Source organism: Vibrio sp. 10N.261.55.F4, from assembly GCF_041470465.1.
In the GTDB taxonomy this organism is placed as follows: domain Bacteria; phylum Pseudomonadota; class Gammaproteobacteria; order Enterobacterales; family Vibrionaceae; genus Vibrio; species Vibrio crassostreae_C.
The window spans coordinates 60,342-118,012 of record NZ_JBFRMM010000024.1; the positions used below are offsets into that span (position 1 = coordinate 60,342).

General features: G+C 45.4%; 45 protein-coding genes (1 of these 45 only partly in view). 19 read left to right on the plus strand and 26 right to left on the minus strand.

What is annotated here, in order from left to right; translation table 11 throughout:
• Positions 1-19 precede the first annotated feature (19 nt).
• The 8 genes from yacG to nadC form a co-directional block, all read right to left on the minus strand.
• On the minus strand, positions 20-217 hold the full coding sequence (gene yacG, locus AB4249_RS13155) for a DNA gyrase inhibitor YacG (protein ID WP_004735515.1): 198 nt from the start codon (positions 215-217) through the stop codon (positions 20-22).
• 81 nt (positions 218-298) lie between these two features.
• Positions 299-1,039, minus strand: coding sequence for a cell division protein ZapD (zapD, locus tag AB4249_RS13160; RefSeq protein WP_017063237.1), 741 nt, complete (start codon positions 1,037-1,039; stop codon positions 299-301).
• Between the two features lie 26 nt (positions 1,040-1,065).
• Positions 1,066-1,680 carry a dephospho-CoA kinase gene (gene coaE / locus AB4249_RS13165; protein ID WP_017068874.1) on the minus strand — a complete coding sequence of 205 codons (615 nt, stop codon included), beginning with the start codon at positions 1,678-1,680 and terminating at the stop codon, positions 1,066-1,068.
• A gap of 2 nt (positions 1,681-1,682) precedes the next feature.
• On the minus strand, positions 1,683-2,552 hold the full coding sequence (locus tag AB4249_RS13170) for an A24 family peptidase (RefSeq protein ID WP_017058945.1): 870 nt from the start codon (positions 2,550-2,552) through the stop codon (positions 1,683-1,685).
• A gap of 66 nt (positions 2,553-2,618) precedes the next feature.
• Positions 2,619-3,848, minus strand: coding sequence for a type II secretion system F family protein (locus AB4249_RS13175; RefSeq protein ID WP_372103528.1), 1,230 nt, complete (start codon positions 3,846-3,848; stop codon positions 2,619-2,621).
• Between the two features lie 15 nt (positions 3,849-3,863).
• A complete protein-coding gene (gene pilB, locus AB4249_RS13180) occupies positions 3,864-5,549 on the minus strand; it encodes a type IV-A pilus assembly ATPase PilB (RefSeq protein ID WP_372103636.1) in 1,686 nt (561 codons plus the stop codon).
• A complete protein-coding gene (locus AB4249_RS13185; protein WP_372103531.1) occupies positions 5,549-6,022 on the minus strand; it encodes a prepilin-type N-terminal cleavage/methylation domain-containing protein in 474 nt (157 codons plus the stop codon). Before AB4249_RS13185 ends, pilB begins: the two co-directional genes overlap by 1 nt.
• A 252-nt stretch (positions 6,023-6,274) precedes the next feature.
• On the minus strand, positions 6,275-7,165 hold the full coding sequence (gene nadC, locus AB4249_RS13190; protein ID WP_017065901.1) for a carboxylating nicotinate-nucleotide diphosphorylase: 891 nt from the start codon (positions 7,163-7,165) through the stop codon (positions 6,275-6,277).
• Between the two features lie 83 nt (positions 7,166-7,248).
• Here nadC and ampD point away from each other — a divergent pair, with 83 nt between their 5' ends.
• From ampD to lpdA, 5 genes are all read left to right on the plus strand, one after another.
• On the plus strand, positions 7,249-7,848 hold the full coding sequence (gene ampD / locus AB4249_RS13195) for a 1,6-anhydro-N-acetylmuramyl-L-alanine amidase AmpD (protein WP_372103534.1): 600 nt from the start codon (positions 7,249-7,251) through the stop codon (positions 7,846-7,848).
• A gap of 483 nt (positions 7,849-8,331) precedes the next feature.
• Positions 8,332-9,093, plus strand: a complete 762-nt coding sequence (pdhR, locus tag AB4249_RS13200; protein ID WP_136973772.1) for a pyruvate dehydrogenase complex transcriptional repressor PdhR — start codon at positions 8,332-8,334, stop codon at positions 9,091-9,093.
• A 62-nt stretch (positions 9,094-9,155) separates the two neighbouring features.
• Positions 9,156-11,819: a pyruvate dehydrogenase (acetyl-transferring), homodimeric type gene (gene aceE, locus AB4249_RS13205; RefSeq protein WP_372103537.1), complete on the plus strand. Its 2,664-nt coding sequence runs from the start codon at positions 9,156-9,158 to the stop codon at positions 11,817-11,819.
• Between the two features lie 26 nt (positions 11,820-11,845).
• Entirely contained in the window at positions 11,846-13,762 is a 1,917-nt protein-coding gene (aceF, locus tag AB4249_RS13210) for a pyruvate dehydrogenase complex dihydrolipoyllysine-residue acetyltransferase (protein WP_372103539.1), read from the plus strand.
• A gap of 242 nt (positions 13,763-14,004) precedes the next feature.
• A complete protein-coding gene (gene lpdA, locus AB4249_RS13215) occupies positions 14,005-15,435 on the plus strand; it encodes a dihydrolipoyl dehydrogenase (protein ID WP_017059440.1) in 1,431 nt (476 codons plus the stop codon).
• A gap of 205 nt (positions 15,436-15,640) precedes the next feature.
• Here lpdA and AB4249_RS13220 read toward each other — a convergent pair whose 3' ends face one another.
• A complete protein-coding gene (locus AB4249_RS13220) occupies positions 15,641-16,246 on the minus strand; it encodes a LuxR/HapR/OpaR family quorum-sensing transcriptional regulator (RefSeq protein ID WP_372103542.1) in 606 nt (201 codons plus the stop codon).
• Positions 16,247-16,583: 337 nt separating this feature from the next.
• Here AB4249_RS13220 and hpt point away from each other — a divergent pair, with 337 nt between their 5' ends.
• Positions 16,584-17,114, plus strand: a complete 531-nt coding sequence (hpt, locus tag AB4249_RS13225) for a hypoxanthine phosphoribosyltransferase (RefSeq protein ID WP_102319889.1) — start codon at positions 16,584-16,586, stop codon at positions 17,112-17,114.
• 74 nt (positions 17,115-17,188) lie between these two features.
• On the opposite strand, the gene can is transcribed toward hpt, so the two are convergent.
• A complete protein-coding gene (gene can, locus AB4249_RS13230; RefSeq protein WP_017059437.1) occupies positions 17,189-17,857 on the minus strand; it encodes a carbonate dehydratase in 669 nt (222 codons plus the stop codon).
• A gap of 286 nt (positions 17,858-18,143) precedes the next feature.
• On the opposite strand from can, the gene AB4249_RS13235 reads away from it, so the two are divergent.
• The 3 genes from AB4249_RS13235 to AB4249_RS13245 all read left to right on the plus strand — a co-directional run bounded on the left by AB4249_RS13235 (position 18,144) and on the right by AB4249_RS13245 (position 21,788).
• Positions 18,144-19,775, plus strand: a complete 1,632-nt coding sequence (locus AB4249_RS13235) for a SulP family inorganic anion transporter (RefSeq protein WP_372103638.1) — start codon at positions 18,144-18,146, stop codon at positions 19,773-19,775.
• A gap of 323 nt (positions 19,776-20,098) precedes the next feature.
• Positions 20,099-21,016: an ABC transporter ATP-binding protein gene (locus AB4249_RS13240; protein WP_017059435.1), complete on the plus strand. Its 918-nt coding sequence runs from the start codon at positions 20,099-20,101 to the stop codon at positions 21,014-21,016.
• A 1-nt stretch (position 21,017) separates the two neighbouring features.
• On the plus strand, positions 21,018-21,788 hold the full coding sequence (locus AB4249_RS13245) for an ABC transporter permease (RefSeq protein WP_010435987.1): 771 nt from the start codon (positions 21,018-21,020) through the stop codon (positions 21,786-21,788).
• 85 nt (positions 21,789-21,873) lie between these two features.
• Here the strand turns inward: AB4249_RS13245 and panC are convergent, their stop codons facing one another.
• The 7 genes from panC to sfsA all read right to left on the minus strand — a co-directional run bounded on the left by panC (position 21,874) and on the right by sfsA (position 28,012).
• Positions 21,874-22,764 carry a pantoate--beta-alanine ligase gene (panC, locus tag AB4249_RS13250; RefSeq protein ID WP_017059434.1) on the minus strand — a complete coding sequence of 297 codons (891 nt, stop codon included), beginning with the start codon at positions 22,762-22,764 and terminating at the stop codon, positions 21,874-21,876.
• Positions 22,765-22,772: 8 nt separating this feature from the next.
• A complete protein-coding gene (gene panB, locus AB4249_RS13255; RefSeq protein WP_017059433.1) occupies positions 22,773-23,567 on the minus strand; it encodes a 3-methyl-2-oxobutanoate hydroxymethyltransferase in 795 nt (264 codons plus the stop codon).
• A 22-nt stretch (positions 23,568-23,589) separates the two neighbouring features.
• Complete coding sequence (gene folK / locus AB4249_RS13260) at positions 23,590-24,075, minus strand: 2-amino-4-hydroxy-6-hydroxymethyldihydropteridine diphosphokinase (RefSeq protein WP_004735459.1); 486 nt, start codon at positions 24,073-24,075, stop codon at positions 23,590-23,592.
• On the minus strand, positions 24,072-25,427 hold the full coding sequence (gene pcnB, locus AB4249_RS13265; protein WP_017059432.1) for a polynucleotide adenylyltransferase PcnB: 1,356 nt from the start codon (positions 25,425-25,427) through the stop codon (positions 24,072-24,074). The genes folK and pcnB overlap by 4 nt, the downstream gene beginning before the upstream one ends.
• A 183-nt stretch (positions 25,428-25,610) precedes the next feature.
• Positions 25,611-26,486, minus strand: a complete 876-nt coding sequence (gene gluQRS / locus AB4249_RS13270) for a tRNA glutamyl-Q(34) synthetase GluQRS (protein ID WP_372103545.1) — start codon at positions 26,484-26,486, stop codon at positions 25,611-25,613.
• A 218-nt stretch (positions 26,487-26,704) separates the two neighbouring features.
• Positions 26,705-27,151, minus strand: a complete 447-nt coding sequence (dksA, locus tag AB4249_RS13275; RefSeq protein WP_004738189.1) for an RNA polymerase-binding protein DksA — start codon at positions 27,149-27,151, stop codon at positions 26,705-26,707.
• A 135-nt stretch (positions 27,152-27,286) separates the two neighbouring features.
• Positions 27,287-28,012, minus strand: a complete 726-nt coding sequence (gene sfsA / locus AB4249_RS13280) for a DNA/RNA nuclease SfsA (RefSeq protein WP_017066814.1) — start codon at positions 28,010-28,012, stop codon at positions 27,287-27,289.
• A 34-nt stretch (positions 28,013-28,046) separates the two neighbouring features.
• Between sfsA and hrpB the strand changes: the two genes are divergently transcribed.
• From hrpB to acnB, 4 genes are all read left to right on the plus strand, one after another.
• Positions 28,047-30,545, plus strand: a complete 2,499-nt coding sequence (gene hrpB / locus AB4249_RS13285) for an ATP-dependent helicase HrpB (RefSeq protein WP_372103548.1) — start codon at positions 28,047-28,049, stop codon at positions 30,543-30,545.
• A complete protein-coding gene (gene mrcB, locus AB4249_RS13290) occupies positions 30,542-32,941 on the plus strand; it encodes a penicillin-binding protein 1B (RefSeq protein WP_102331931.1) in 2,400 nt (799 codons plus the stop codon). Before hrpB ends, mrcB begins: the two co-directional genes overlap by 4 nt.
• A gap of 38 nt (positions 32,942-32,979) precedes the next feature.
• The gene (locus AB4249_RS13295; RefSeq protein WP_372103550.1) at positions 32,980-35,313 is read left to right on the plus strand and encodes a patatin-like phospholipase family protein; all 2,334 of its coding nucleotides are present in this window, start codon (positions 32,980-32,982) and stop codon (positions 35,311-35,313) included.
• 272 nt (positions 35,314-35,585) lie between these two features.
• Positions 35,586-38,174, plus strand: a complete 2,589-nt coding sequence (gene acnB, locus AB4249_RS13300; protein ID WP_017059425.1) for a bifunctional aconitate hydratase 2/2-methylisocitrate dehydratase — start codon at positions 35,586-35,588, stop codon at positions 38,172-38,174.
• A 101-nt stretch (positions 38,175-38,275) separates the two neighbouring features.
• Here the strand turns inward: acnB and AB4249_RS13305 are convergent, their stop codons facing one another.
• The 3 genes from AB4249_RS13305 to AB4249_RS13315 form a co-directional block, all read right to left on the minus strand.
• Positions 38,276-39,409, minus strand: coding sequence for a glycerate kinase (locus tag AB4249_RS13305; RefSeq protein WP_017059424.1), 1,134 nt, complete (start codon positions 39,407-39,409; stop codon positions 38,276-38,278).
• Between the two features lie 16 nt (positions 39,410-39,425).
• Complete coding sequence (locus AB4249_RS13310) at positions 39,426-40,691, minus strand: GntP family permease (protein ID WP_017059423.1); 1,266 nt, start codon at positions 40,689-40,691, stop codon at positions 39,426-39,428.
• Positions 40,692-40,818: 127 nt separating this feature from the next.
• The gene (locus AB4249_RS13315; protein ID WP_017066809.1) at positions 40,819-41,973 is read right to left on the minus strand and encodes a sugar diacid recognition domain-containing protein; all 1,155 of its coding nucleotides are present in this window, start codon (positions 41,971-41,973) and stop codon (positions 40,819-40,821) included.
• A 131-nt stretch (positions 41,974-42,104) separates the two neighbouring features.
• Here AB4249_RS13315 and AB4249_RS13320 point away from each other — a divergent pair, with 131 nt between their 5' ends.
• The 6 genes from AB4249_RS13320 to AB4249_RS13345 all read left to right on the plus strand — a co-directional run bounded on the left by AB4249_RS13320 (position 42,105) and on the right by AB4249_RS13345 (position 48,516).
• Entirely contained in the window at positions 42,105-42,473 is a 369-nt protein-coding gene (locus AB4249_RS13320; RefSeq protein WP_019824378.1) for a YacL family protein, read from the plus strand.
• A 238-nt stretch (positions 42,474-42,711) separates the two neighbouring features.
• Entirely contained in the window at positions 42,712-43,050 is a 339-nt protein-coding gene (gene glnK / locus AB4249_RS13325) for a P-II family nitrogen regulator (protein ID WP_004738200.1), read from the plus strand.
• Between the two features lie 27 nt (positions 43,051-43,077).
• Entirely contained in the window at positions 43,078-44,307 is a 1,230-nt protein-coding gene (locus AB4249_RS13330; RefSeq protein ID WP_017059420.1) for an ammonium transporter, read from the plus strand.
• A gap of 297 nt (positions 44,308-44,604) precedes the next feature.
• Positions 44,605-45,618, plus strand: coding sequence for a Fe(3+) ABC transporter substrate-binding protein (locus tag AB4249_RS13335; RefSeq protein WP_017059419.1), 1,014 nt, complete (start codon positions 44,605-44,607; stop codon positions 45,616-45,618).
• A 244-nt stretch (positions 45,619-45,862) separates the two neighbouring features.
• Positions 45,863-47,488, plus strand: a complete 1,626-nt coding sequence (locus AB4249_RS13340) for an iron ABC transporter permease (protein WP_017059418.1) — start codon at positions 45,863-45,865, stop codon at positions 47,486-47,488.
• Positions 47,488-48,516, plus strand: coding sequence for an ABC transporter ATP-binding protein (locus AB4249_RS13345; RefSeq protein ID WP_102331933.1), 1,029 nt, complete (start codon positions 47,488-47,490; stop codon positions 48,514-48,516). Before AB4249_RS13340 ends, AB4249_RS13345 begins: the two co-directional genes overlap by 1 nt.
• A 150-nt stretch (positions 48,517-48,666) precedes the next feature.
• Here the strand turns inward: AB4249_RS13345 and AB4249_RS13350 are convergent, their stop codons facing one another.
• The 6 genes from AB4249_RS13350 to AB4249_RS13375 all read right to left on the minus strand — a co-directional run.
• Positions 48,667-50,079, minus strand: a complete 1,413-nt coding sequence (locus tag AB4249_RS13350) for a phosphoglucomutase/phosphomannomutase family protein (protein WP_102319894.1) — start codon at positions 50,077-50,079, stop codon at positions 48,667-48,669.
• A gap of 74 nt (positions 50,080-50,153) precedes the next feature.
• Positions 50,154-52,559, minus strand: a complete 2,406-nt coding sequence (locus AB4249_RS13355) for a GH36-type glycosyl hydrolase domain-containing protein (protein WP_017066806.1) — start codon at positions 52,557-52,559, stop codon at positions 50,154-50,156.
• Positions 52,560-52,686: 127 nt separating this feature from the next.
• Positions 52,687-54,648, minus strand: a complete 1,962-nt coding sequence (locus tag AB4249_RS13360; RefSeq protein ID WP_372103553.1) for a beta-N-acetylhexosaminidase — start codon at positions 54,646-54,648, stop codon at positions 52,687-52,689.
• A gap of 12 nt (positions 54,649-54,660) precedes the next feature.
• Complete coding sequence (locus tag AB4249_RS13365; RefSeq protein ID WP_102331935.1) at positions 54,661-55,545, minus strand: N-acetylglucosamine kinase; 885 nt, start codon at positions 55,543-55,545, stop codon at positions 54,661-54,663.
• Between the two features lie 2 nt (positions 55,546-55,547).
• Positions 55,548-57,269, minus strand: coding sequence for a glycoside hydrolase family 9 protein (locus AB4249_RS13370; RefSeq protein ID WP_372103556.1), 1,722 nt, complete (start codon positions 57,267-57,269; stop codon positions 55,548-55,550).
• A 98-nt stretch (positions 57,270-57,367) separates the two neighbouring features.
• On the minus strand, positions 57,368-57,671 hold the end of the coding sequence (locus tag AB4249_RS13375) for an ABC transporter ATP-binding protein (protein WP_017063264.1). The gene runs 692 nt beyond the window's last position; the window shows 304 of its 996 coding nt (coding positions 693-996); its start codon lies off the right edge, out of view; the stop codon is at positions 57,368-57,370.

Here is a 57,671-nt window from a genome sequence, read left to right on the forward strand (position 1 = left end):
CTCGCTACTCGCTACTCGCTTAGTGCGGATCTTCCGACCAACCATCGCTATCTGACATATCTGGTGCGCCAGCGATGCTGTTCTCTTCGTCTGCCCATTCACCGAAATCAATCATCTGACATTGCTTGCTGCAAAACGGGCGGTGCGGGCTTTGTTCGCCCCATTCAACGTCAGCATTACATTGAGGGCATTTAACGATGGTGATTTTCTTCGACATAGTGATTCTTAATTTGAAGGTGTAATAATAGTGAGTTTAGGCTCGAGTGAGGACTCAAGCCAAACTATAAAAGGAAATTAATTAGGTGCAGATTGCCAATTCAAATTCGATGTCTTGAGTACAGGCTTGCCCAGTTTCAAAGCTCATGAACTTAACAGCAAAGCGGTTCTTGTGACCGGAGATCATCGGGTAGGCACCGTATTGCATCGGAATAGAAAGACGAAGGATATTCGCTTCATCGGCATCGCTCTGGAAGAAGCCAGCACGAGCGATTTGCTCTTTGAAGTGACCCGTCTCTCTGGTGAGCTTCAACCACAGTGTTAGCGCTTCATACAGAGGCTGTAAGCTGTCCATCCAAGCTTTAGCATCTCGCATTCTCTTATCAAGAGGAAGGTGCAGCCAATAATGCAGTGCCGGTAAATCAAAGCAGCATGAGCCACCTGGAAGATTAAAGCGCTGGCGAATCGCACTCAGGAAGCGGTCTTCTTTAAGTGATTGGCCAAAACGTTCTGCCTGCATCAGATCACGATAGATGTTACCAATGTCATTAAGTAGTGATGTCAGCATCTCTTGATCGACACCTTCAACATCCAACCAGCTTTTGTAGGTTACACGTTGCTTCTCAATATCTTTTGCGAGTTCGCTCTTGAGTTGGATCTGTTCGAAGATTTCAATCAGATCAAAGATGGAACGGAAAAAGAGTTGATACTGTTGAGCATCGGAAAATGTAGAAGACAAGTGTAGCTGCCTCAAGAGCGATTCAACTCTTAAGTAGATTCTTGTTTTCTCATTTAGAGGATGTTCAAATTTATGGGTGATCATCAAGCAAACCTTCATTCAACATAGTTCTATTCTGACCCATCTACTGTACTGATTGCCAGATACTTTTGATGTAAATCTGTGATTTGAGGCAAAAGTTCTTGGTTTTTAGTATGGTTTTTAATCACGTCATCTGCAACCGCTAAGCGCTGTTCTCTTGAAGCTTGTGATTTTAAAATTGCGGCAACCTGTTCCTTCGAAACATTGTCACGACTCATTGTGCGTTCTATTTGCACTTCTGTAGGCACATCAACGATTAAAACGCGATCGGCCATGCCTTGCATTTGGTTTTCAACCAATAGCGGTGCGACTAATAAAGCATAAGGGGATGTGACTTTAGACAGGTCACTGTCAATTTTGTCGCGGATCATGGGATGAAGAAGATCATTGAGCCACTGCTTTTCTTTAGGATCTGAGAAGATCAGCTCACGCAGCCTACTTCGGTTGAGTGTTCCATCGTCAAGCAAGATAGACTCACCAAAGTGTTCTGTAATCTGTTTTAAGCCGACACTGCCCAGCGCAACCACTTCACGTGCCACGATATCAGCATCAACAATATCTATATTAAAATGCTCATTGAACAGGTTAGCGACCGTAGTTTTGCCACTGGCGATACCACCGCTTAATCCGATAATGATTGCCATGGTTAAATTCCTAGTACAGAAGTGAAATACCAACCCATGATGTCGTTACCCCACATCAAGCTTACCCAACCCGCAATCGCAAGGTAGGGCCCAAATGGAAAGGCTTTATCTATGCCTTGCTGTTTCAAGCGAAGTTGAATCAAACCAAACACAAGGCCAACAAGCGAAGATAAAAGGATGATCATCGGTAGGTGCTGCCAACCAAGCCATGCGCCAAGCGCAGCCAGGAGTTTGAAGTCACCGTAACCCATGCCTTCTTTGCCTGTCAGTAGTTTGAACAACCAATAAACAGACCACAGAGCCAGGTAGCCAGCCATTGCGCCAACCACAGAATCTTGCAGCGATACTGGGCTGATATTAAACAATGCTAAAGCGATACCGGACCATACTAAAGGCAAGGTGATTTGATCGGGTAACAGCATGGTATCGAGATCGATAAAGGTCGCGGTAATCAGTGCGAAGGTGAAAAAAATCAAAGCAATGGCGTAGTAACTGAAACCAAAGTGGCTAGCAACCATTGTGCAAAGTATTGCGGTAAGCAGTTCGACCAAAGGGTAGCGAGCACTGATTGGATTAGCACAGCTATGGCACTTACCCTTTAAGAACAACCAGCTTAAGACTGGGATATTGTCGACGATTCTTAATTGGGTTTTGCACTTCGGGCAGGTAGAGCGAGGAATGCTGAGGTTGAACTTTCCCTCTGGCGCTGGAATTTTATATTGAGAGAAATATTCCGAGCACTCTTGTTGCCATTCACGTTCCATCATAATTGGCAAACGGTGTATGACTACGTTGAGGAAGCTGCCGATAAGAAGGCTAAAAATGAAAGCTAATACGGGGAATAGCCAAGGATAGTAGTGAAATACTTCCATAGTGTCCTTTACCACTTAATCAAGGTGAGCAGAGATTGTTGCTCATGGGTGTTTAGTTGCTTTTAACTATCCTAACACACTCATAAGATTAAAGATCGGTAAGTACATCGCAACCACAAGCCCGCCAACAACTGTCCCTAAAAATACGATGATCAGTGGCTCTAGAATCTTGCCTAAATTGTCGACGGTGTTGTCGACTTCAAACTCGTAAATGGAGGCTACTTTATTGAGCATATCATCAAGGTTTCCTGACTCTTCACCGATCATCACCATCTGTAACACCATTTCAGGAAAGGCGTTGGTATTGCGCATTGCAATGTACATCGGCATGCCTGAGGCAGTCTCACGGTGAACCTCAATGATGGCCGATTCATAATGCAGGTTGCCTGCGGTTTTAGCTGTGGTTTTAAGGCTGGTTAAGATGGGAATTCCAGAACTGAAACTGGTTGAAAGTGTTCGGCTGAACTTTGCAATCGATGCCTTGGTGATGACAGCACCCAAGATAGGAAAGCGTAAGCCAAGGCGACTGGTTGAAAGTCGAATCGAGTATGATCGCTGACGCAGGTGCTGAAAAGACAGAATTAATAAACCAATACCTATGGCACTATAGAAACTATAAGCCTGCATCCAATGGGATAGATAAAGCACTTGCTGGGTGAACCAAGGTAAGTCTGCTCCGAAACCAGAAAACATCGATTCAAATTCAGGGATGACCATGGTCAGCATTAAGTAGGAAACGGTAAGTGCAACGGTGACCACCATCGCGGGGTAGATGAGTGCTTTGACGACTTTGGACTTTAACTGCTCGCTCTTTTCTCTATAGGTCGCCAAACGTTCGAACACTTGTGCTAGGTTACCGGAGAGCTCGCCTGTGGCGACCAAATCAGTGTATAGGTCATCAAAGTGGCGGCTTGCAGTTCGCATCGCTTTTGAGATTGGCGTTCCGGCTTCTACACCTTTGCAGATATGCGATAGAATCGATTTCATTTCTGCTTTGCGGTGATTGTCTGACACTAGCTTGATGGCTTGCACGATCGGCACACCAGTTGCCAACATGGTAGCCAGTTGCCGAGTTAAAATAGTGATGTCTTTGGCTTTGACTCTATGGGTTAAACGAGTGACGGCTGAAATACTCTTCTTTTTGATTTTCTTAATCTGAATATGCTGTTCTTTGAGCTTTTCTCGTACTTCCAACTCGGTGAGCGCTAAGGTCTGCCCAGACACTTTTTTGCCTGAGCTGTTAATGCCTTTCCAGTGATAGCTTTTTAATTGTGATTGTTTGGACTTGCTACTCATTGATGCTCCATTGGTTTATATGTACAGAACACGTTGCAGTTCTTGATAGCTGGTGGTGCCTTCAAGCAACTTATCTAACCCTGACTCTTGCAGAGTTCTCATGCCTTCTCGACGAGCCAAGTTTTCAATGGCTAACGCGTTAGGTTTGTCGATTAGGCTGCTTTTCAGTTGATCGCTAAACGGCATCACTTCATAGATACCCACTCGACCTGAGTAACCTTGGTTACATTCATTACAGCCTTGAGAGTTGGCTTTGTAGATGGTTTGGCTGTTTGGGATAGAGTGGCGCAGATAAATGTCTGGTGAGTCGTCTGCGGTTTTACAGTGGTTACACAAGCGTCTCGCAAGACGCTGAGCAATAATCAAGCTCAAAGACGAAGCAAGGTTGAAGGGCTCGATTCCCATATGAGCAAGCCGGGTCACGGTTTCTGCGGCTGAGTTAGTGTGCAGTGTTGAAAGTACTAAATGCCCGGTTTGGGAGGCTTTGATCGCGATTTCGGCGGTTTCTAAATCTCGGATTTCTCCAACCATCACGATGTCTGGGTCTTGTCGTAAAAACGATCGTAGTGCCTCGGCGAAACCAAAGCCAATCTTAGGCGTCACCTGTACCTGATTGATACCACACAGGTTAATCTCTACAGGGTCTTCAGCTGTTGAGATGTTGCGTTCAGAGGTGTTGAGTACTCGAAGTCCAGTATAAAGAGAAACCGTTTTACCGCTGCCGGTTGGCCCGGTCATTAAGATCATCCCTTGCGGGCGCTTTAGTGCATTGAGGTAGAGGGCTTTTTGAGCCTCGCTGTAACCGAGCTTGTCGATATCGAGATTGGCCGCACTGCTATCAAGCAATCGCAGTACGATCTTCTCGCCCCATAATGTAGGCAGCGTTGATACGCGCATATCAATTGCCAGTTCGTCATTTAAACGCAGTTTGATACGGCCATCTTGAGGTAAGCGACGTTCGGCAATATCGAGTTTAGCGAGGATCTTTAAGCGAGCTGACAGACGACGGCTTAAATGAGAGGCGGGCTGTTGGATTTCAACCAATATGCCATCACAACGCAGGCGCACACGGAAGTGTTCGTCATAAGGTTCGAAGTGGATGTCCGATGCGCCTTTACGTACCGCATCAACCAAGATCTGATTGATAAAGCGACTGACAGGGGAGTCATCTTGGCTGAGATCTTCAATCGGCGTTATTTCGTCGTCAGATACCTTCACGAGGTTAGCTAACTCATCTTGGGTGATCTCTTTACGCTTAGAATCTTGCCCGGAAATAGAGCGGCCATACAGCTTGCGTATCGCACCTTCTAATTCAGAGTAATTAGCAACAACCAATTCAATCTGTAATCCGGTTGCGAATCGAAAGTCATCTTCAGCCTGTAAGTCGGTCGGATCAGCCGAGGCGAGTGTGAGAGTTGAGCTAGAAACTGAAATTGGAATAGCACGATACTTAGTAATCAGTTCACGAAGTCCTAATTGTTCACACAGGGATTCGTAGTCAGTATTGGCTAATCGTACTAACGGTAAGCCGAAGATGGTTTTAATGTTGTTTGCTAAGGAATCGCTGCTGAAGAAATTCAGAGCGAGTAAAGCTTCAGGTGTAGATATACCTGAAGCTTCCACATGTTCCGCAACAGCTTGTTCCTGAGTCAGGCTAAGTAAGCCAGCCTGACGGAGAACGGTTGGGAGGTTGGTTAACATTATGGGCAGTAGGTCTTTTGTTGATTGTTCAATGCTGCGTCTGTATAACACTTACTCTCCCACGTGATGCCATTTGTAGTATACGTTGCTGTCATTACGTAAGTTTCATTTGCAGCAATAGGCCCTTTGATTGCAGTCGCTTTGACTCTTACATCTACAGCTCCTGAACTGGTGCCTCCAATAGCTAATATGTTCATACTGTTAAGGTCAAATGCTGCGGGAATATTGTCGGTAGTACTTACACAATTTGTTTTAAATGTATCACCATCCGAAGCACTTTCATGTGCACATAATTCAACAGCCATTTTTACAGCAGCGGCTGCTTTCGGAAATTCGGATAGAGTCGCTTTTTTCGTGTAATCTTGATAAGCAGGAACAGCAAACGCCGATAAGATCCCAATAATCGCCACTACAATCATCAATTCAATCAGCGTAAAGCCTTTCTGATTTGTTCTTTTACTTTTGTTATTCATTGTTCTATTCCATTGTTTAGTTTATTTCAGTGCAGGCACTGGTTGATTGACAGAATAGAAGTCGGAATAGGGAAGTGGAATGAGATTCAGGTGTGGTCGCGAGTGGTTTTGTATTTATTAGTGTGGTGTTTCATATAGCGCGCAAATTTATGCGATCAGCTTAAATAACTGCTTGAAATACTGATAATTCAGGCAATAAAAAGGCACCGTTATCAACAGTGCCTTTACGGAAATTATTTATTATTCAGTCAATTACGCTTTGAATCTCATTGATAGGTCCATTGCTTTTAGGTGCTTAGTTAATGCGCCTACCGAGATGTAATCAACACCCGTTTCAGCGAACTCAGCAATGGTATCTAGAGTCACGTTGCCAGAGTTTTCTAGTGCTGCACGTCCTGCGTTGATTTTCACAGCTTCGCGCATCATGTCTGTGGTGAAGTTATCTAGCATGATGATGTCTGCGCCAGCGCTGATCGCTTGCTCTAGCTCTTCTAGGCTCTCAGTTTCCACTTCTACAGGCTTACCCGGGTTTAGCTCTTTTGCTGTAGAGATAGCCTTCTCAATGCCACCACAAGCGATGATGTGGTTTTCTTTGATTAGGTAAGCATCGAAAACCCCAATACGGTGGTTGAAACCGCCGCCACAAGCGACTGCGTATTTTAGTGCGCTGCGCAGGCCAGGAATCGTTTTACGAGTATCTAACAAGCGGCACTCTGTGTGTTTGATTTTGTCTGCATAGATAGCCGTAGTAGTCGCACAACCAGATAGCGTTTGAATGAAGTTCATTGCGTTGCGCTCACCCGTTAATAGCGCGCGTGCTGGACCTGTTAAGGTACAAAGTGTTTGGTTTGGTTCAACCTTGTCGCCATCTTCTACATTCCACTCGATAGTCACTTCACCGCCCAGTTGCTTAAACACTTCATCAGCCCAAGCTTTACCACAGAACACGCCGTGCTCACGGGTAATGATGGTTGCACTGTTGATTGCGTCTGCAGGGATTAGACTTGCCGTAATATCAGCCGCTGGATCTAACGTTCCACCTAGATCTTCTTTGATAGTCTCGGCTACTGCACGAGTGATCTCTAGAGGCAGTTGCTCTTTTAAGTAGTCAAGGCGTTGGTGGCTGTTATGTGTGTTTTTCATCGCAAATCTAATCTTGAAAGGGAGTGGGAATGGAATGATACTCTTGCTTAACTTCAAATTAAAGAGGCTAGCGCGACTGCTCTATGGGCAAGGTCACATCTTATTGTGCTAGCAGAAAAGAAAGTGAGACCAAGATGACGATCAGCTCCAACGGATGGTACGACTACGCTCGGCATGTTCCTTCTCCGTATTTTGATGCTCGACCGAGTGCCGACGATATCTCTCTGCTGGTGGTTCACAACATTAGCTTGCCTCCGGGTCAATTTGGTGGACCTTACATAGAACTGTTTTTTACGGGCAAACTCGACCCGAAGGAACACCCGTTTTTTAAGGTGATTCACCAAATGGGCGTGTCGGCGCACTGTTTGATTCGTCGCGATGGGGAAGTGGTGCAGTTCGTTTCTTTCTTAGACCGAGCTTGGCATGCTGGCCAGTCGAGTTTTGCAGGGCGTGAAAGGTGCAATGATTACTCTATTGGCATTGAACTGGAAGGCAGTGACTTTGTTGCTTATACCGAGCAGCAATACCAATCTTTGGCTCAATTAACGGAGACATTGGTGTCGAACTTCCCGCAGATTACGCGTCAGCGTATCACTGGCCATCAATACATCGCTCCGCTACGAAAGACTGACCCCGGTTTGGTTTTTGATTGGAAGAAATATCAAGGCCAACTGAGTTTCTAAATCCGAATTCACAACAAGACTCTGCTCATTGAAGGGCTCTAGATAATCAACGATGAGCATAATTGTTTGTGAATTTTTGTTGTGCTTTTGTAAAGGAAGTGGTCGGACGGGGAGCATCAATAAATCGAGAGTGTGACGAGCTTATCAAACACTCATTTATTAAAACTTATGAACAGAATTTCCACCCTAAATGTGCGCTTGGTTCGATTTTTAAACGAGTGATACTAATCTTTCTGAAACAATTCATTTTTATCCTGAAACTTTCTAGCACGAACACTCCCCAAAAGTATTACCCCTGTAAATGGTAAGACCAATTTGGTTGCTGTTTTAAATTTCATTTGTTAAATCATGGTTAATTCACGCTGTATTCTATGATGCAGGTCAATTTTAGGCTGGACAGTGGCGTTTTAATTATGTTAATTTCTGCCCAACTTAAAATTGGTATTACCAATTGTCAGCGAAGAAAAAGAAGAACAACAAACTATGGCTTATCAAAGGATTCGTCAGCCAAAACTCTCCGATGTTATCGAACAAGAGTTAGAAAGGTTGATAGTGGAAGGAACACTGGCTCCAGGGCAGCAGCTGCCGCCTGAGCGCGAACTGGCGAAACAGTTCGATGTGTCTCGTCCTTCGATCCGAGAAGCGATACAACGTTTAGAAGCAAAACGCTTGCTTACTCGCCGTCAAGGTGGAGGTACGTTTGTTAGCGAAAATATCTGGAAAAGCTTTTCAGATCCTTTGCTTAATTTGTTGTCGTCCCATTCTGAAACCCAACTAGACTTGTTGGAATCGCGTCATGCGATGGAAGGGATTTCGGCTTACTTCGCGGCATTGCGTGGCACTGATGAAGACTTTGCTCGAATTCAAGCCTGCCAAGAAAAAATTCACGGCGCGCAAGAAAAGGGTGATATTGAAGCCGAATCTGCAGCGGTGATGGCTTTTCTTATTGCTTTAACAGAGGCAGCGCACAATGTGGTGTTATTGCACATTGTTCGTAGCTTGGCTCCGTTACTCGAACAAAACGTCTTAGAGAATTTAAAGCTGTTGCATCGTCGTAAAGACGTTGTGGAGAAAGTGAGTATACATCGAGCTAACATTGTGGATGCGATCGTTTCAGGACAGCCAGAACAGGCACGTGAAATGTCACACTCTCATTTAGCTTACATCGAAGAAACATTGATGGATTTGACCAAAGAAGAGTCGCGCCGCGAACGTTCTTTACGTCGAATTCAACAGGGTAAATAGCCGTAATACTTCGGCTATTTACGTGTTTAGTAGAATCCAACTAACAAAAAGGATAGATCGCCATGTCTGACATGAAGCATGACGTTGATGCTCTGGAAACTCAAGATTGGTTAGAAGCTCTTGAGTCAGTAGTACGTGAAGAAGGTGTAGAACGTGCACAGTTTTTACTAGAACAAGTTCTAGATAAAGCGCGTTTAGATGGTGTTGATATGGCTACAGGCATCAACACAAACTACATCAACACAATTCCAGCAGCACAAGAGCCAGCTTACCCTGGTGACGTAACTCTTGAGCGTCGTATTCGTTCGATTATTCGCTGGAACGCAATCATGATTGTATTGCGTGCTTCTAAGAAAGACCTAGACCTTGGTGGTCACATGGCTTCTTACCAGTCAGCTGCAGCGTTCTACGAAGTATGTTTCAACCACTTCTTCCGTGCTCCAAATGAGACGGACGGTGGCGATCTAGTTTACTACCAAGGTCACATCTCTCCAGGTATCTACTCTCGTGCATTCGTTGAAGGTCGTCTAACTGAAGAACAGCTAGATAACTTCCGTCAAGAAGTTGATGGTAAAGGTATCCCTTCTTACCCGCACCCGAAACTGATGCCTGAGTTCTGGCAGTTCCCGACAGTATCTATGGGTCTTGGCCCTATCTCTGCTATCTACCAAGCGCGCTTCCTTAAGTACCTTGACGGCCGTGGCCTGAAAGAAACTTCAGCGCAACGCGTATACGCGTTCCTAGGTGACGGTGAGATGGATGAGCCAGAATCACGTGGTGCTATCTCTTTCGCTGCGCGTGAGAAGCTAGACAACCTATGTTTCCTAATCAACTGTAACCTACAGCGTCTAGACGGCCCTGTAATGGGTAACGGTAGCATCATCCAAGAACTTGAAGGCCTATTCAAAGGTGCAGGTTGGAACGTTGTTAAAGTTATCTGGGGTAGCAACTGGGATTCTCTACTAGCTAAAGACACTACTGGTAAGCTTCTTCAACTAATGAACGAAACTATCGATGGTGACTACCAAACATTCAAATCTAAAGATGGCGCATACGTACGTGAGCACTTCTTTGGTAAGTACCCAGAAACAGCTGCACTAGTTGCAGACATGACTGATGACGAAATCTTCGCTCTTAAGCGTGGTGGTCACGATTCTTCTAAACTGTTTGCTGCATTCAACAATGCTAAAGAGACAAACGGTAAGCCAACTGTAATCCTAGCTAAGACTGTTAAAGGTTACGGCATGGGTGATGCAGCTGAAGGTAAGAACATTGCACACGGTGTTAAGAAAATGGACATGACTCATGTTCAACACCTACGTGATCGCCTAGGCCTAGAAGACATCCTTTCAGATGAGAAGATCGCTGAACTTCCTTACCTGAAATTGGAAGAAGGTACGCCTGAGTACGAATACATGCACGCTCGTCGTAACTCTCTACACGGTTACACACCAGCACGTCTTCCTAAGTTTACTCAAGAGTTCAAGGTTCCTGAGCTAGACGCATTCGCACCTCTACTAGGTGAACAGAAGCGTGATATCTCTACAACTATGGCTTATGTACGTACGCTAAACATCCTTCTTAAAGATAAGAACATTGGTAAGAACATCGTTCCTATCATCTGTGATGAAGCTCGTACATTCGGTATGGAAGGTCTATTCCGTCAGGTTGGTATCTACAACCCACACGGTCAAGAATACACACCTGAAGATAAAGGCATCGTTTCTTACTACAAAGAAGCAACGTCTGGTCAAGTTCTTCAAGAAGGTATCAACGAACTAGGTTCTATGGCTTCATGGGTTGCTGCTGCAACTTCATACAGCACAAACGATCTACCGATGATCCCGTTCTACATCTACTACTCAATGTTCGGTTTCCAACGTATTGGTGACATGGCATGGCTAGCAGGCGACCAACAAGCTCGTGGCTTCCTACTAGGTGCTACTGCAGGTCGTACAACACTGAACGGTGAAGGTCTACAGCACGAAGATGGTCACTCGCACATTCAAGCGAACACTATCCCGAACTGTATCTCTTATGACCCAACGTTTGCTTACGAGCTAGCGGTAATCATGCAAGACGGTATCCGTCGCATGTACGGACCTGAGCAAGAGAACGTTTACTACTACCTAACAGTAATGAACGAGAACTACGCAATGCCAGCAATGCCAGAAGGCGCTGAAGAAGGCATCCGTAAAGGTATCTACAAGCTTGAATCTCACGCTGGTGCTAAGGGCAAAGTTCAACTAATGAGCTCTGGTACTATCATGAACGAAGCGCGTAAAGCTGCTGAAATTCTAAGCGAAGAGTACGGCGTAGCATCTGACGTATTCTCTGTAACGTCGTTCAACGAACTAACTCGTGACGGCCAAGCGATAGAGCGTGACAACATGCTTCACCCAGAAGCTGAAGAGAAAGTACCGTACATCACGACTGTTCTTGGTAAAGAACCTGCAATCGCAGTGACTGACTACATGAAGAACTACGCTGAGCAAGTACGTGCGTACATGCCAACTGAGTCTTACAAAGTACTTGGTACAGATGGTTTCGGCCGCTCTGACAGCCGTGCAAACCTACGTCGTCACTTCGAAGTTAACGCTGGCTACATCGTAGTTGCAGCTCTAACTGAACTGGCTAAACGTGGTGACATCGAGAAATCTGTAGTTGTTGAAGCAATTGCTAAATTCGATATCGACACTGAAAAAACTAACCCGCAATACGCATAAGACTGGCATTAAGGTAGGTAAATACAATGACAATCGAAATTAATGTACCAGACATCGGTGCTGACGAGGTTGAAGTAACTGAGATTCTTGTAAACGTTGGCGACAAGGTTGAAGAAGAGCAGTCACTGATCACTGTTGAAGGCGACAAAGCTTCAATGGAAGTTCCTGCGTCTCAAGCGGGTATCGTTAAAGAAATCAAAGTAGCGGAAGGCGATTCTGTTTCTACTGGTTCTCTTATCATGATCTTCGAAGCTGAAGGTGCTGCAGCAGCACCGGCTGCTCCAGCAGTTGAAGCGGCGGCACCAGTTGCAGCTGCTCCTGCAGCGGCAGCTGAGCTTAAAGAAGTTCACGTTCCTGACATCGGCGGTGATGAAGTTGAAGTAACTGAAATCATGGTTGCTATCGGTGACGCAGTAGAAGAAGAGCAATCTCTTCTTACTGTTGAAGGTGACAAGGCTTCAATGGAAGTTCCTGCACCATTCGCTGGTATCGTTAAAGAAATCAAGATCGCTTCTGGTGACTCAGTATCGACTGGTTCTCTAGTAATGATTTTCTCTGTAGAAACAGGTGAAGTAGCGGGCTCTGGCGCTCCAGTTGCAGCAGCTCCTGCTCCAGCGGCGGCACCAGTTGCAGCGGCTCCAGCAGCATCAGCTGAAAAAGAAGTAAACGTTCCTGATATCGGTGGCGACGAAGTAGAAGTTACTGAAATCATGGTAGCGGTTGGCGATACAGTAGAAGAAGAGCAATCTCTAATTACTGTTGAAGGCGACAAAGCTTCAATGGAAGTGCCTGCGCCATTCGCTGGTACAGTAAAAGAAATCAAGATTGCAGCTGGCGACAAAGTGTCAACTGGCTCTCTAATCATGACTTTCGTCGTGGCCGGCACTCCGGTTGAAGGCGCAGCTCCAGTAGCAGCTTCAGCTCCAGCACAAGCAGCAGCTCCGGCAGCAGCACCTGCTCCTAAAGCAGAAGCAGTAGCTCCAGCAGCTGGCGACTTCCAAGAGAACGGTGACTACGCACACGCTTCTCCAGTAGTTCGTCGTCTAGCTCGCGAATTTGGCGTTAACCTTTCTAAGGTTAAAGGTACTGGTCGTAAGAGCCGTATCCTTAAAGAAGACGTTCAGTCTTACGTTAAAGATGCACTTAAGCGTCTTGAGTCTGGTGCAGCTGCATCTGGCAAAGGCGGCGACGGTTCTGCTCTTGGTCTACTACCATGGCCAAAAGTTGACTTCAGCAAGTTCGGTGAAACTGAAGTTCAGAAGCTTTCTAAGATTAAGAAGATCTCTGGCGCTAACCTGCACCGTAACTGGGTAATGATCCCTCACGTTACACAGTGGGATAACGCAGACATCACTGAGCTAGAAGCATTCCGTAAAGAACAGAACGCAATCGAAGCGAAGAAAGACACTGGCATGAAGATCACTCCACTTGTGTTCATCATGAAAGCTGTTGCTAAAGCGCTAGAAGCATTCCCAGCGTTTAACTCTTCTCTTTCTGAAGATGGCGAAAGCATCATTCTTAAGAAGTACGTAAACGTGGGTATCGCTGTTGATACACCAAACGGTCTAGTTGTTCCTGTTTTCAAAGACGTGAACAAGAAAGGCATTTACGAGCTATCTGAAGAGCTAATGGCTGTTTCTAAGAAAGCACGTTCTGGTAAGCTAACAGCGGCAGACATGCAAGGCGGTTGTTTCACAATCTCTAGCCTTGGTGGTATTGGCGGTACTGCATTTACTCCAATCGTAAATGCTCCAGAAGTAGGTATCCTAGGTGTATCTAAGTCTGAAATTAAGCCAGTTTGGAATGGTAAAGAGTTCCAACCACGTCTACAGCTTCCACTGTCTCTATCATACGATCACCGTGTGATCGATGGTGCTGAAGGTGCACGCTTCATTACTTTCCTAAACAGCGCACTATCTGACATTCGTCGTCTAGTACTGTAATTGAGAAAGTAATTATTAAGGTGACTTTCGGGTCACCTTAATTCTTTATATAAAGACTATTTTTAGAGAACAGTTTCCTGCATTTCTCATAATCTGATAGGGAATTGTTGTCTAGCTCACAGGCTAACTTAAAGCTACTTTCACACTGTTAACATCTCTGTAAAATGTTTCCTGTTTGAAAGCCCAATAATTTTAAGAACATCTACTCAGCCTGTTAGGGATAATGACTACAAGAGGTCACAATGAGCAAAGAAATTAAAGCCCAAGTTGTTGTACTTGGTTCAGGTCCTGCTGGTTACTCAGCGGCATTCCGTTGTGCGGATTTAGGTCTAGAAACAGTACTAGTTGAACGTTACAGCACTCTTGGTGGTGTATGTCTAAACGTTGGTTGTATTCCATCAAAAGCACTTCTTCACGTTTCTAAAGTAATTGAAGAAGCTAAAGCGATGGCAGAGCACGGCGTTGTATTCGGCGAGCCACAAACGGACATCAACAAGATCCGTATCTGGAAAGAAAAAGTAGTTGATCAACTAACTGGCGGTCTTGGCGGTATGGCTAAGATGCGTAACGTTACTGTTGTTAACGGTTTCGGTAAGTTCACTGGTCCTAACAGCATTCTTGTTGAAGGCGAAGGCGAAGCAACAACTGTTAACTTCGACAACGCAATCATTGCTGCGGGTTCTCGCCCAATCAAACTTCCTTTCATCCCACATGAAGACCCACGTATTTGGGATTCTACGGATGCACTAGAACTAAACGAAGTACCTGAAAAACTGCTTATCATGGGCGGCGGTATCATTGGTCTTGAGATGGGTACGGTTTACCACTCTCTAGGTTCTAAAGTTGAAGTTGTAGAGATGTTCGATCAAGTTATCCCTGCTGCGGATAAAGACATCGTTAAAGTTTTCACTAAGCGCATTAAGAACAAGTTCAAGCTAATGCTTGAAACTAAAGTGACTGCTGTTGAAGCGAAAGAAGACGGTATCTACGTTTCAATGGAAGGCAAAAAAGCACCAGCTGAAGCTGAGCGCTACGATGCTGTTCTTGTTGCTATCGGTCGTGTTCCAAACGGTGCACTTATCGACGCTGAAAAAGCGGGTATCGAAGTTGATGAGCGTGGCTTCATCAATGTTGATAAGCAAATGCGTACTAACGTTCCTCACATCCACGCGATCGGTGACGTTGTTGGTCAACCAATGCTTGCTCACAAAGGTGTGCATGAAGGTCACGTAGCTGCTGAAGTTATCTCTGGTAAGAAGCACTACTTCGACCCTAAAGTAATCCCATCAATTGCGTACACTGAGCCAGAAGTTGCTTGGGTAGGTAAGACTGAGAAAGAAGCGAAAGCTGAAGGCATCAATTACGAAGTTGCTACTTTCCCTTGGGCTGCTTCTGGTCGTGCAATCGCTTCTGACTGTGCAGACGGCGTGACTAAGATGATCTTCGATAAAGATACTCATCGCGTAATCGGTGGTGCTGTTGTTGGTACTAACGGTGGTGAACTTCTTGGCGAAATCGGCCTAGCAATCGAAATGGGTTGTGATGCAGAAGATATCGCTCTTACTATCCACGCTCACCCAACTCTACACGAGTCTGTTGGTCTAGCTGCGGAAGTATTCGAAGGTTCAATCACTGACCTTCCAAATAAGAAAGCAGTGAAAAAGAAAAAGTAATCCTTCTTTAGCCACTCGCTAATGTTTTTAAAAGCCGCTGATTCGTCAGCGGTTTTTTTATGTCTGAAGAAAAGAGCAGGAACGTTTCACTCCGAGATGCGAGTACGCTGCGCTTCGGGATGCGAAGAGACATTCCATTCTACAAAAAAGGGTTGGCCCATTAGGCCAACCCTTAAATTATTTACTCGAATCTCGAATCTCGAATCTACTTATAAATGCACAGCATGTTCAAATAGCTATCCGTTAAGCTTGAAAGCTCTTCTGGCGTTTCTACACGTTTCGCTTGGATGAATAGCGAGTAGCAAATGCCGTGGAATAGATTCGCTAGATGTTTAGGGTCGTGATCGTCACAGACGTCGCCGCGTTCAATCGCTTTGCTAAACATGTTTTGTACTAACATTTGGTTAGTGCGGTTGGTGGTTACGAATAGCGGCCATATTTCATCACGAGTCGAAGCGCTCCATTCGAACCATACATTTAACCAATGGCTATCTTGAGCCACTAACGTCACCATTTCAGTCGCAATATTATGTAGGTTTTGTTTTGCGTGAATATCCAGATCGATATTGTCTGAAAGGAAGTTAGAGAATTGGCGTACAACGTGATTTAGTACTTCATCAACCAGATCTTCACGGGTTGGGAAGTAGTTAAATACCGTTGCGACAGACACCTGAGCGATGTCTGCAATATCAGCGTGTCCACCACGACCGATGCCGCGGCGAGAGAATACCTCAAGAGCGATTTCCATCAATTGAAGTTTTCTTTTTAAAGGTGAAAGCCTAGTTCTAGGTCTCTTAGATATTGAGTCCATTTTATTTTCCTTGCCAACGAAATTTTTATATTAATGATTTTATTATTATTTAAGCTAAGATGAGTGTAATGGTGCATATGCGAATGGTCAATCCTTTCAGCTTGTTTTATAGACAGTTACATCAAACTTGATACATAAAGCGTGATCCACATTGATGTGAAAGGAGACGAGTATTGGATAAGGCACCAGCGCACATTTCGTGGAGAATCTGACAGTAAATTCGAACCATAAGGTGGTGTGGGTATTTGAGCAGTGCTAGACTTACGCACAAAATTGAGCGACACAACTGACGAAACTGTCAACATTCGTCGCAATCACCAAATAGAATGAGAGCAGTATGAAGCATACAGTTGAAGTCATGATCTCTGAGCAAGAAGTTCAGGATCGAGTGAACGAACTAGGCAAACAGATCACGGAACACTACCAAGGCAGTGAAGATCTGGTTTTAGTTGGCTTATTACGTGGATCGTTTGTCTTTATGGCGGATCTTGCTCGTGCTATCGATTTAACTCACCAAGTTGATTTCATGACTGCGTCTAGCTACGGCAACAGCATGGAAAGCTCACGTGATGTTCGTATTTTGAAAGACCTAGATGACGACATCCAAGGTAAAGACGTTCTACTTGTAGAGGATATTATCGATACAGGTAACACGCTGACTAAAGTAAAAGAGATTCTGAGCCTACGTGGTCCTAAGTCTATCGAAATTTGTACGCTATTAGACAAGCCTTCTCGCCGTGAAGTGACTGTCGATACAAAATGGATTGGTTTTGAGATCCCAGACGAGTTTGTTGTTGGTGTTGGTATCGACTACGCACAAAAATATCGTCACCTACCGTACATCGGTAAGGTAGTACCTCAAGAGTAATCATTACGCTTGTGGTTTAGAAGTCATTAAAAAGCCCGCTTGATGCGGGCTTTTTGTATATATGACGGAATGGGTTAGCTTTGTTGACTAAGAAGAGGCGTCGTTAAGATCTTGTTTAATGCATCTAAGTGACTGTTCTCTAAAGTATCGTTACTTGAGCAACGTACGCCAAGGTCCTGCAGCTTGCCATCGCCAATACCATAAACCACACCATGGATTTCAACGTCTTGGCCACGCTCCCACGCATTTTGCATAATGGTTGAGTTGCCTAGGTTATAAACCTGTTCTGCGACGTTAATTTCGCACAACTTGTCACCCCATTGCTCACGAGGAAGCCCCTCGATTTGCTTACGGTATTTTAGGTAATTGTCACGGATGTGCAGTAACCAGTTGTTGATAAGACCAAGTTTAGGGTTATCAATCGCCGCGTTAACACCGCCACAGCCATAGTGACCGCAGACAATGATGTGTTTAACTTTGAGTACATCGACGGCGTACTGTACCACTGAGAGGCAGTTTAGATCGGTATGAACCACTTGGTTTGCCACATTTCGGTGAACAAACAGTTCGCCAGAGTACAAACCAGTGAGACGCTCGGCCGGAACACGGCTATCTGAGCAGCCAATCCATAGAAAACCAGGGCTTTGACCCTCTTCAAGCGTTGTAAAATACTCAGGTCGTTGAGATCGAATTTCTTCTGACCATTTAGAGTTGTTTTCAAAAAGCTGTTTTATTTCTGGCATCTTGCTTCTTACATCCCTCAATTAAGATGCTTAACTATACACAATGTTACAAATTCAATCTCGTAAAAACTGCGTCAAAATGTACTCATCTGACGTGTTCTAGTACGGAAAATCATAAACTTAGCCCACTATCAATAATCCGGTTATAAGACATGAATAATGTGATTGAATTAACACTTTCTGAACACTTGATACATTTGCTAAAGTTATAAGGTTTGTCATTTCATCATCAGGAAGGTGTGTTTTGTTTGGAAGTCGTTTTACGGATATCAATCTCAAAGGGGATATGTTTGGCGGTGTAACTACAGCCATCATCTCGTTACCTTTAGCATTGGCATTTGGTGTTGCTTCTGGCGCGGGAGCTGAAGCTGGCTTGTGGGGCGCCATTATGGTTGGCCTATTTGCAGCATTGTTTGGCGGTTCGAGTAGTTTGATTTCTGAACCTACCGGCCCGATGACGGTGATCATGACTGCCGTAATGACGAGTATGGTTGCTAAATATCCTGAAACGGGTATGGCAATGACCTTTACTGTCGTGATGATGGCCGGTGCATTCCAGATATTACTTGGTACGTTAAAGCTAGGAAAATACGTCACTTTGATGCCATATAGCGTGATCTCCGGATTCATGTCGGGCATTGGCGTTATTCTGATTATCTTGCAGCTGTCTCCATTGTTAGGGCATGCCGCTCCATCCGGTGGTGTAATGGGCACGCTCTCTGCTTTACCTGATACGCTAGCAAACTTAAAAGTGAGTGAGCTATTTCTAGGTGCTCTGACACTCGGTATTCTTTTTGGCTTCCCCGCTAAGTATCGTAAGTATGTGCCTGCTCAACTGGTCGCGTTAGTGGCTGTAACGCTCTTGTCCGTCATGATTTTTGATACCGACTCTATTCGCCGTATTGGTGAAATCCCAGCTGGTTTACCTTCCCTCGTTATCCCTACGATCAGCGCTGAACAGTTTACTACTATGGTTATCGATGCCTTGGTGCTTGGTACATTAGGTTGTATTGATACGCTTTTGACCGCGGTTATCGGAGATTCATTGACTCGTAAAGAGCATGACTCAGACAAAGAGCTTCGTGGCCAAGGCATTGCCAATATGATCTCTGGCCTGTTTGGTGCACTACCTGGCGCGGGTGCCACTATGGGGACTGTAACCAATATTCAGGTGGGAGCGCGTTCTCCGCTTTCAGGTGTTATTCGAGCTTTAGTACTTGCGCTCGTGGTATTGGTTGCAGGTGGTTTAACAGAACCGATTCCTATGGCAGTGCTGGCTGGTATCGCGATGTATGTTGGTTTCAATATCCTAGATTGGAGCTTTATCCAGCGCGCGCACAAGGTTAGCTATGCCGGCATGGGCGTGATGTACGGCGTGATGCTATTGACTGTGTTTGTTGACTTGATTATTGCCGTTGGACTGGGTGTGTTTATCTCGAATATTCTGATTATTGAAAGATTAAGCCGAGAGCAAGCCAGACAAGTTAAGGCGATCAGTGATGGTGATGATGAAGACGATATGCCATTGACTGATAGCGAACGTCAGTTACTCGATAGTGCCAATGGTAAGGTGCTATTCTTCTACCTATCAGGGCCGATGATATTCAGCGTTTCAAAGGCGATTTCACGTCAGCACTCAAGTATCTCTGACTATGAAGCGATGATTCTAGACCTGACAGATGTACCTATGATTGATGTCACTGTTGGCCTAGCGCTAGAGAATGCGATTAAAGATGCATTGGATGCGCAGTGTGAGGTGTATCTGCTGTGTCCTAATGAGAATACTCGTCAACAACTAGAGAAGTTCCACGTGATTGACCTAGTACCTGAATCCAACACTTATCGATTCAGATATGAAGCCCTGACGGCAGCAACAAGCTATGTCGACAGAGATGAGCATCAATTTGAGTCAGTTTAATTTTTCAGTAATAAGCTGATATGAATAAGCCATAGACGCTCACTTCAAGACTGATCATTAATGCCGTTAAGTGAATCACTTAGCGGCATTTTTATATTTATTGAACGTTGATTTAGTCTTCACGTAGCCAAGACGCTTATTTGTTTTCGAAAGAAACTCTCACACGATATTTGTATTCATCGTCAATCAACGATAAACTTGTTCGCAAAATGGCCGAGTAAACAAATCTTGGGTTAGCTTTCAGCTAGTTCGTTTTAAGCATTACTCTCTTCCTCAAGCTCGGCCGTCTACATCTTATCTATAGCAAATGGCAGTCTATCTCTATGTATGCATTAGAAATTGAGCAATTAAGAAAAACTTATGCTGGGGGCTTCGAGGCTCTTAAGGGCGTTAGTTTACAAGTAGAAAAAGGCGACTTTTACGCACTACTTGGTCCCAATGGTGCGGGTAAATCAACCACCATTGGTGTTATCTCTTCACTGGTAAATAAAACGTCAGGCAAGGTTAAAGTGTTCGGCTACGACATTGATACCGATCTGGAATTGGCGAAGCAGAACTTAGGCCTTGTGCCTCAAGAGTTTAACTTTAACCCGTTTGAAACCGTTGAACAGATCGTGCTGCAACAAGCGGGTTATTACGGCGTGCCAAAAGCATTAGCGAAAGAGCGAGCGAAAAAGTACCTATCTCAACTCGATCTGTGGGAAAAGCGTGGCGAACGCGCGCGTAACTTGTCTGGTGGTATGAAGCGTCGTTTGATGATCGCGCGTGCATTGATGCATGAACCTCATTTGTTGATCCTTGATGAACCGACAGCAGGCGTTGATATTGAACTACGTCGTTCAATGTGGGAATTCCTAAAAGAGATCAATGAGAAGCAGGGCATTACCATTATCTTGACCACGCACTACCTAGAAGAAGCAGAAATGCTGTGTCGCAACATTGGTATCATCAATCGCGGTGAGCTGATTGAGAACACAACAATGAAAGCGCTGTTGGGTAAATTGAGTGCTGAGACCTTTATTCTGGATCTGGAAGAGGGCACGACTGAACCTAAGCTTGAAGGCGTGAATAGCCAAGTGATGGTCAATGGTTCGCTAGAAATCGAAATCGACAAGAACCTAGGTTTGAATACCATCTTTGCTCAATTGAGCGAGCAACAGGTTAAAGTCCTCTCTATGCGTAACAAAGCAAACCGTCTAGAAGAGCTATTTGTGAGTATCGTCCGTGAGGGGAGTAAATAATATGTACAGCCTATATTGGACCGCTTTCTGCAGTTTGTTGACCAAAGAGATCAATCGCTTTACTCGTATCTGGGTGCAGACTCTGGTGCCGCCAGCGATTACCATGACGCTTTACTTCATCATCTTCGGTAACCTGATTGGTGCGCGTATTGGTGAAATGAACGGCTTTAGCTACATGGAATACATTGTTCCCGGTCTGATCATGATGTCGGTGATCACCAACTCATATTCCAACGTTGCTTCATCGTTCTTTAGTGCCAAGTTCCAGAAGAACATTGAAGAGCTGCTTGTAGCGCCTGTTCCTAACTACGTGATTATCGCCGGCTTCGTAATGGGTGGTGTGGTTCGTGGCTTGTTAGTGGGTACCATAGTAACCTTCGTGTCGTTGTTCTTTGTAGACTTACAAGTTGACCATTGGGGCGTGATTATTGCGACGGTATTTTTAACGTCGGTAGTATTCGCTTTGGGTGGCTTGATTAACGCGGTATTCGCACGCACGTTTGATGATATCTCTATTATCCCAACCTTTATCTTAACGCCGCTGACGTACCTTGGTGGTGTGTTCTACTCGATCAGTCTATTGCCTGAATTCTGGCAAGGTGTATCGAAGTTGAACCCTATCGTGTACATGGTTAACGCGTTCAGATATGGCTTCTTGGGTGTGTCTGATGTGGGGATCGTGACGTCGTTTGGCGTACTAGGTGTGTTTATCGTGCTGTTGTATGGCATTGCACACTACCTAGTGACAAAGGGTATTGGCTTACGTAGCTAACCTTTGGTTCATCTAAGTAACAGGTAAAGAAAAAGGTCGATATAACATCGACCTTTTTTTGTTTTGCGTTAAGAGCAGAAGCCGACTATTCAGTCGTTTCTTCTTTCACTTCTTCTTTGGTTTCCGTTACCAAATCGAGAACTTGGTTATCGATAAGACGCGTCTTACCTAGGAAAGCCGACATTAGAATCACTGCTTGAGTTGATTCTGAAGTGATCGCTTGCAGAGTTTTAGCATCACAAATGAAGATTTCGTCAGGTTGAAGATCTGCAGCGCGTAGCTGGTCAGTAGCATCTTCAATCACTGATGCGTAATCATCGCGACCACCACGAATAGCGCTGCTGATCCAGCGCATAGTACGCGCTAAAACGGGCGCTCGTTGGCGCTCGTCAATCGTTAGGTTGCTATTGCGAGAGCTCATTGCCAAACCATCCATTTCACGAACGGTCGCAACGCCGACAACTTCAATGTCTAATGCTAAATCAGTGGTCATCTGGCGAATAACAGCAAGTTGCTGAAAGTCTTTCTCGCCGAAGCATGCAAAGTCTGGCTGAACGATATTAAACAGTTTAGTGACAATGGTTGATACACCACGGAAGTGACCTGGACGAGAGGCACCTTCAAGCATGTGAGATATGCCAGGGACCTCAACAAACGTCTGCTTGTCTAATCCATCTGGGTACATCACCTCTGGCGTTGGTGTAAATACTAGCTCAACCCCTTCACCTGTTAGTTTGCTTAAATCTGCTTCTAACGTTCGAGGGTAGTTGTTTAGGTCGTCTGCACGGTCAAACTGCATTGGGTTTACAAAGATGCTTACCACAACGATGTCGGCCAGTTCACGAGCTTTCTTTACCAGAGTCAGGTGGCCTTCATGCAGGTTTCCCATTGTCGGTACAAAAGCAACCGTACGTCCATCACGCTTAAACTGTTTAATCTGCTCACGAAGAGCCGCTATTTCAGCAAAAGTTTGCATACTTACTCCTAAGCGATTGTATGAGCTTCATCAGGGAAGCGCGCGCTCTCTACTTCTTCTTTGTATAGAGCTACTGCCTTACGCATATCACCTGTTTCTGCTAGGAAGTTCTTAGAGAACTTCGGCATGTAGTTCGCAGAAATACCGAACATGTCATGCATAACCAAGATCTGACCATCGGTAACATTACCTGCGCCGATACCGATAACCGGTACGTCACAAGCTTCTGTAATTCGTTTTGCCAATGAAGCTGGCACACATTCAAGTAGAACGATTTGAGCGCCTGCGTTTTGCAGTGCTAACGCGTCAGCAACCATTTTGTCGGCTTGCTCGTCGTCACGACCTTGAATCTTGTAACCACCAAAAATGTTCACAGACTGGGGCGTCAAGCCTAAGTGTGCACATACTGGTACTGCACGTTCTGTTAGCATCTTCACAGTATCAACCAACCAGCTTCCGCCTTCGATTTTTACCATGTTCGCACCAGCACGCATCAAAGTCGCTGCGCTCTCACAAGCTTGTTCTGGCGTCGCGTAGCTCATGAAAGGCATGTCAGCCATAAGAAGACAATTTGGGCTACCAGCACGCACTGAGCGAGTATGGTAAGCAATGTCTTCAACGGTTACTGGTAATGTATCGTTATGGCCTTGTAAAACCATACCCAGTGAATCACCGACAAGCAGAACTGGCATTTCTTGGCTTTCGAATAATTGAGCAAAGCTCGCATCATAAGCTGTCGAAGTCGCAAATTTACGGCCTTCACGTTTGCATTTGATCAGGTCGTTAATGGTTACTTTTTTCATTGGTTTTCCTTAATGCGCTTGGCTATTGTTGCCAAACATTGAGCCCGTTCTTATCTACTATTTTCAGTAGTTCTGTCAGCTCAGTCCCATCAGGGAGTTGTAAACTTGGTGCGATTTCAGCAAGCGGGTAGAGTACAAACTCTCGTTCTTTCATTCCATAATGAGGAACGATTAAGCGCTCTGAATCGATCACCTCATTGCCGTATAGCACAATGTCGAGATCCAAGGTTCTTGGTCCCCAACGTTCGTCTTTACGGACACGCCCTTGCTCTAGTTCGATCTTTTGAGTGCAATCAAGCAGTTCAATTGGCGTTAATTCGGTTTGGATAGCGACTACCGCGTTGATGTAGTCTGGTTGATTTTGCGGTCCCATTGGAGTGCTACTATATAGCTGAGAGGTCGCAATAAACGTTGATCGCGGTAGGCTTTTTAGCGTTTCGATAGCCAAATTTGCTTGGCTAACTGGGTCGGCAAGGTTGCTGCCGACCGCAATGTAAGCAGTTATCATTCTGATTGCTTACTCTTTTTGTTTCGGTAAGTCTTACGGCGACGATGGCCTGACTTTGATGGTGCTGCAACGTCGTTAGCCATTGCTTGACGCATGTTACGACCTGCAGTCTGATAACGCTCCCACCATTTTGCTAACTCTTTGGTTTCGCCACCTTCAATCTCACCACGCATTTCTAGGAAATCGTAGCCTGCACGGAATTTGTTTAATTCCATTAGACGAACAGCGCGTTTACCGTTGCGACGAGGCAGTCGAAGTTGTAGTTGCCAAACTTCGCGAATGGTTGCTGTGTGACGACGAGGAATCGCAATAGACTTTACTTGCTGATCTAGAATGATGTTACTCGCTTCCATGATCGCATCGTAGTGTGCCATACCCTGTTCAGCGACAAGTTTGTCTGCCAGCTTGTTCATTGGGTACCAAAGCATCGCTGCGAACATGAATGCTGGGTTTACTCGCTTACCATCTTCGATGCGAAGGTCGGTTGAATCGAGAACCAAATCAAGCATCTGCTCTGTGTGTGAGTCGTAATCTTCGGTGAAGTGCTCCGCTACCGCTGGGAACATCTGTTGGAATAGATTGTACTCGCGCATCAAGTGGTAGGTTTCTAAACCGTGACCTGATTGCAGTAATTTCAGAGACTCTTCGTAAAGGCGCGCTGCTGGGATATCTCTTAGAAGGTGAGCTAACTCTTCAATCGGGTCAGCCGTGTCTTCTTCGATGTCGAAATCCAGTTTAGCGGCGAAGCGCATTGCACGTAGCATACGTACTGGGTCTTCGCGGTAACGCGTTTCTGGATCGCCAATCAGGCGGATCAGTTTATCTTCTAAATCTTCTACACCACCCGCGTAATCGTGGATGCTGTAGTCTGCAATGTTGTAGTACATCGCGTTGATTGTGAAATCACGACGCTCTGCATCTTCATCAACACTGCCGTACACGTTATCGCGAAGTAGCATGCCTTCTTTCGATTGTGCAGAAACGTTCTTCGATGGTTCTTGGTGGTGACCACGGAAAGTTGCCACTTCAATGATGTCGCGACCAAACATGATATGTGCCAAGCGGAAACGGCGACCGATAAGACGACAGTTTCTGAAGAGGTGTTTGATTTGCTCTGGCGTTGCGTTGGTCGCAATATCAAAATCTTTTGGCTGAGAGCCTAATAAGATATCGCGCACACCACCACCGACTAGAAATGCGTCAAAACCCGCACCATTCAGGCGATATAGCACTTTTAGTGCGTTGTCGCTGATCTGCTTGCGTGAAATATTGTGCTCTTGACGAGTATAAATATTCAGAGCTAATTCGTGGAATCCGCGTTGTTCGCTTGGGGTATTGTCGTTTGTATTCATTAGTTTAGAACAAAGTAGGTATCGCCAACTTTGTTTTTCTCTTAGTCCAAAGTGGTAGTGCAGAGTTTAATTGCGGCTAATAATAGCTTAGCGCGAGCCATTTGAGAACATCGTCTGCTTAACCACATTGGTTGGTTATGGCATTTTTATGTGTCGTTTTTGCTATTTGCCGTGAGTTTCGAGCTAATTACAGTGCTCTTTTTGTAAACTATCAGGTAACTGACTGACGTTCCATTGCTGGCAGCCCCACAATAAAATCTCATCCATTGAAGCCTCACAAAGAGCCGTCGGGATATCAAAACCTAAGAATCGCATCGCGTTGAGTAACGTTGGTTTTGGGTTGTCTAGATCTATCGCGGTGGCATGGTTCTGTTTTGACAGTTTATTCCCCAAGCCATCGGTTGCCAATGGTAAGTGCAAGTAGCTCACTGTTTTTTGCTTGAGCGTCTTATACAAACTGATTTGTCGACCGGTGGGTTCTATCAGATCTGCGCCTCTTACGACTTCTGTTACTCCTTGTTCGATGTCATCAAGGACAACGGCCAAGTTATAGGCAAACAATCCATCTCTGCGTTTAATAATAAAATCTTCTACAGCTAGTGCTTTAGGGATTTGAATGGTGCCGTGGCGAACATCATCAAAGGACTCCACTGGAAAGTCCATGCACAAGCGCACCGCCTGTTCGCCTGAATCGATTAAGCCTGCATCTCGACAATGACCATTGTAAAAACCACCCAAAGCCTTTATCTGCTTGCGGGTGCATTGGCAGTAGTAGGCTTGATTGTCAGCGACCCATTGATCGATTTGAGCTTGATACAAGCCATGACGCTGACTTTGATAAACGACTTCACCATCCCAGAATAGATTGTAAGCCTCAAGCGTCTTAAGAATGAGGTCTGCAGCGCCGGCCATTTCTCTTGGCGGGTCGAGGTCTTCCATACGAACTAACCATTTTCCTTGGTTAGATTTCGCTTGAAAGTAGCTACCAAGAGCAGCAACGAGTGAGCCAAAATGAAGAGGACCTGACGGTGATGGTGCAAAGCGCCCGATATAATTCATGAGTGAACAACCTAATCTAAATGGTACCGCAGTAGCCGATTCTTAAGACGTTTGACAAGAGCTTTAATGCCTAGAACTAAGCTTCAATCTATAGAACAAGGTTTGATGTATAGAACTAAGGCTTAAAGCTGCTATTTACTATCAAGCGTGTGAAATACTTCGCTTGGATAACAAACAAAAAAGGGAGCCAAGGCTCCCTTTCTTTACATCTGCAAGAATTAACCTTGCATCTGTTTTTCTTTGATCTCTGCAAGTGTTTTACAGTCAATACAAAGATCAGCAGTTGGACGAGCTTCAAGGCGACGAATGCCAATCTCGATACCGCAAGAATCACAGAAGCCGAAATCGTCTTCTTCGATCTTGTCTAATGTCTTCTCAATTTTTTTGATAAGACGACGCTCACGGTCACGGTTACGTAACTCTAAGCTGAATTCTTCTTCTTGAGAAGCACGGTCAACTGGGTCTGGGAAATTCGCTGCTTCGTCCTGCATGTGGTGCACAGTACGATCAACTTCTTCCCTGAGCTGGTTGCGCCAAGCTGCTAAAATTTTTGTAAAATGTTCCGTTTGCTCAGGTGACATGTACTCTTCACCTGGCTTCTCTTGGTACGGTTCAACACCTGCGATGGCTAGGATGCCTAGCGCTTTTTTCTTAGATTCTGGCATACAGCATCTCCTATTTACACCTAGTCAACTGCAAAGCAGCTAATTTTAAGGCGGGTATCTATAGCAGAAAGAACGAATGGTGGCAAATACTCTTATTCAAACTTGCAATCAATGTGATTAGTTCAGCATCTTTGCTTAGCTATTGATAAATTCAACAGCTTGTTTTAGTTGTATTTGAGTACTGCTGAGCTCTGCTTTATAGCAAAGCACTTCAACTCCAGCGTCTTGTGCTTGTTTTAGTAATAACGAATATTTGGCGTCTATATGGTGTGCCGCAGACACTTTTTCAATACCTGAATGTAAAACAGTGAATAAAAGTACGGCTCTATTTCCAGATTCGACCATTTCTGTGAGTTCACGCAGATGTTTTTGGCCTCTGGTTGTGACCGCATCAGGGAAAAAACCTTGCCCTTTAGTTGACGTTTCTTGCTCGTCGAGCAAAGTGACGCTTTTCACTTCGATATAGCAAGGCGGCTTTTCGTTATCTTCAAGCAGAATATCAATGCGACTATTCTCACTGCCATATTTCACTTCGGTTCGTAACGCGTTATAACCTAAGAGTTCAACTATAGTCCCATTTTCAATTGCTTCCACTGCTAGCTGGTTTGCCCGCGCAGTATTTACACAAATACGATGACCTTTGTCTGTTTCTGAGATCTCCCAGCTGTTTGGGTACTTTCTCTTTGCATTATCGGAGGTTGAGTACCACACCGTATTGCCAGGAGTCGCACATCCTGTCATCGCTCCAGTGTTAGCGCAGTGGATAGTGCGCTCGCTACCGTCTGGAAGTTGGATGTCAGTGAGAAAGCGTTTATAGCGTTTAATAAGAGTCGCTGGCTCTAATGGAGGATTGAAGTGCATATTACTTATTTAGACAGGTAGGTTTTTATGTACAATGTTGCCAACATTACACCACAAGGTTCTCCCATTGCCACAACTGCCCATAGAAGCTGTGATGCCAGATCTGCTCGCTGGCGTAGAAACACACACTCAACTTATTCTAAAGGCCGCTCCCGGTGCGGGTAAGTCAACATTCTTCCCTTTACAGTTAGTTAAGACCAACGCCGTTCAAGGCAAAATCATCATGCTTGAACCGAGGCGTTTGGCTGCAAGGAATATTGCTACTTACTTAGCGAGCCAATTGGGAGAAAAGGTGGGAGAGAGCATTGGCTTTAGAGTTCGTGGTGAATCTAAAAGCAGCAGTGCGACTCGCTTAGAGATTGTTACTGAAGGGATCATGACAAGAATGATCCAAACCGACCCTGAATTAACTGGGGTTGATATGGTGATCTTTGATGAATTTCACGAGCGCAGTATTCACGCCGATACCGCATTGGCGTTTAGCTTAGAGATCCAAGAGGCGTTGCGTGACGATCTGAAAGTGGTAGTGATGTCGGCAACTTTAGATCAACAAGCTCTGCAAACTTTGCTGCCGAATGCCAAATACGTTGAATCACAAGGTCGCACCTTTCCGGTCGATTTCCGTTATCAGCCTCTTAACGCAAATGAATATCTAGCCCCTAAAATGGCTAACGTGATTCGCTCTCTGATGGAGAAAGAGTCAGGCTCACTTCTGGCCTTTTTGCCGGGCGTTTCTGCGATTAAGCAGGTGGAATCTCAACTAGAACAATTCGCCAATGATATCGATGTGTGTCCTCTGTATGGGCAACTCAGCTTTTCTCAACAGCAGAAAGCGATCGCGCCATCAGAGAAAGGGCGTCGAAAGGTGGTGTTAGCGACCAATATTGCTGAGACTTCTTTGACGATTGAAGGTATTCGATTGGTGGTTGATTCTGGGCTTGAACGTGTGGCGAAGTTCGATCTGAAAACCGGTATTACTAAGCTTGAGCAAGTGAAAATCTCGCAATCTTCAGCTGAACAACGAGCGGGCCGTGCGGGACGAATTGAAGAGGGCTTGTGCGTTCGTTTGTACAGCGAAACGCAGCTGATGCAGCAACCAGCTATACCAGAACCTGAAATTCTTCATTCTGATTTGTCTTCGCTGGTGTCTGAATTGACGCAATGGGGCGCTGCGAGTGCTGATGAACTGCAATGGTTAGACGTTCCACCCAAAGCTTCTATCGGGCAAGCCAAGCAACTCTTACAGACTCTTGAATTGTTAGACGATAATGGTCAATTTACGGCATTAGGAAAACAGGTCCAACGTTTAGGTCTAGAGCCTCGTATTGCCAGCATGTTGGTTAAAGCGCAGCAAGGTGGTCCTGCTCTGTTGAATGTCGCGATTGTTGCTGCTGCTTTGCTGGAAGAGCCGGAGCGCAATGTGACGGATATTCAACACTCTTTGCATCGACTTAAGCAAAGAAAACATTCCAAAAATAGCGTTGTGATGCAGCGAGCGAAAAGTCTCGCGAGCAAACTCAATCATCACTTAGATTTGTCACAAGCTGACGAATCATTGCTACCATTAGTGCTTTGTTTTGCCTTCCCAGACCGGATTGCACAAGTGAGAAGCGCGACCAGCAGTGCTTTCCTTTTGGCGAATGGCCACGGTGCTGAGGTTCGTGATGATGATCCACTGGCGAACAATAACTATATCGTAGTGATTGATTTGATGCGCAGCACAGGGCGAGCCAGTCAGATTTTCTTAGCCACCGCGGTTGATATCGCACAGTTAGAAGCTGAATTTCCAAAACTGTTTGTGCGTTCCGATTACGCCGATTGGGATGAGAAACGTGGCCGCTTAGTTGCTGAGCAGCGTGTATCTCTGGGCAAGTTGATTATCAGCACCAAAGCTTTACCTGATCCCGATGCGAATCAGGCGAGCCAAGCGCTGCTCAATTATGTCGCTCGATGTGGGTTGGATCTCTTAAATTGGACAGCTTCGGCTAAGCAGTTGGTTGAGCGTGTACGCTGTGCAGAGCTTTGGATGCCTGAGCATGATTGGCCAGCGATGGACGATGCGAGTTTGATTGAACACCTTGATGAGTGGCTATCTCCCTATCTGAATGGCATTAAGTCGGCAAAAGGACTGTCTAGTGTTTCGATTGAGCAAGCATTGTCGGCTTATCTTGGTTGGCCTTTGAATCAAGAAATCGACCAATGGTTGCCAACGCACTATCTGATGCCAACAGGCAGCAAGAAGGCCATTCGTTATCAATATCAATCTGAACCAGTGATCTCAGTGCGAATGCAGGAAGTCTTTGGCGAACAAGACTCGCCATTGATCGCGCAAGGGCGTAAAAAAGTAGTGCTTGAGCTCCTTTCTCCAGCACAGCGACCACTACAAATTACTCAAGATTTAGCTGGCTTTTGGGCTGGCGCGTACAAAGAAGTACAAAAAGAGATGAAGGGCCGTTACCCAAAACATCCTTGGCCGGATGACCCTGCTAACCATGTAGCAACCACTAAAACCAAACGACAGTTGAATCGATGATGACCAAAATGTTAACGCCAAAAAAGGCACCACCTAAAAAAGCGCCAGCAAAGAAGTCACCAGCGACCAAAGCCAAGCCAAGAAAACCAAGAGCGGCTGCGAAAAAGACCAAACCTAAGGCTAAGAAATCTGGCAAAAGAGGTTGGTTGAAGATCCTATGGGGCATTTCTTGGAAAGCGGGCTTAGCGCTTGCGGCATTGCTGTTGTTCGTCGGTATTTATCTTGATTCTGTGGTCAAACAGCGCTTTGAAGGTCAGCTGTTTGATTTGCCAACCGTGGTTTATGCGCGAGTGCTAGACCTGTCTCCGGGAACTCCGGTGAGTTTGGTTCAGGTTAAGAATGAGCTCGATGTACTTAATTACCGTAAGGTGAACGCGCCTCGTCACCCAGGCGAATACTCTTCTTCTTCGACCAAGATTGAAATGATTCGTCGTCCGTTCGAGTTTGTTGATGGACCGGAAGCGGATCGTCATGTGATGCTGCACTTCAATGGTAACGAATTAACTCGCATTCAGTCGCTGGAGAAGAAAGGCGACATGGGCTACCTGCGTGTTGAACCGAAAATGCTTGGCATGCTTGAGAAAAGTAACGATGAGCAGCGCCTGTTCTTAAAACGCAATCAGTTCCCAGAAGTGATGGTTGATGCCTTACTGGCAACCGAAGACCGAAACTTCTATCAACACGATGGTGTGTCGCCACTGGCCATCGCTCGTGCAATGGTCGTTAACGTCAAAGCTGGGCGAACGGTACAAGGTGGTAGTACGCTGACACAACAGTTGGCAAAAAACCTGTTCCTGTCCAGTGAACGTACATTGTGGCGTAAGGTTCGTGAAGCCTACATTGCACTTATCTTAGACCATCGTTACAGCAAAGACCGTATCCTAGAGGCTTACTTAAATGAGGTTTATCTTGGACAGAATGGTGGGCAAGCGATTCATGGCTTCGGTTTAGCGTCTCGTTTGTATTTTGGTCAACCTATTCAAGAGCTGCGCATCGATCAGCTAGCACTGCTGGTGGGTATGGTGAAAGGACCGTCGTATTACAATCCGGTTCGCTATCCTGAGCGTGCTAAGACTCGACGCGATCTGGTTCTTCGCTTATTGATGCAACAAGACATCTTAACTCCGCGACAATACGAAGAGGCGGCGAGTCGTGATTTGGATATTCAAGACAACCCACGCATTGCTAGCCGTCAGCCCGCTTATTTCCAACAAGTAAACATTGAGCTTAAGAAGTATGTCGGCGATCGATTTGAGGCGAAAAAAGGGATTCGAGTCTTTACCTCTCTGGATCCGGTATCTCAAGACAAGTTAGAGAAGTCGATTGCTCGTAAGGTGCCTGATTTATCGAAAACCGCAGGTAATAAGCTGGAAGCAGCAGCTATTGCCGTGGATAGAAATACCGGTGAAATCCGGGCGATGGTCGGTGGTAAGCGTACTGGCTACGATGGCTTTAACCGTGCCTTGAACGCGAGTCGCCCAATTGGTTCTTTGGTCAAGCCTGCAATTTACTTAACCGCACTAGAGCAGCCTCAGAAGTACACGTTGGCGACAACATTGAAAGACACGCCACTGAGCTTGAAAGGCAGTAAAGGTAGCGTGTGGAGCCCGAGAAACTTCGATCGTAAGTTCCGTGGCGATGTGCCTTTGTATGTGGCGCTTTCTAAGTCTTACAACGTACCTACTGTTCGTTTAGGCATGCAATTAGGCATTGATAGTGTCTCGGATACGATTGGAAAACTGGGGGTCGATAAAAATGAGATTCGCCCAGTGCCGTCGATGTTTTTGGGTTCGTTCTCACTGACTCCGTTCCAAGTTGCGCAGATGTATCAAACCATTACCAATTCTGGGCGTATAGCACCTTTGTCTGCGCTTCGCTCAGTTGTTGATAACGATGGCGAGGTTCTGTATCAGTCGATCCCTCGTGTATCACAAAGCGTTGACCAGCAAGCGGCTTGGTTGACAACGTATGCGATGAAACGTGGTGTGTCTGAAGGTACGGGGCGTTTCCTACAAGGTCAGTTTGCATGGGCAGGATTAGCCGGTAAAACGGGCACCAGTAATGACAGCCGAGACAGTTGGTTCGTGGGTGTTGATGGTCGCGAAGTCACTACCATCTGGCTAGGGCGCGATGATAATAAGCCGACTAAACTCACGGGCTCTAGTGGTGCGCTACGTGTTTATGCCGATTATCTGAAACATCGAACTCCAGAGCAGTTACTGTTGCCTTGGCCGAATGGCATTACGACGGCAAGTTTTACTCGAACTTCTCAAGGGGCTTTAGAGTTTGACTGTGACGGTACGGTTAAACTGCCGGTTTGGGATGAGAATGGAAACATTAAAAAGGGTTGTGAAAGTCAACCAAAACAGTGGCTAAAAAAGCTTTTTCAGTGGTAAAGTCGTAAAAGAAAAGAATGACAAGGATAGTTTAAAGAATGATTTCTCGTTGGATGGTGAGCGGCTTAGGCATTGTCGGTACTGTGATCAGTTTTCAGCTGTTTGCATCTACTGTGACACCGGTCGAACAATCTCAGCAAGCTGGACAAGCTCATAAAAGACCAACCGTTGCTGTTGTGCTTGCTGGTGGAGGAGCCAAAGGAGCGGCTCACATTGGTGTACTTAAAGCGCTAGAAGAGATGCAAATTCCGGTCGATTACATTACTGGTACCAGCATGGGTTCTTACGTTGGTGGGCTTTATGCGACAGGGATGAGTGCTGATGAGATTGAAAGTTTTATTTATACGGTTGATTGGAATCGCGGCTATCGTGATCGCGTTAACCGTAGTGATCGCCGAGTGCGTGACAAAGAATATGAAGACCGTTACCAACTGAACACCGATCTCGGTTTAGGTTGGGGCGAAATCAAAGCTAGGAAAGGTGTGGTTCAAGGTCAGAATATGTTGCGTATTCTGCGTGAGACCACAGGTAACCTATCTCCACTCGACTCTTTTGACCATCTTGCTATTCCCTACCGTTCAGTCGCAACCGACATTATTGAGCTTGAAGAAGTGGTCATCGACCATGGTCACCTTGTTGATGCGATGATGGCCAGTATGTCAGTTCCCGGCGCGCTTCCCCCTTATTCCTTAGATGGTCGAATGCTGGTTGATGGTGGTGTCACCAATAACATGCCCGTCGACGTAGCCAGAGCGATGGGCGCGGACATTGTCATTGCGGTGGATATCAGTACCAACTACAAAGGCAAAGATGATTTCACGAATTTTCTAGCCGCAGCTGACCAACTCTCTAATTATCTTGTTCAACGCAGCACCCAAGAGCAAGCTGAAACTTTAACAGACGATGATGTCTTCCTGCGCCCAGATGTTGGGGAAATGGAGACGACAGAATTTGATAAAATGCCATCGGCTTTCCTCGCGGGCTATGAAGCTGCTAAGCAGCATACTGATGAACTTTCTAAGCTATCGCTCTCAAATGCCGATTATCAGCATTATATCGAGGACAAACAAAAAGCGCGCAGACAGCTAAAACACGGCGATAAGACTGTCGTTGACCGAGTTGTTATCAATAACAATACCCACTATTCCGATAAGCTGATCGAAAACCGTTTAAACCTTGATTCAGGTGAGATTCTGAAGACCAGTGAAATTGAATCTAAAGTACAAGACCTCTATGCGCTAGATAGATTCGAGTTGGTGACTTATGAATTTGACACGGTAGATGGCGAGGAGCAACTGCTGGTCGATGTGAACGAAAAATCTTGGGGGCCAAACTACCTCAACTTTCGATTCTTTCTTGAAGATGATTTCTCTACTACAAGCCAATACTCGCTCGGTGTCTCAGCCAACTTTACTGATATTAATAAGCATGGCGCAGAGCTAAGAACCAATATCGAGATGGGAACGGACAAGCGAATTGAAGCGGAACTATACTCGCCATTCTTTTCGAGTCAAAAGCTGTTTACTTCGGCATCGGTTGTTTACAGCAAAGAGAACAGAAACCTACCCGCAGATATTGATGATATTGAAGAACCGACACTGGACGTAACGAAAGATTATCTCCCTATGACGTATAGTGAATATGTCGGTGAATTGGCATTAGGCTATCAACCAACCTTGTGGCAGGAGCTGACATTTGGTGTTCGTTATACAGATGGGGATGTTGAGGTTTCTTCGTTACCTTCATTGGGCAGTGGTGGCTACAAGCGTATTGGTGGCTTCATGGGTTACCGACTGGATACTTTGGATAATTTCAGCTTACCGACCAAGGGTTACTTTGTCGATTTAGAGTACCTCGTTTCTCATGATGATTTTGATAATGACAGCTCTCTTGGTGAATCGGATTTAACGTCTGAGAGTGATACGGTTTATGAGTTTTCGGCCAATTTCATGGCAGCAAAGAGTATTGAGAAGCATACTTTAGTCGCAAAGCTGGATTACGGTATTGTAGAGAGCAAAAATTCGATTTTCCCTATTGATCCCAAAGAGCTTGGTGGCTTCTTAAACCTGTCAGGTATTCCAAGGAATAGTATGATTGGTCAGAACTTGGCTTACACCAGCCTTATTTATCGTTATAAGTGGTTTGAAAATGACTTCGGCCTTTTTAAATCACCATTCTACGTGGGCGCATCCATTGAGCATGGTGGTGTTTGGTCGAACAATGATTTGAGTATTGATGAAGCGCCAATGTACACCGCGGGTTCTGTTTTCGCGGGTGTTGATTCTCCAATCGGGCCGATCATTTTAGCTTATGGCCGAACCGAAGATAATTTCGATTCGGTGTATCTGATTGTAGGTACGTCCTACAAATAATCATGCGCAGAGTCGCCATTTAAGTGCGTAATTAGGCAAAAATAGTGGGACTTTCGTCTTAACTTGCTATGTTGGTCAAAATGATAAGATTTTAATTTAACGTTAAATTTGCTATTCTACCGCCCACAGTTTGGCCTCTATGACGCCGCTCATCAATACAAATTGAATGACAAAAATGGCAATGGAGAGCCAAGTTTCCAAGGATGTTCACTTCTTTATTTTACTAACAATTATGAAGGGAAGAAGTGAACCGCAATGAGAGGAAAAAAGTCGTGCTTGAAGCCTACCGTAAACACGTCGAAGAACGTGCTGCCGAAGGAGTTGTTCCAAAACCACTAGATGCTGAGCAGGTAGCTGGCCTAGTTGAACTTCTGAAGAATCCACCTCAAGGTGAAGAAGAAATCATTCTTGACCTACTAGAAAATCGCATTCCACCGGGTGTAGATGAAGCTGCTTACGTAAAAGCTGGCTTCCTTACGGCTATCACTAAAGGTGAAGTAGCTTCGCCACTAGTAAGCAAAGCAAAAGCTGCAGAACTGCTTGGTACCATGCAAGGCGGTTACAACATCGAATCTCTAGTATCTCTACTAGACGATGCTGAGCTTGCTCCAATCGCTGTTAAAGCGCTATCTCATACTCTACTGATGTTCGATGCGTTCTATGACGTAGAAGAGAAAGCGAAAGCTGGCAATGCTGCTGCACAACAAGTACTTCAATCTTGGGCTGATGCTGAATGGTTTACAGCGAAAGATAAAGTAGCAGAAAAAATCACAGTAAAAGTATTTAAAGTCACTGGTGAAACGAACACCGATGACCTATCTCCAGCGCCTGATGCATGGTCACGTCCTGACATCCCAGTACACGCGAAAGCGATGCTGAAGATGGAACGTGATGGCATTACTCCTGATGAACAGGGTAGCGTTGGTCCAATCAAACAAATTGAAGAAATGCAAAAAGATGGCATTCCACTGGCTTACGTTGGTGATGTTGTTGGTACAGGTTCTTCACGTAAATCGGCAACAAACTCAGTACTTTGGTTCATGGGTGAAGATATCCCATTCGTACCAAACAAGCGTACTGGCGGTGTTTGTCTTGGTGGTAAAATTGCACCAATCTTCTACAACACAATGGAAGATTCAGGCGCACTACCCATTGAACTGAACGTACAAGACATGAACATGGGCGATATCATTGATATCTACCCGTACGAAGGTGTTGTTCACAAGAACGGTTCTGTGATTTCAAACTTTGAGCTAAGCAAAGTACTTCTTGATGAAGTGCGTGCTGGTGGCCGTATTCCACTGATCATCGGTCGTGGTCTAACGGGTCGTGCTCGTGACGCTCTAGGTCTAGCTGAAACGGATCTGTTTGCTAAACCAATCGATCCATCTGCATCTGATAAAGGCTACACGCTAGCTCAGAAGATGGTTGGTAAAGCATGTGGCGTTGAAGGTGTTCGTGCTGGTCAGTACTGTGAACCTAAAATGACGACAGTCGGTTCTCAAGATACGACCGGTCCTATGACTCGTGATGAGCTTAAAGATCTGGCGTGTCTTGGTTTCTCTGCAGACCTTGTAATGCAGTCTTTCTGTCACACATCGGCATACCCTAAACCAGTCGATGTAAACACTCACCATACGCTACCTGATTTCATCATGAATCGTGCGGGTGTTTCACTTCGTCCGGGTGATGGCGTTATCCACTCATGGCTAAACCGTATGCTTCTTCCTGATACTGTAGGTACAGGTGGTGACTCGCATACTCGTTTCCCTCTAGGTATTTCATTCCCTGCGGGTTCTGGCTTGGTAGCATTTGCTGCAGCAACAGGCGTTATGCCTCTTGATATGCCTGAATCTATCTTGGTTCGCTTTAAAGGTGAAATGCAACCGGGTATCACGCTACGTGACCTAGTACATGCCATTCCTCTTTACGGCATCAAGCAAGGCCTACTAACGGTAGAGAAAGCAGGTAAGATCAACGAATTCTCTGGTCGTGTACTAGAAATTGAAGGTGTTGAGCACTTATCTGTTGAGCAAGCATTTGAGCTTTCTGATGCATCTGCTGAGCGTTCTGCTGCAGGTTGTACCGTTAAGCTTTCTGAAGAGTCTATCTCTGAGTACTTGAACTCGAACATCGTGATGCTGAAGTGGATGATCGCTGAAGGTTACGGTGATGTTCGTACGATTGAGCGTCGTATTACAGCAATGGAAGAGTGGCTAGCTAACCCTGAGTTGCTGTCTGCTGATTCAGATGCGGAATACGCGCACGTTATCGAGATTGACCTTGCTGATATCGATCAACCAATCCTATGTGCACCAAACGATCCAGATGATGCTCGTCTTCTATCTGACGTTCAAGGCACAGAGATTCAAGAAGTGTTCATCGGTTCTTGTATGACCAACATCGGCCACTTCCGTGCCGCTGGTAAGATGCTAGAAGAGTTTAACGGCTCGCTAAATACTCGCCTATGGGTGGCTCCGCCAACGAAGATGGATAAAGACCAACTGACAGAAGAAGGCTACTACGGCATCTTCGGTCGTGCTGGGGTACGTATCGAAACTCCTGGCTGTTCACTATGTATGGGTAACCAAGCTCGTGTTGCTGATGCTTCGACGGTTATGTCGACGTCAACGCGTAACTTCCCGAACCGCTTAGGTAATGGCGCGAACGTTTATCTGGCTTCTGCTGAGCTTTCTGCTGTTGGCGCGATTCTAGGTCGCATCCCAACGAAAGAAGAGTACTTAGAGTACGCTGAGAAGATTAATGCAACCGCTGCTGATACATACCGTTACCTGAACTTCCATAAAATGGGTCAGTACACGGAAAAAGCAGACACGGTTATCTTCCAAGAGCCTGCGTAACGTCTGATTTTGTTGTAAATATAATTAAGGCCGCTGTGAATAGCGGCCTTAATTGCTTTTAGCATACAGCGAAAATTGCTTTTAGCTTACAGAGAGCTCGATTAGTGCTTAATCGTATACATTGCTGCAACATTGCGAGCAGTAAGTTCAATATTTTCAGCCGCTTCAGCCAAAGCTGTCGGCAAGTCTACTGAACGGTTCACTACCGCAAATACCGCGTCGATACCATGCTCATGAACCACACCACAATCACTGGCTAGACAGCCGGCAATACCGATGACAGGCAGTTTATGTTTTTTGGCTGTGCGAGCGACACCAATCGGTGTTTTGCCATGAATGGTTTGGCTATCAATGCGCCCCTCTCCTGTAATCACAAGATCAGCATCTGAGACTATTTCATCTAAATTGACGGCGTCCATTACGATGTTAATACCAGGGCGAAGCTCCGCATTTAACAGGCCAACAAGTGCCGCGCCTAGACCGCCTGCCGCGCCAGCACCAGGGAGATCAATGACATCGACGCCTAACTGGTTTTTCATGATACTGGCATAATGAGCAAGGTTAGCATCTAACAGCTCAACCATTTCTGGTGTTGCGCCTTTTTGCGGACCGAATACCTGTGATGCCCCTTTTGGTCCGCATAATGGATTATCGACATCACAAGCGACCTCTAAGCGTACGTTTTGTAGGCGTGGGTCGAGGTTGGTGAGATCAATGGTTGTCAGTTTTGACAGTTCACCACCACCAAACACCAGCTCGTGACCCTCTGCATCTAGCATACGAATGCCTAGCGCTTGAGCCATTCCTAAGCCACCATCATTGGTCGCACTACCACCAATGCCAATAATAATATGCTCAACACCTTTATCTAATACGGCTTTGATCAACTCACCCGTACCATAGGTAGTGGTTTTTAGTGGATTACGTTGTTCTGGAGAGACTAAATCTAGGCCGGAAGCGGCCGCCATTTCAATAATGGCAGTTTTACCGTCACCGAACATACCGTAGAAGCCTTCGACAATTTCACCTAATGGACCAATCACTGGATGTTGGATGATAGAGCCATTGGTCGCATCCACCAGAGATTGTACTGTGCCTTCACCACCATCAGCCATTGGTAATTTTACGTATTCGGCGTTTGGTATTAGCTGTTTAAAGCCATCTTCAATCGCTTGAGCAACGCCCATTGCTGATAGGCTTTCTTTATATGAGTCAGGAGCAATTACAATTTTCATTTTGATACCTTTAAACTTAAACAAACAGACCAAATACACCGAAGATCATTACTGAGACGAAGGCGATAACAAGACCGACCGCTGACTCATAAGGGATGAGTTTTAGACGTTCATGAATACTCATATGTACCGCACCACCCGTGGCATGGAAGAAGCTACCATGTGGCATATGGTCAAGTACTGTCGCACCAGAGTGGATCATTGCTGCGCCTGCGAGAGCTGGAACACCTAGCTCAAGAATGGTGCTGGCAAATACATTCGATGCCACTACTGTTCCGGCAGTTGTCGATGCGGTTGATAGTGCCATCAGTGCGCCAGAAAACGGAGCAAGTAAGTAAGAAGGCAGCCCAGACATCGTCAGCACTTCAATCAGATCAGCTTTTAGTCCTGAGTTAGCAATGATGCCTGCAATGGTTCCTGTGCCCAGTAGCATTACAGCAACCGGTGCCATACGTGACAAGCCTGAAACCGCAAAGCTATTGGCTTGTTTGAAGCGACCCATAGCCAGTGCACCCAGCAATCCACCCAAGGGTAATGCAATTAGAGGATCAACATTGATATCAGCGAGTGGTCGCAGCGCGAGTAGGGCAATAGCCACTAACGGTGCAACGATTGAAGAAGAAAAGCTTGGCAGTGAACTTTGATCCGCTTTGACCACTTCACTTTCCGCTACTTTTGAACCTTTATTGACGAGGCGCTTTGCCAAGAAGTAGGCGAAAAGCAGCCCAAATAGACCCGGAATCACGCCTGCAGCCATCACAGAGGTTAACGGAACATTGAACGCATCAGCCGCCGCAATGGCATTTGGGTTAGGCGACATGACATTACCTGCTTTACCGCCGCCCACCATCGCCAAAAGGATCGCGGTTTTAGAAAGGTCTGCGCGCCGAGCAATAGCCAGTGCAATAGGAGAAACCGTGATAACGGCCACATCAACGAAAACGCCAACAGCGGTTAAAATCATGGTCGCAATGGCAAGAGCAAGTAAGGCGCGAGTTTCGCCTACTTTTTTGATGATGGATTCTGCAATCGAGGTAGCCGCCCCTGATTCAATTAGTACGCCGGCCAACACACCAGCGGCGAGAATTCGCATCACTGAAGTGACGATCCCTTGGGCACCACCTATCATTAACTCAACGGTTTCGGTGAGAGAAACGCCGCCAACCACGCCGCCAACCAAAGCACCGATGATCATGCCGTAGGTGGGTGGCACTTTTTTAAGAATGAGCGCGATAGCAACAATCAATGCTGAAAGTGCGCCAAGAGTTGAAACTTCAATCATGTTCTATTTCCCAGATAACGATGTGTCATTTTCGGCAAATATAAAGATATAGGGTTGGTAAGTCTTTGTCATTCTCTACAAATAAGTGCTCAGATCGGTCCTTTTAAATTGTGCAGTTGCACATTTTTTAGCTCGACCAGTGGAATAGATTTATTGCAATGTAGAGTTGAAATAGATCGTCTATATTGTTGATATTTAATGATGTTATTTGGTTTATCTTGTCTGTTCGATAGCGTAGCGTATTGCGATGGATATGTAGTTCGTTACAGGTGAGAGCTGAATCACAGTTCTGCTTTAAATATGTCTTCAAAGTTTTGATCAGTATCCCTTTACTGTCCTGTTGTTGAAGATGTAGGTAAGACTGCTCTAGTTGCTCACGAATCCATGGATCTTGTAACAGGCTACTCATAATGGCCGGCAGTCGATAGTCTTGATAGAAAAACATGTCTCCGGGGCGGTTACCGACACTGCGCATAGTGAGCTCAGCGGTATCATATGAGCGTGCTAAACCAGAAAGTCCGGTAAAGTAATCCCCAAGCGCAATCTTGATTTGAAACTTAGCTTCTTTCTTTATTCTTTTGAGTAGCAATTTCACGCGCTTGGCTTCTGCATCCTTGGACCAGCTGTTCCCTATCAGGGTTATAGGCTTGAGTACCACCACTTCGTTTTGTGAAACAGACAAGATACCGACTAAATTATCGCGCTCGGGATATTCAAGTAAATGTACTAATTGCTGTAAGTTTTCCAATGAAGGCGCAGTGTCTCCTATCGGTAACACCTTGACGATGGCGGCAATCCGCGGTTGTGCAAGGTCGAGATCCAGACGCTGTGCGATGGATTGCAGTTGCATGTCATTAAGCGTGCTACCTCGGATTAATTGCAATACCAATTCTTCACGATGCCTCTTATTCCATTCTACTTGAGACATAAGTACAGCTTGTTCAACAATAAGCTCAGCGGTCATCTTCACCAGCTCACCAAAATGATGAACTTGCTGCAGTGTCCCAGAAACCCCAATCGCCCCAATGACATTATCCTGAAATAGAATCGGTAAATTAACTCCAGGCTTAACCCCTTTTAGGTGTTCGGCAGTGGCTTCGTCAATATTAACGACTCGTGATTCGGTGATGGCAAGTACCGCTCCTTCATGTTTTTGGTATAAGCGAGTAGGATCACTGGATCCAATAATGCGACCTTTATTATCCATCACATTAATCGAGTGTGGGATGATCTTCATGGTTCGTTCGACAATTTGTTTGGCAATCATTTCGTTCAACTGCATAGAGCCCTCCTCTTCATTGACTGTGTAGGTTGGATCGTAACGATAAATTCGTCAATACGCTCGTTTCTGACAAGACAATGGTATACTCAGAAATAGTATCGCTTGAGCATTAATGCAGTATAGGTTGAGTTATGGAGTTTGAATTTACTAGAAACACTCTAATGGGTGAATACTATGTGAAATGCAGCATGGGCCATGAGATTGTTGGCCGTTGGCTTCAAGAAGAGATCGGTAAAGATAAGCAAAAATTAGATCATGTGATGGCGTTGATTGAGCAATCTCGACAGGACTTGAGCAATGAAGTGACGTTGCTTGGCAAAGAGATTAGCCTTGCGATTAATGAAGACGAAGTAACGATTCAAGAAAACGTGTTAGCGCATGAGCAAGAGATGGAAGAGGGCAGTGAGTTCGACTTCTATAACTGTGAAAGCCAAGCAAGCTGTGGAATCGACGATTTCGAACTGCTCATCGAACGCTGGATGGATTTTTTAGGTTACTAGTCCTAAGACCTATTTGTTAGTCATTCAGAGCTTTGAAGGCTCCGTTGCCCAAAACTGGAGCAATAAGAGCATCGCGCATTAAGATAGTGAAAAGGCTGCACCATGTTGGTGCGGCCTTTTTCGTTATTACGACCTTATTATCTTCATCTTATTTAAAATCAAGCACTTAACTTTTTGGCACGCTACTTGGATTGTAATAAGAGAATTAACGGATTAAGTAAGAATTTAAGGAACGAATATGAAATTAATAAATGCCATTGTTAAGCCATTCAAATTAGACGATGTACGCGAAGCGCTCTCTGATGTGGGTATTGAAGGTATGACTGTTTCTGAAGTGAAAGGCTTTGGTCGTCAGAAGGGACACACTGAATTGTATCGTGGTGCAGAGTACCAAGTGGATTTCCTACCAAAGGTGAAGCTAGAGATTGCTACCCAAGCTGAGAATGTTGACCGAGTTGTTGAAGCGATTAGCCAAGCGGCACACACCGGAAAAATCGGCGACGGCAAAATTTTTGTGTATGACCTAAGCCAAGCCGTACGAATTCGTACTGGTGAAATGGATGCTGAAGCACTTTAAAGAATTACAAGGACTGGAGACTTTAATATGGAACTTACAACAACAGTAACGGAACTACGTTACGCACTAGACACTTTTTTCTTCCTCATTTCAGGTGCGTTGGTAATGTGGATGGCAGCAGGCTTCGCGATGTTAGAAGCTGGCCTAGTTCGTTCAAAGAACACCACAGAAATTTTAACTAAGAACATCTGTTTGTACGCAATTGCTTGTACAGCTTTCTTAGTGGTTGGTTACAACATCATGTATGTCGACAACGGTGAAGGCGGTTGGTTGCCATCATTTGGTACTCTAATTGGTACACAAGGTGAAGGCGCAGATCACTCTCTAGAATCAGACTTCTTCTTCCAGGTAGTATTCGTTGCAACAGCAATGTCTGTAGTATCTGGTGCGGTTGCTGAGCGTATGAAGCTTTGGTCATTCCTAATCTTCTCTGTAGTACTAACAGCGTTCATTTACCCTGTTGAAGGTTATTGGACTTGGGGCGGTGGTTTCCTATCAGAAGCGGGTTTCAGTGACTTCGCAGGTTCAGGTATCGTACACATGGCTGGTGCAGCAGCAGCGTTAGCTGGTGTTCTACTACTCGGTGCTCGTAAAGGTAAATACGGTAAGAACGGTGAAATCTACCCGATTCCTGGTTCAAACATGCCACTTGCAACGCTAGGTACATTTATCCTTTGGTTCGGTTGGTTCGGTTTCAACGGCGGTTCTCAACTGATGGTTTCGGATTTTGAGAACGCAACAGCAGTAGGTCAAATCTTCCTTAACACCAACGCAGCAGCAGCAGCAGGCGCAATTGCAGCACTACTAGTATGTAAAACAACTTGGGGTAAAGCAGACCTAACAATGATTCTTAACGGCGCGTTAGCTGGCCTAGTAGCAATCACTGCAGACCCTCTATCACCATCACCTCTATTTGCTGTAGCGATTGGTTCGGTATCTGGTGCATTGGTTGTATTCAGCATCATCGCTCTAGACAAAGCTAAGATTGATGATCCAGTAGGTGCTATCTCTGTACACGGTGTATGTGGTTTCTTCGGTCTAATGGCTGTGCCACTAAGCAACGCTGATGCAACGTTTGGTGCTCAGCTAATGGGTGCAGCAGTCATCTTTGCATGGGTATTCGGTGCTAGCCTAGCAGTATGGGCGGTGCTTAAAGCAACAATCGGTATCCGAGTAACGGAAGATGAAGAACTTGAAGGTATGGACATGCACGATTGTGGTGTCGGCGCTTACCCTGAGTTTGTATCAGTAAAATAATCAACAGTCGTCGCCTAATCTGAATGGGTTAGGTTGGACAAAGAAAGCCCCGCAACTCTTGTTGCGGGGCTTTGTTGTATTTACGGTTGCACAATATATATAAACACGAACGTTGAAGTTAGGCTCATTGTTTAAGGGGAACGACAAGACACAAAGTTGAAATGGTTTGTTACAAAAGTGAGAGTTTGAATGGTCTGAGTAGACGGATTTTTTGTTGGTCGTCATTGTAATTATGTTAATGATGAATATAATAACGCAACTGATAGACATTATCATTTCGATATAAAGGATTTTACAATGAAGAAACTGCTAACACTTTCAGCTCTAGCGTGTGGTGTAATTGCCCCGACAGCAATGGCTGCGGAAGAAGTAAACGTATACTCTTACCGTCAACCTTTCCTTGTTGAGCCAATGTTCAAAGAGTTCACAAAAGAGACTGGTATTAAAGTAAACGTTAAGTTTGCTAAAAAAGGTTTAGCAGAGAAGTTAGCTCAAGAGGGTGAATACAGCCCAGCTGACGTTGTCTTAACTGTAGATATCAGCCGTCTATCTGAATTAACTAAACAAGGTCTAGTTCAATCTGTAGAGAGCGATGTACTTGAAAAGAACATCCCAGCTCAATACCAAGATACAGATAACGAGTGGTTCGCTCTAACAACTCGTACACGTAGCGTTTATTCTTCACGTGACCGTGTTGGTCGTCTAGGTGAAGAGTTCACTTACGAAGATCTAACTAAGCCTGAATTTAAAGGCAAAATCTGTACTCGTAGTGGTAAGCACCCATACAATGTTTCTCTAGTATCTTCGATGATTGCTCACAAAGGTGAAGCTGAAACGAAAGAATGGCTAGAAGGCGTAAAAGCAAACCTAGCACGTAAGCCTCAAGGTAACGACCGCGCGCAAGTTAAAGCGATTAAAGAAGGTCTATGTGATGTTGCTCTTGGTAACAGCTACTACCTAGGTAAGATGGTTAATGATAAAGAGCAAAAAGCTTGGGCTGACTCTGTTTACATTAACTTCCCTAACCAAGAGACTACAGGTACTCACGTAAACATCTCTGGTATGGCAATGGCTAAATACTCTCCAAATGAAGAGAATGCTGTTAAGCTGATGGAATTCCTATCTGGTGACACAGCACAAAGCATGTACGCAGAAGTGAACTACGAATACCCAGTGAAAGCAGACGTTAAACCTTCTGAGCTTGTTGCTTCATGGGGCGAGTTCAAAGCGGATACTATTTCTCTAGATGAAATTGCAAACCACCACGCGGCTGCAATCAAGCTATTAGACGAAGTTAAGTTCGATCTATAATTTATTACGGTAGGCTCCGGCCTAAGTAAAATGACAACCTCAAGTCGCCATTTTGGTTACTTGGGGTTGTTTGTTATTGGAAAATCACTTTTTGATACAAAGCACCCCGTTGATCCCTTGAGTTATTAGCATCTCACCTTGAAGTCATTAGAGTATATGGGTATAAATAACCCCACCATTAAAAGGATATGAGATGTATTTGCAAATGCATTTGTGTTTCATTAAGCCTCGTTGTAGTTAGGCGATGAAAGAAAAGAATTATTTATGGAACACCAGTAGCGGCATTATTGCTGTATTACTGGTTTTACCGATCTTAGCTATTTTTACGACGGCTGTTGGAGAAACAGATGAGCTATTTTCTCATCTGATGTCCACAGTGATGCCTACCTATGCCTACAACACGGTGGTTTTAGTCATAGGAACCATGTTTCTGTCTTTAGTTTTTGGTATTCCGTCGGCCTGGGTTATGGCAATGTGCCGTGTTCCGGGAGAGCGTGTTTTGCAGTGGGCACTCGTCCTGCCATTAGCAATGCCAGGCTATATTGTTGGCTATATCTTTACCGATTGGTTCGACTTTGCCGGCCCTGTTCAGGTTCTACTGCGAGATCTTACTGGGTGGGGACCCGGTGAGTATTGGTTCCCAGATATTAGAACCTTATCCGGCGCTATTATTGTTCTGTCTCTCGTTCTCTATCCTTATGTTTATTTGCTGTGCCGCGCGGCATTTATGGAGCAAAACGTCTCCTTATTACAATCTGCTCGTTTGCTAAAATGCTCGCCTTGGGAAAGCTTCCGTCGTATCTCCTTACCACTTGTTCGTCCATCAATGGCGGTCGGTTTATCGCTTGTTGCTATGGAGACCATCGGTGACTTTGGTACCGTGAGTTACTTTGCGGTAAATACTTTAACGACTGCGGTTTATGATACTTGGCTAGGCTACTCAAGCTTAACGGCAGCTGCGAAAATATCGGCAATCATGCTGGTTATCGTGATCCTACTGTTGAGCTCAGAGCGATACAGTCGCCGTAAGCAGAAGCTATTCCAGAATCAGTTCAGCAGCCGCGAAGATTTTCGTTACGACCTTTCTGGTTGGAAAAAATGGCTGGCACTATTCTGGTGCTGGGGATTAGTTTGCGTTGCGTTCTTATTCCCTCTTGGCCAGCTCATTATTTACGCCTACAAATATTTTGCTCAAAGCTGGACCCCTGAATTCAGAGAATATGCCATCAACAGCCTTTACGTTTCGGTAGCTGCTGCGATTATTGGCGTGATTATCGCGATGATTGTTAACTTTAATCAACGCGTTAGTCCGAGTAAGAAAAATCAGGCTTATATGCGTCTCGCTTCGATGGGCTATGCCGTTCCAGGCACCGTGTTAGCGATTGGGGTGATGGTACCTGTTTTGTTCATGGATCACTTGGTCAATGACATTGCGAAAGTGATGGAGTGGGGGCGACCTGGTTTGATCTTCTCTGGCTCCATGTTCGCGCTAATTTTTGCCATGGTCGTACGTTTCTCTGCAGTGGCAATTGGCAGTATTGAAAGCAGCTTGAGTAAAGTATCCCCTTCATTGGATATGGCCTCAAAAACCATGGGTTGCAATACCAATCAGATGTTACGCCGTGTTCATTTACCTTTGATTAAACGTGGCGCATTGATCGCTGGCTTACTGGTGTTTATCGAATCAATGAAAGAGTTGAATGCGGCCTTGCTGCTGCGTCCTTTCAACTTCGAGACATTGGCGACTTATGTTTATAACTATGCCTCAGATGAGCACCTAGAATTGGCGGCGATGCCTGCTGTATTATTGGTGTTGGTGGGTTTAATTCCTCTGATCATCGTAAACCGTTCCTTGGAGCAGAAAAACTAATGAGTTGTGCATTATCAATTAAAGATCTGACTTGTAAGTATGAGTCGCAAACCATTTTGGAAGCGCTCTCGTTAGAAGTTGAGCATGGTGAAATTGTTTGTCTTCTTGGTGCGAGTGGCTGCGGTAAAACGACCTTACTGAAGGCGATTGCAGGCTTACTTCCATTAAGTAGCGGTGTGATGAGTTTGAACTGTCAAACCATTGATGATGGCGAGAATTGGTTGCCACCAGAGCAGCGTAACATTGGTATGATTTTCCAAGATTACGCCCTGTTTCCGCATCTGACGGTAAACCAGAATGTCGGCTTTGGCTTGACAGACCTTTCTGAGCAGCAAAAGAAAGACAAAGTTCAAGAGATGCTGGAGTTGGTTCACTTAGATGAGTACGGTGACCGCTACCCACACCAACTTTCAGGTGGTCAACAACAGCGTGTCGCTATTGCTCGTTCTTTGGCGTACAAGCCAGACTTGCTACTGTTAGATGAACCATTCTCAAACATCGATACTCAGGTTCGTCATGAGCTGATTTCTCAGATTCGCAAGATTTTTAAGAAGCAGGGTGTTACAGCTATCTTCGTAACTCACAGCCGTGAAGAAGCGTTCGCATTTGCAGATAAAATGGCAGTAATGAACCATGGTGTGATTGAGCAGTATGGTTCGGCATCTGAGTTGTATTTCCATCCTTCAAGTAAGTTTGTTGCAGACTTTTTGGGTGGCGGTAGCTACCTCAATGCACAGCGTATTTCGGAGCATGAATTTGAAACCAGTTTGGGTATGGTTGAAGCCAAACCGCAAACGGAGATTGAGTTCGGCAATACATGTGAGCTTCTGCTAAGGCCCCAGCATATCCAAGCAAGTTACGAGCAAGATAGTGCTATTTCGGTGCTAGAACAGCAATTTATGGGTGATCACTGTCGTTATGTAATCGAAGCGCATGGTCAGAAGTTATTAGCAACCTCGTCAGAAGCACTTGAAGTGGGTATGCCGGTCAACGTAAAAGTCGATACCAAAGGCGTATTGGCTTTTTAAAGAGATATAACGCGATACTAATCGTTACAAGAATCGCGATAAAAAAGCCCAGCACTTTAATCAAAGTACTGGGCAAGAGTTCTTCACTTATAGGCTTTAACAAGGCAGTGATTTGTTAAGTCCCATACAAAACTGCTGCACTCTATAAGCCTATAGAGAGAGGAAGTCTTTCACTTTTTGAAGAACACGTTCTGCAGTGTCTTTATCTTCCATTTCTGCGAAGATTCGTAGTAACGGCTCTGTTCCTGAGAAGCGAGCAATGACCCAGCCGCCATTCTTGAAGTACACCTTGGCACCATCTTCATAGCTGACTCTTTCAATTTCGTATTCAAATTCAGGCAGTTGCTTCTCGACGTAGATCTTAGTGTAGAGCGCTTCTTTCTCTGAAGGTTTAAACTTATAATCGCCTTCTGCGGTATAGGCATAGCCATATTTAGAGTAAATCTCATCAAGTAATTCAGACAGCTTCTTGCCTGTCACACTGATCATCTCAACCAGTAAGCTTGAAGCAAATACGCCATCCTTACCTTTGATGTGACCACGAATGGTTAAACCACCTGAACTTTCGCCACCAATCAGAGAGTCATCGGCCTCCATTTGTGAGCTGATATGCTTAAAGCCTACAGGAACCTCAAAGCTCTTCTCACCATGATCTGCCGCCACTTTATCCAGTAGGTGTGTGGTTGCGATGTTACGAACGACAGAGCCCTTCCAGCCTTTGTATTCCAGCAAGTAGTAGTAAAGTAGGAGTAGCACTTCGTTAGGGTGAATGAAGTGACCTTTCTCATCGATGATTCCCAAACGGTCAGCATCGCCATCAGTACCAATACCAATGTCATAGCCTTCTGCTGCAACTAAGTGCTTCAAGCGATACAGCGTTGCAGCATTTGGCGACGGCATTAAGCCACCAAAATCTGGGTTTTTGCCATCGTTGATGACGTCGACATCACAGCGACCGTTAATCAGCACGGTTTGCAGAGCGTTTTTCGCCACACCAAACATTGGGTCGATCAGCACGCGTAGATTCGCTTTCTTAATCGATTCAATATCGATGGCATTAATGATGGAATCAACAAAGGCGTTCATCGGGTTGATGATTTCGATCTCTTTGTCATTCAACGCTTGCTCGAAATCGACACGAATAATATCTTCGTTGGTCAGTGTTGCGATTTGCTGTTCGATCTTCTCTGTGATGATCTCATCAGCATCACGGCCACCTTCAATGAATACCTTGATGCCATTGTAATCGGCTGGGTTGTGAGAGGCGGTAATACACGCCGAGTAGGTGCATCCCATCTCTTTTGCTTGGAACATCACGATAGGTGTTGGAACAAACTTATCGATGAAGCTTACTTTGATGTTGTTCGCCGCAAGTACTTCTGCAAACCAACATGCGGCTTTATCGGAAAGGAAACGACGGTCATAGCCGATCACAAACCCATTCTTGGCTGCATCTTCGTTGTTGATGATGTTAGCGAGTGCTTGCGCTACCAAACGGACGTTTTCTCTAGTGAACTCCTCACCAATGAAAGCGCGCCAGCCACCTGTACCAAATTTAATCATTAGAAAATCCTTTTAGTCTCATTGTCTCAAGCCTGTAAAGACTTGAGACAAGAGCTGTTCGTTAAATTGCGTGACTAGCCTAGAACAACGACAACATCGTTCACGCTGCCTTCTGCTTGTACTGGGATAGCGCCTTCAACTGATTCACCATTGATAGTGATAGAGGCAACGCCTTTGCTTACTGCATTCGGGTTTTGCACTGTGATGTTGTAAGTTGCGCCACGCCATTGACGAGTAACCTCGAATTCTGGCCAATCAGTCGGGATACAAGGATCAACCGTTAAGCCTTCAAAGCCTGTACGAACACCAAGAATGAAGTTGGTTACCGCGAAGTAAGCCCAACCAGAGGTACCGGTTAACCAAGGGTGGTTTGCACGGCCGTGGTCTTGGTGATCTTTACCCATGATGAACTGCACGTACGAGTATGGTTCTGCGTAACGCGTTTCAATCATGTCGTTTTGGTTGTATGGGTTCAGTGCGTCATAGAATTTCATCGCACGGTCACCACGGCCTAGTTTCGCTTCTGCTACCCAGGCCCATGGGTTAGGGTGAGAGAAGATTGCGCCGTTCTCTTTTACGCCTTGGTAAACGCGAGTTACGAAACCGATATCATCGTTTGGTGTTGCAAATGAAGGAGAGTTTAGGTGTAGGCCGTATTCTGAGAAAAGGTTCTCATCAACAGCGTCCATCGCTTTCTCACCGCGTTCTTGAGATACAGCACCAGATAGAACGGCTAGCGTGTTTGACTCAAGGTGTACACGACCTTCAGCTTGTTGAGCGGTACCGATCTTGTCGCCATTTTTAGTTAGACCACGGATGTACCAGCCGCCTTCGTCATCCCAAAGGTGCGTTTCACACGCTTCGCGAACGTTAGCTGCCATTTCAGTGTATTTCGCAACATCAGCATCGTTATTACGGAACTTAGCAAGATCTAGGAATTCTTGTAGCGCCCAGAAGTGTAGGAATGAAACCATTGAAGATTCACCACCACCTAGGTTCAAACAGTCATTCCAGTCAGCTCGAAGACCTTTACAGATACCCGTTTGACCCACGTATTCAGCAGAGAAGTTCAGTGCCGCTTTCATGTGTTCATAAACTGTCGCCTCGCCACCGTCTGCGTATGGAATCACTTCATCGAAGAAGTCGTGCTCACCGGTTTCCATTACGTATTTGATAATGGTCGGAACGATCCATAGGTGGTCATCAGAACATGTGTCTTCAATGCCGTGGATCTTGTCGTCATCTGACGGTGTTGGAACAACTGTTGGTGATTTTGATGGCTCAACGTCGGCTTTCTCTGGATCGAACCAGTCAGGATCGAACAAGTGTAGACCGTAGCCCGCTTTCACTTGGCCGCGAAGCAGGTCGATAATACGTTTCTTGGTCATTTGTGGGTTGGCATGGGGTACTGAAATAGCATCTTGAGCCGTATCACGGTAACCAAGACCAGTACGACCGCCAACTTCGATGAATGATGCAAAGCGTGACCAAACCACACAGGTTTCCGCTTGGTATAGCGTCCACGTGTTGATCATTGTGTCTAAGCCTTCGTTTGGCGACTTAACTTGGAATTTGTTGCAACGCTCGTCCCAGTGATCTTTGATGCCTTGGAAAGCGGCGTCTACGTTTGCTGTGTCTTGGTACTTCTCACGTAGGCGTTCACCGTTGCCTTTACCGATACCGAGTACATACGCAAAGCGAACTTCTTCACCGGGTTGAATCGTAAATTGCTTGTGCAGAGAACCACAATGGTTGTAACAAGTTTGAGCGCTGTTAGAACACTTACCGTTTTCAACCGCAATTGGATTTGCTTCATCACGGTACATACCAAGGAAGTTGTCACGTTGGCCATCGTAGCTGTCTGGTGAGAAAGTTGAAGCTAGGTAGTAGAAGCCTTCAAAGTCGTTAGTGTTGTAGTACAGGTCGTATTCCAGAACACCTTCTTGGTAAGACGTGCCCGCAGAGTACAAAGACATCTGATGGTTTTGATTGTCTGATTGAATATGGCTGAAAGAGAACTCAACAAACGAGAAAGTGCTGATAGTACGTGGCTTGTCAGTGTTGTTCTTTAATACAACGTCCCAAACTTCTGCATCTTCACCCTTAGGTACGAATAGCGTCTTGGTTGCGGTAATGCCGCTGTATTCACATTTGAATTTTGAGTATGACAGGCCGTGACGAACTTCGTAGTTCGCTTCATCTAGGCTCTTTGCCACTGGTTGCCAAGAGATAGACCAGTAATCACCTGTCTCATCATCACGCAGGTACACATAGTGTCCAGGACGGTCAAAGGTGCCGTTTGGACGGAACTTAGTAACACGGTTGTATTCCGGAGAATTGTAGAACGAGTAACCGCCCGCATTGTGCGAAATCACGGTACAAAACTTTTCAGTACCTAGGTAGTTTGTCCAAGGTGCTGGTACATCAGGGCGAGTGATGACGTATTCGCGATTGTCGTTATCGAAATAGCCGTATTTCATTGTCATTTCCTTTTTAACAAACTGCATCTATGCAGCTAATTTTTAAATAGTGATGCTGAGTCGTATCTAACTGAGCACCTTAATTTGAGTCAGCAACCACTCGATATGAGTGTCGCTTTGGTTTGTTTTATTGAGCTTTCCAAGGGTTGCGATAATCAACATTGAGTTTGTCGAGTAATGGCAGATGCCCCTTTAGGCGAGATAGGTAATCTAGCCAGTTTCGGTTGTTTTTATGTGTCCAACATCCTTCAGCTAAAGCGCTAATTCTTGGGAATACCATGTAATCCATACGCTTTTGGTTGGTGACGATCTCACACCATAGAGCACACTGAATTCCGCGGATCCGCTTACGAATTGGGTCGGTGTCGGATACCTCAGCAAGTGCTTCGTAGGTATAAGCTTGTTCTAATGGGATAACGGCAGCCCAATCTACGCCCGGTTCTTCCGGTGCATAATCTTGGGTCATGTCGAGATAGGTAAACTGTGCAGGTTGCAACACCACATCAAAGCCTTGGCGAGCGCAATTGACAGCCGCTTCTTCACTGAGCCATGAGTAGATGATGGTCTCTTTACTCACTTTGTCGCCGTGCTGTGCTTCTTCCCAGCCGACCATGCGTTTGCCGAGTTGCTTAAGCTTGTTTTCGGCATAGCGGAATAGGTGGCCTTGTAGGTCTTTGCTGTCTTGGTACTGGTGTTCTTTCATCAATGCTTGAGCAGCAGGGCTGTTGGTCCACACACCGGGTGGCACTTCGTCTGCACCCATGTGAATCAATTCGCTCGGGAATAGCTCTGCGACTTCTTCAATAACTGCATCTAGAAATTGGTAAGTACCGGGCAAACCTGGGTTTAGTACATTGTCGTTGTAGTGCTGAATGCTCTTGTATTGAGTGGTATCCGCTTGCTCTACCAGCATGTCAGGCAGTGATTTGATTGCGGCACGGCAGTGTCCCGGAATATCGATCTCTGGGATCACCGTGATGCTGCGTTGCTCTGCATATTCAATGACTTCACGAATTTGTTGTTGCGTGTAGAAGCCGCCGTAGTTTTCCGCAATGTGGGTATATTGCGGCTCTAGTGCATGATCAGGGCCACGCCAAGCGCCAATTTCTGTTAGCTGTGGCAGGCTCTTTATCTCAATTCTCCAACCTTCATCGTCAGTTAGGTGCCAATGAAATACGTTGAACTTGTAGTGCGCCAGTTGATTGATTAAACGCTTCACTTGCTCTACTGAGTGGAAGTGACGAGCGCAGTCCAACATCATGCCGCGGTACTTAAAGCGCGGTTGGTCGGCTATCTTGCAACATGGTAGAGAGAAGTTCTCTGCGTCCAGTTGTTGAACTAGTTGAATCAAGCTTGCCACAGCGTGTGTAAAGCCCGACTGGCTGCCTGATTCAGCAATAATCTGTTGTGCAGTGATGGTCAGTTTGTATTCGGCTTCATCTAACGTCGGGTTGCTGCGAAATAGAATGTTGCCGCTTTCGTCTTTTGAAAGTTCAGCTGAAAGCGCGGTCGAAAGACACAGCTCAAAGGTCGAGAGCAACTCTTGCTGGAACCAAGAGACTGCCTTATCAGCAAGATGAGATTGAACCTCAATTCTGCAGTCGTTATTTAGCGCGAAGTTACTTAGCGCGAAACTACCTTGCTGAAATTCGATCTGATTAGGCTGAGGAATCAATGCAATCTCAGCAGCGTTAACTTCAGGTATTTGATTGCGTTCACGGTATGGCGAAGCCAGTACTATGGGTGATATCGCGACATGCAGTACCGATGTTTCTCCATCATTATGTGACTGGATAAAGGCATCGTTAAGGCCATCAGAATAGAAGCGGAATGGTGCGCTTTGAATACTGAATTCAAGGTAGTAATGGTTGTTGGCCTTTAACACTGACGAACTTGGTGTGAATGAGCAAAAGCTGCCAACTTGAGTCAGCTCTCCTTGCGATAAACTCTCTGGAAGGATGAAACGATCAAATGCAAAGTGCAGAGACCAATCTTTTACGTCGAGGTCACTTAAGTTATGTACCGTAAGGCCAAATCGGCAGTTATTTTTTTGTTCAGAAAGAACAGCTAAGTCGATGCGATAATTCATATAACTTCCCTGCTAAGCCTGTTGATACAAGTTGTGTTGTGGTTTTCCGGCAAACATCAATGCGCCTTCAATAGCGTCGAATTGAGGTTTAACGATCCATTGTTGTACTGGTGGTGATAGCCAGTTGAGAATACGCTCAGCGATACTTCCCATTAAGCACACCTTGTCAGCGCCTTTTCGATGCAGTGCTAAGACAAACATTTCGATATCAGCCGCGGTTTGCTTGAGCATATCGATAGCCAGTTCGTCACCTTCGTTAGCGAGTTGAAAAATAACTGGTGAGAATTGACCGTAATCCTTTGGAATAGCACCTTTTGACCATTCGACAATGGCATCCACATCATTATTAAAGTGATTCATCACATGTAGAGTCAGCGGGGTTTTGTTGCGAATACCGTCTTCTGCAAGCAAGACTTGTTGAATCAAACGTAAGCCCATGACTGCGCCGCCGCCTTGATCTGAAATCGGAAATTCACGACCGCCAACCACATGTTGCTCACCGTCTTTTAGGAAGATACCGCAAGAACCCGTACCACCGATCATGATTGCGCCGTCTTGGCCATTGTGAGCACCAATGCAAGCGCCATAAGCGTCGGTATTTAGTGTCATGCTTGCGAAAGGGTGTGGTTGAGCCATGAAGTCGAACCATGCTGATTTTTGCTCAGCGCCAGCCAGCGCTAGGCCAACATGCATATTTGAAAAATGGTCTGAGTTGAGTTGCCCTTGTTGTGCCGCTTTTGTGATGGCATCAATAATTGAGCTCATCGCAACATCAACACCCAAAAGGATGTTGCCACTGCCACTTTTCGCTTCACCAATCAGTTTGCCTTGAGCGTCACGAATACGAGCACGACAAGAAGTACCACCACCATCAATACCGACGTAGTAAAGAGTCATGATTATTGCTCCTTACGCTGAGCTAAGAAGTTGAACTGTGCAGCGGTTGCTAATAAGAACCACGCACCATGAGGGATCCATTGCTCACCCCAGCGCCAGTTTTGAAGCATGTCATCTTTTTGTGCTGGTGGATTGAACGCAATGTCTTGTTCATCTTCAAAACCAGCTGTGATGCCATTACAGATACCGCCTTTCGCATTGAAGAACCCAAGCTTAGGTAGGTAGTCTGGGTTGTTATGGCCATGACCATCGAGCATGCACATGTGGTATGGGTTGAGGCCCAAGATCCAATCAAGGCTATTTTGTGAAAGCTGGATTAAGCGCTCTTGAAGTTCGCTATCTTTAATGTGCGGTTGAACTAGGTAAGCCATGGTTGCGAGTGAGCCAAGGCGTGCGTTCTCGCCTTGCCACCAGTAACCGGTTTCGTTCTGTTGAGCGACGAAGAAGGCATCACGTTTATCACCATCGACAGATTTAACGTATTGTCTTGGATAGCCAAATGGGTTGGTGACTTTGTCGGTGATGTTGATTTCGAACTGACAAGCTTGTTCAACAACTGTGCGCGCCTGTTCTTTTAATTCAGCATCGGTTTCATTGTCGATGTATTCACATAGTGCAATCACAGGAAGACCGGCTTCAGCTGCGTGAAAGTATGGACGAGAGCCATCAGAGTTTGCCGACCAGAAGTGCTCAAATGAATCATCGGATTGCTGACGAGAGATTAAACGAGTCGCCCAAGTTCTTGCTTCTGATAGGTATTGCTGGTCTTGTGTTACGCGATACAGCTCATTGGCTGCGAGTAGGGCGCAATACTCATCGATGATGTTCTCTTCACCATCGTTTAGATACTGGAGGTTGTACTCTTTTAGATGCCAGTAACCCTTAACCGCCATTTCAAGGTATGCGTGGCTCGAGTAGCTGCCAGAGATTTCAAGCTCAGAAGCTGCGGCTAATGCTGCGATAGCAACACCTGCACCTTGTCGGTAGCCCGCTTGTAAGTCCGTTGATTTATGACCTTCTTGAGTCGCATAAGCGCAGATATCGCGTTGGTTGATATCTTTGCTCCATTTGTCGAATACCGTCATATAGAAGTATCCGTCAGCGTCTTGCATACGCACTAAGAAGTCGGCACCGAACAGAGCCTCTTCCGTTAGACGAGTCATGGAGAATTTCGGGAAGTCTGGGTTATGGCTAGTCAAGCGTACGCTTTTTAGCATGTTCCAAACGACCATCGGAATTTGTTGTGGGTTTAGGTAGTTACCATAAGACAGGTGGCTAAAATATTTACTGACATCACCTGATGCGTCATACCATCCACCGTGGACATCGACGTATCGGTCGGTACCTAGAATTTGTGCTTGTCGATCTTTTTTGTCGAAAATCCCGCCACAGCGTTGTGACTTAAAGTAATGAAGCACATCAGAAAACGTGTGGTTCATTAATAGGTTGCTACCAATCTCAAATACTTCTGAACGCAGGTTGTCAAAACGTAGGTAGTAGCGACCAGATTCAGTGACTGAACTGAAATCAATAGTGAAGAATTGCCCTTGATGCCAATTTGCTACGCGGCCTTGTTTAACCACATCAAAATTTCCGACAGTCATATGGTTGTCAGCACAGACGAGTAGAGCCGTAGTGCTTGATAGGCGAGCTTTCTTAGTTTGTAGGATAGCTTGCTTCGGGCCTGTGGACTCATAGCCAATATGGTTGGTCAATAACAGCATCAATATTCTCCGACAGTCCTAGTTTCTATTGGCTAGGTACTTGAATGTTTTGGATATAAATAGTTAGGGTCCGAAGACCCTAACTTGGGTTTTATTGCTTAGCTTTCGTGTAGGTAACAGCGCACAAAGTGGTTATCAGCGAGCTGCGTAACCCCTGGTAGCTGCTCTTTGCACTTATCCATTGCGTGAGTACATCGGCCTGCAAATGGGCAGCCTGCTGATACTGGTGTCCACAGAGGAATCTCACCTTTGTTGCCTGCAAGTTGCTCGTGGATCGACTTCTTAGGATCTGGAACGGCCGAAACAAGCAATTGGGTGTATGGGTGCTGAGGGTTAGCAATCACGTCATCGGTATCGCCCCATTCCACCATGTGTCCCACGTACATCACCGAAAGGTCTTCA

What these genes read in the sequence shown, in the direction of transcription:
- yacG (WP_004735515.1), bottom strand. Translation starts at nt 217, where the DNA reads ATGTCGAAGAAAATCACCATCGTTAAATGCCCTCAATGTAATGCTGAC.
- zapD (WP_017063237.1), bottom strand. Translation starts at nt 1,039, where the DNA reads ATGATCACCCATAAATTTGAACATCCTCTAAATGAGAAAACAAGAATC.
- coaE (WP_017068874.1), bottom strand. Translation starts at nt 1,680, where the DNA reads ATGGCAATCATTATCGGATTAAGCGGTGGTATCGCCAGTGGCAAAACT.
- AB4249_RS13170 (WP_017058945.1), bottom strand. Translation starts at nt 2,552, where the DNA reads ATGGAAGTATTTCACTACTATCCTTGGCTATTCCCCGTATTAGCTTTC.
- AB4249_RS13175 (WP_372103528.1), bottom strand. Translation starts at nt 3,848, where the DNA reads ATGAGTAGCAAGTCCAAACAATCACAATTAAAAAGCTATCACTGGAAA.
- pilB (WP_372103636.1), bottom strand. Translation starts at nt 5,549, where the DNA reads ATGTTAACCAACCTCCCAACCGTTCTCCGTCAGGCTGGCTTACTTAGC.
- AB4249_RS13185 (WP_372103531.1), bottom strand. Translation starts at nt 6,022, where the DNA reads ATGAATAACAAAAGTAAAAGAACAAATCAGAAAGGCTTTACGCTGATT.
- nadC (WP_017065901.1), bottom strand. Translation starts at nt 7,165, where the DNA reads ATGAAAAACACACATAACAGCCACCAACGCCTTGACTACTTAAAAGAG.
- ampD (WP_372103534.1), top strand. Translation starts at nt 7,249, where the DNA reads ATGGGCAAGGTCACATCTTATTGTGCTAGCAGAAAAGAAAGTGAGACC.
- pdhR (WP_136973772.1), top strand. Translation starts at nt 8,332, where the DNA reads ATGGCTTATCAAAGGATTCGTCAGCCAAAACTCTCCGATGTTATCGAA.
- aceE (WP_372103537.1), top strand. Translation starts at nt 9,156, where the DNA reads ATGTCTGACATGAAGCATGACGTTGATGCTCTGGAAACTCAAGATTGG.
- aceF (WP_372103539.1), top strand. Translation starts at nt 11,846, where the DNA reads ATGACAATCGAAATTAATGTACCAGACATCGGTGCTGACGAGGTTGAA.
- lpdA (WP_017059440.1), top strand. Translation starts at nt 14,005, where the DNA reads ATGAGCAAAGAAATTAAAGCCCAAGTTGTTGTACTTGGTTCAGGTCCT.
- AB4249_RS13220 (WP_372103542.1), bottom strand. Translation starts at nt 16,246, where the DNA reads ATGGACTCAATATCTAAGAGACCTAGAACTAGGCTTTCACCTTTAAAA.
- hpt (WP_102319889.1), top strand. Translation starts at nt 16,584, where the DNA reads ATGAAGCATACAGTTGAAGTCATGATCTCTGAGCAAGAAGTTCAGGAT.
- can (WP_017059437.1), bottom strand. Translation starts at nt 17,857, where the DNA reads ATGCCAGAAATAAAACAGCTTTTTGAAAACAACTCTAAATGGTCAGAA.
- AB4249_RS13235 (WP_372103638.1), top strand. Translation starts at nt 18,144, where the DNA reads ATGTTTGGCGGTGTAACTACAGCCATCATCTCGTTACCTTTAGCATTG.
- AB4249_RS13240 (WP_017059435.1), top strand. Translation starts at nt 20,099, where the DNA reads ATGTATGCATTAGAAATTGAGCAATTAAGAAAAACTTATGCTGGGGGC.
- AB4249_RS13245 (WP_010435987.1), top strand. Translation starts at nt 21,018, where the DNA reads ATGTACAGCCTATATTGGACCGCTTTCTGCAGTTTGTTGACCAAAGAG.
- panC (WP_017059434.1), bottom strand. Translation starts at nt 22,764, where the DNA reads ATGCAAACTTTTGCTGAAATAGCGGCTCTTCGTGAGCAGATTAAACAG.
- panB (WP_017059433.1), bottom strand. Translation starts at nt 23,567, where the DNA reads ATGAAAAAAGTAACCATTAACGACCTGATCAAATGCAAACGTGAAGGC.
- folK (WP_004735459.1), bottom strand. Translation starts at nt 24,075, where the DNA reads ATGATAACTGCTTACATTGCGGTCGGCAGCAACCTTGCCGACCCAGTT.
- pcnB (WP_017059432.1), bottom strand. Translation starts at nt 25,427, where the DNA reads ATGAATACAAACGACAATACCCCAAGCGAACAACGCGGATTCCACGAA.
- gluQRS (WP_372103545.1), bottom strand. Translation starts at nt 26,486, where the DNA reads ATGAATTATATCGGGCGCTTTGCACCATCACCGTCAGGTCCTCTTCAT.
- dksA (WP_004738189.1), bottom strand. Translation starts at nt 27,151, where the DNA reads ATGCCAGAATCTAAGAAAAAAGCGCTAGGCATCCTAGCCATCGCAGGT.
- sfsA (WP_017066814.1), bottom strand. Translation starts at nt 28,012, where the DNA reads ATGCACTTCAATCCTCCATTAGAGCCAGCGACTCTTATTAAACGCTAT.
- hrpB (WP_372103548.1), top strand. Translation starts at nt 28,047, where the DNA reads ATGTTGCCAACATTACACCACAAGGTTCTCCCATTGCCACAACTGCCC.
- mrcB (WP_102331931.1), top strand. Translation starts at nt 30,542, where the DNA reads ATGATGACCAAAATGTTAACGCCAAAAAAGGCACCACCTAAAAAAGCG.
- AB4249_RS13295 (WP_372103550.1), top strand. Translation starts at nt 32,980, where the DNA reads ATGATTTCTCGTTGGATGGTGAGCGGCTTAGGCATTGTCGGTACTGTG.
- AB4249_RS13305 (WP_017059424.1), bottom strand. Translation starts at nt 39,409, where the DNA reads ATGAAAATTGTAATTGCTCCTGACTCATATAAAGAAAGCCTATCAGCA.
- AB4249_RS13310 (WP_017059423.1), bottom strand. Translation starts at nt 40,691, where the DNA reads ATGATTGAAGTTTCAACTCTTGGCGCACTTTCAGCATTGATTGTTGCT.
- AB4249_RS13315 (WP_017066809.1), bottom strand. Translation starts at nt 41,973, where the DNA reads ATGCAGTTGAACGAAATGATTGCCAAACAAATTGTCGAACGAACCATG.
- AB4249_RS13320 (WP_019824378.1), top strand. Translation starts at nt 42,105, where the DNA reads ATGGAGTTTGAATTTACTAGAAACACTCTAATGGGTGAATACTATGTG.
- glnK (WP_004738200.1), top strand. Translation starts at nt 42,712, where the DNA reads ATGAAATTAATAAATGCCATTGTTAAGCCATTCAAATTAGACGATGTA.
- AB4249_RS13330 (WP_017059420.1), top strand. Translation starts at nt 43,078, where the DNA reads ATGGAACTTACAACAACAGTAACGGAACTACGTTACGCACTAGACACT.
- AB4249_RS13335 (WP_017059419.1), top strand. Translation starts at nt 44,605, where the DNA reads ATGAAGAAACTGCTAACACTTTCAGCTCTAGCGTGTGGTGTAATTGCC.
- AB4249_RS13340 (WP_017059418.1), top strand. Translation starts at nt 45,863, where the DNA reads ATGAAAGAAAAGAATTATTTATGGAACACCAGTAGCGGCATTATTGCT.
- AB4249_RS13345 (WP_102331933.1), top strand. Translation starts at nt 47,488, where the DNA reads ATGAGTTGTGCATTATCAATTAAAGATCTGACTTGTAAGTATGAGTCG.
- AB4249_RS13350 (WP_102319894.1), bottom strand. Translation starts at nt 50,079, where the DNA reads ATGATTAAATTTGGTACAGGTGGCTGGCGCGCTTTCATTGGTGAGGAG.
- AB4249_RS13355 (WP_017066806.1), bottom strand. Translation starts at nt 52,559, where the DNA reads ATGAAATACGGCTATTTCGATAACGACAATCGCGAATACGTCATCACT.
- AB4249_RS13360 (WP_372103553.1), bottom strand. Translation starts at nt 54,648, where the DNA reads ATGAATTATCGCATCGACTTAGCTGTTCTTTCTGAACAAAAAAATAAC.
- AB4249_RS13365 (WP_102331935.1), bottom strand. Translation starts at nt 55,545, where the DNA reads ATGACTCTTTACTACGTCGGTATTGATGGTGGTGGTACTTCTTGTCGT.
- AB4249_RS13370 (WP_372103556.1), bottom strand. Translation starts at nt 57,269, where the DNA reads ATGCTGTTATTGACCAACCATATTGGCTATGAGTCCACAGGCCCGAAG.